The 57,459-nt window shown below is 60.9% G+C and carries 48 protein-coding genes (1 of these 48 only partly in view); 18 read left to right on the top strand and 30 right to left on the bottom strand.

The window, feature by feature from the left end:
• The first annotated feature begins 206 nt into the window (after window positions 1-206).
• From ACP7EW_RS23845 to ACP7EW_RS23830, 4 genes are all read left to right on the top strand, one after another.
• Window positions 207-1,259, top strand: a complete 1,053-nt coding sequence (locus ACP7EW_RS23845) for a 2,5-dihydroxypyridine 5,6-dioxygenase (RefSeq protein WP_426220215.1) — start codon at window positions 207-209, stop codon at window positions 1,257-1,259.
• Window positions 1,260-1,319: 60 nt separating this feature from the next.
• Window positions 1,320-1,754, top strand: a complete 435-nt coding sequence (locus tag ACP7EW_RS23840; protein WP_426220318.1) for a MarR family winged helix-turn-helix transcriptional regulator — start codon at window positions 1,320-1,322, stop codon at window positions 1,752-1,754.
• Window positions 1,755-1,896: 142 nt separating this feature from the next.
• Window positions 1,897-2,379, top strand: a complete 483-nt coding sequence (locus ACP7EW_RS23835) for a (2Fe-2S)-binding protein (RefSeq protein WP_426220213.1) — start codon at window positions 1,897-1,899, stop codon at window positions 2,377-2,379.
• A gap of 5 nt (window positions 2,380-2,384) precedes the next feature.
• Window positions 2,385-5,912: a molybdopterin cofactor-binding domain-containing protein gene (locus tag ACP7EW_RS23830; protein WP_426220211.1), complete on the top strand. Its 3,528-nt coding sequence runs from the start codon at window positions 2,385-2,387 to the stop codon at window positions 5,910-5,912.
• On the opposite strand, the gene ACP7EW_RS23825 is transcribed toward ACP7EW_RS23830, so the two are convergent.
• Window positions 5,909-6,547: a TetR/AcrR family transcriptional regulator gene (locus tag ACP7EW_RS23825; RefSeq protein ID WP_269134044.1), complete on the bottom strand. Its 639-nt coding sequence runs from the start codon at window positions 6,545-6,547 to the stop codon at window positions 5,909-5,911. The two genes, ACP7EW_RS23830 and ACP7EW_RS23825, sit on opposite strands and share 4 nt — an antisense overlap.
• 160 nt (window positions 6,548-6,707) lie before the next feature.
• Between ACP7EW_RS23825 and ggt the strand changes: the two genes are divergently transcribed.
• Window positions 6,708-8,432, top strand: coding sequence for a gamma-glutamyltransferase (gene ggt / locus ACP7EW_RS23820; protein ID WP_426220209.1), 1,725 nt, complete (start codon window positions 6,708-6,710; stop codon window positions 8,430-8,432).
• Between the two features lie 109 nt (window positions 8,433-8,541).
• Here the strand turns inward: ggt and ACP7EW_RS23815 are convergent, their stop codons facing one another.
• The 3 genes from ACP7EW_RS23815 to ACP7EW_RS23805 all read right to left on the bottom strand — a co-directional run bounded on the left by ACP7EW_RS23815 (window position 8,542) and on the right by ACP7EW_RS23805 (window position 11,462).
• Window positions 8,542-9,060, bottom strand: coding sequence for an AAA family ATPase (locus tag ACP7EW_RS23815; protein ID WP_426220315.1), 519 nt, complete (start codon window positions 9,058-9,060; stop codon window positions 8,542-8,544).
• Window positions 9,057-9,620, bottom strand: coding sequence for a nicotinamide riboside transporter PnuC (gene pnuC, locus ACP7EW_RS23810; RefSeq protein ID WP_016977988.1), 564 nt, complete (start codon window positions 9,618-9,620; stop codon window positions 9,057-9,059). The genes ACP7EW_RS23815 and pnuC overlap by 4 nt, the downstream gene beginning before the upstream one ends.
• A gap of 207 nt (window positions 9,621-9,827) precedes the next feature.
• Entirely contained in the window at window positions 9,828-11,462 is a 1,635-nt protein-coding gene (locus ACP7EW_RS23805; RefSeq protein WP_426220207.1) for a methyl-accepting chemotaxis protein, read from the bottom strand.
• A 219-nt stretch (window positions 11,463-11,681) separates the two neighbouring features.
• Here ACP7EW_RS23805 and ACP7EW_RS23800 point away from each other — a divergent pair, with 219 nt between their 5' ends.
• Both ACP7EW_RS23800 and ACP7EW_RS23795 read left to right on the top strand, forming a co-directional pair.
• On the top strand, window positions 11,682-12,512 hold the full coding sequence (locus ACP7EW_RS23800) for an undecaprenyl-diphosphate phosphatase (protein ID WP_269134046.1): 831 nt from the start codon (window positions 11,682-11,684) through the stop codon (window positions 12,510-12,512).
• Entirely contained in the window at window positions 12,509-12,892 is a 384-nt protein-coding gene (locus tag ACP7EW_RS23795; RefSeq protein ID WP_426220205.1) for a DUF1294 domain-containing protein, read from the top strand. Before ACP7EW_RS23800 ends, ACP7EW_RS23795 begins: the two co-directional genes overlap by 4 nt.
• A gap of 64 nt (window positions 12,893-12,956) precedes the next feature.
• Here the strand turns inward: ACP7EW_RS23795 and ACP7EW_RS23790 are convergent, their stop codons facing one another.
• The 3 genes from ACP7EW_RS23790 to ACP7EW_RS23780 are packed head-to-tail and all read right to left on the bottom strand — an operon-like array spanning window position 12,957 to window position 15,657.
• Window positions 12,957-13,313 carry an MmcQ/YjbR family DNA-binding protein gene (locus ACP7EW_RS23790; RefSeq protein ID WP_426220203.1) on the bottom strand — a complete coding sequence of 119 codons (357 nt, stop codon included), beginning with the start codon at window positions 13,311-13,313 and terminating at the stop codon, window positions 12,957-12,959.
• A complete protein-coding gene (locus ACP7EW_RS23785) occupies window positions 13,310-14,218 on the bottom strand; it encodes a LysR substrate-binding domain-containing protein (protein WP_177113051.1) in 909 nt (302 codons plus the stop codon). Before ACP7EW_RS23785 ends, ACP7EW_RS23790 begins: the two co-directional genes overlap by 4 nt.
• Before the next feature lie 59 nt (window positions 14,219-14,277).
• Window positions 14,278-15,657, bottom strand: coding sequence for an NAD-dependent succinate-semialdehyde dehydrogenase (locus ACP7EW_RS23780; RefSeq protein WP_426220201.1), 1,380 nt, complete (start codon window positions 15,655-15,657; stop codon window positions 14,278-14,280).
• A 158-nt stretch (window positions 15,658-15,815) separates the two neighbouring features.
• Here ACP7EW_RS23780 and ACP7EW_RS23775 point away from each other — a divergent pair, with 158 nt between their 5' ends.
• The 3 genes from ACP7EW_RS23775 to ACP7EW_RS23765 all read left to right on the top strand — a co-directional run bounded on the left by ACP7EW_RS23775 (window position 15,816) and on the right by ACP7EW_RS23765 (window position 18,739).
• On the top strand, window positions 15,816-16,742 hold the full coding sequence (locus ACP7EW_RS23775; protein ID WP_426220199.1) for an AraC family transcriptional regulator N-terminal domain-containing protein: 927 nt from the start codon (window positions 15,816-15,818) through the stop codon (window positions 16,740-16,742).
• Window positions 16,743-16,861: 119 nt separating this feature from the next.
• Window positions 16,862-17,473: an FMN-dependent NADH-azoreductase gene (locus ACP7EW_RS23770; RefSeq protein ID WP_426220197.1), complete on the top strand. Its 612-nt coding sequence runs from the start codon at window positions 16,862-16,864 to the stop codon at window positions 17,471-17,473.
• Between the two features lie 228 nt (window positions 17,474-17,701).
• A complete protein-coding gene (locus tag ACP7EW_RS23765) occupies window positions 17,702-18,739 on the top strand; it encodes an alpha/beta hydrolase family protein (protein ID WP_033901196.1) in 1,038 nt (345 codons plus the stop codon).
• Here the strand turns inward: ACP7EW_RS23765 and ACP7EW_RS23760 are convergent.
• The 3 genes from ACP7EW_RS23760 to ACP7EW_RS23750 form a co-directional block, all read right to left on the bottom strand.
• Window positions 18,733-19,908 carry an MFS transporter gene (locus ACP7EW_RS23760; protein ID WP_426220194.1) on the bottom strand — a complete coding sequence of 392 codons (1,176 nt, stop codon included), beginning with the start codon at window positions 19,906-19,908 and terminating at the stop codon, window positions 18,733-18,735. The genes ACP7EW_RS23765 and ACP7EW_RS23760 overlap by 7 nt on opposite strands.
• A gap of 262 nt (window positions 19,909-20,170) precedes the next feature.
• Window positions 20,171-21,757 (bottom strand): ABC-F family ATPase, encoded by a 1,587-nt coding sequence (locus ACP7EW_RS23755; protein WP_026000030.1) that lies wholly within the window; start codon window positions 21,755-21,757, stop codon window positions 20,171-20,173.
• A 142-nt stretch (window positions 21,758-21,899) separates the two neighbouring features.
• Window positions 21,900-23,138 (bottom strand): MFS transporter, encoded by a 1,239-nt coding sequence (locus ACP7EW_RS23750; RefSeq protein ID WP_426220313.1) that lies wholly within the window; start codon window positions 23,136-23,138, stop codon window positions 21,900-21,902.
• A 155-nt stretch (window positions 23,139-23,293) separates the two neighbouring features.
• Here ACP7EW_RS23750 and ACP7EW_RS23745 point away from each other — a divergent pair, with 155 nt between their 5' ends.
• A complete protein-coding gene (locus tag ACP7EW_RS23745) occupies window positions 23,294-24,106 on the top strand; it encodes a class I SAM-dependent methyltransferase (protein ID WP_426220192.1) in 813 nt (270 codons plus the stop codon).
• Between the two features lie 119 nt (window positions 24,107-24,225).
• Here ACP7EW_RS23745 and ACP7EW_RS23740 read toward each other — a convergent pair whose 3' ends face one another.
• Window positions 24,226-24,612, bottom strand: coding sequence for a TIGR03067 domain-containing protein (locus ACP7EW_RS23740; RefSeq protein ID WP_426220190.1), 387 nt, complete (start codon window positions 24,610-24,612; stop codon window positions 24,226-24,228).
• Window positions 24,613-25,008: 396 nt separating this feature from the next.
• Here ACP7EW_RS23740 and ACP7EW_RS23735 point away from each other — a divergent pair, with 396 nt between their 5' ends.
• Together ACP7EW_RS23735 and lpxO are read left to right on the top strand one after the other, a co-directional pair.
• Window positions 25,009-26,319 (top strand): Wzz/FepE/Etk N-terminal domain-containing protein, encoded by a 1,311-nt coding sequence (locus ACP7EW_RS23735; protein ID WP_426220188.1) that lies wholly within the window; start codon window positions 25,009-25,011, stop codon window positions 26,317-26,319.
• Between the two features lie 253 nt (window positions 26,320-26,572).
• Entirely contained in the window at window positions 26,573-27,472 is a 900-nt protein-coding gene (gene lpxO, locus ACP7EW_RS23730) for a lipid A hydroxylase LpxO (RefSeq protein ID WP_426220186.1), read from the top strand.
• Between the two features lie 21 nt (window positions 27,473-27,493).
• Here the strand turns inward: lpxO and ligD are convergent, their stop codons facing one another.
• Both ligD and ACP7EW_RS23720 read right to left on the bottom strand, forming a co-directional pair.
• Window positions 27,494-29,953: a DNA ligase D gene (gene ligD, locus ACP7EW_RS23725; RefSeq protein ID WP_426220184.1), complete on the bottom strand. Its 2,460-nt coding sequence runs from the start codon at window positions 29,951-29,953 to the stop codon at window positions 27,494-27,496.
• Between the two features lie 3 nt (window positions 29,954-29,956).
• Window positions 29,957-30,790 carry a Ku protein gene (locus tag ACP7EW_RS23720; RefSeq protein WP_426220182.1) on the bottom strand — a complete coding sequence of 278 codons (834 nt, stop codon included), beginning with the start codon at window positions 30,788-30,790 and terminating at the stop codon, window positions 29,957-29,959.
• A gap of 184 nt (window positions 30,791-30,974) precedes the next feature.
• Between ACP7EW_RS23720 and ACP7EW_RS23715 the strand changes: the two genes are divergently transcribed.
• Both ACP7EW_RS23715 and ACP7EW_RS23710 read left to right on the top strand, forming a co-directional pair.
• Window positions 30,975-31,289 (top strand): hypothetical protein, encoded by a 315-nt coding sequence (locus ACP7EW_RS23715; protein WP_426220180.1) that lies wholly within the window; start codon window positions 30,975-30,977, stop codon window positions 31,287-31,289.
• A gap of 12 nt (window positions 31,290-31,301) precedes the next feature.
• Window positions 31,302-32,459, top strand: coding sequence for a PQQ-dependent sugar dehydrogenase (locus ACP7EW_RS23710; protein ID WP_426220178.1), 1,158 nt, complete (start codon window positions 31,302-31,304; stop codon window positions 32,457-32,459).
• A gap of 32 nt (window positions 32,460-32,491) precedes the next feature.
• On the opposite strand, the gene ACP7EW_RS23705 is transcribed toward ACP7EW_RS23710, so the two are convergent.
• Both ACP7EW_RS23705 and ACP7EW_RS23700 read right to left on the bottom strand, forming a co-directional pair.
• Window positions 32,492-32,971, bottom strand: a complete 480-nt coding sequence (locus tag ACP7EW_RS23705) for a DUF1348 family protein (RefSeq protein ID WP_033901169.1) — start codon at window positions 32,969-32,971, stop codon at window positions 32,492-32,494.
• A gap of 53 nt (window positions 32,972-33,024) precedes the next feature.
• Window positions 33,025-33,588 carry a TetR/AcrR family transcriptional regulator gene (locus tag ACP7EW_RS23700; protein ID WP_426220311.1) on the bottom strand — a complete coding sequence of 188 codons (564 nt, stop codon included), beginning with the start codon at window positions 33,586-33,588 and terminating at the stop codon, window positions 33,025-33,027.
• 125 nt (window positions 33,589-33,713) lie between these two features.
• On the opposite strand from ACP7EW_RS23700, the gene pssA reads away from it, so the two are divergent.
• Window positions 33,714-35,057: a CDP-diacylglycerol--serine O-phosphatidyltransferase gene (pssA, locus tag ACP7EW_RS23695; RefSeq protein ID WP_426220175.1), complete on the top strand. Its 1,344-nt coding sequence runs from the start codon at window positions 33,714-33,716 to the stop codon at window positions 35,055-35,057.
• A gap of 62 nt (window positions 35,058-35,119) precedes the next feature.
• Here pssA and efeO (ACP7EW_RS23690) read toward each other — a convergent pair whose 3' ends face one another.
• The 4 genes from efeO (ACP7EW_RS23690) to efeU are packed head-to-tail and all read right to left on the bottom strand — an operon-like array spanning window position 35,120 to window position 39,336.
• Entirely contained in the window at window positions 35,120-35,938 is an 819-nt protein-coding gene (efeO, locus tag ACP7EW_RS23690) for an iron uptake system protein EfeO (RefSeq protein WP_016979902.1), read from the bottom strand.
• 26 nt (window positions 35,939-35,964) lie between these two features.
• Window positions 35,965-37,263 (bottom strand): iron uptake transporter deferrochelatase/peroxidase subunit, encoded by a 1,299-nt coding sequence (gene efeB, locus ACP7EW_RS23685; RefSeq protein WP_426220172.1) that lies wholly within the window; start codon window positions 37,261-37,263, stop codon window positions 35,965-35,967.
• Window positions 37,264-37,277: 14 nt separating this feature from the next.
• Window positions 37,278-38,480, bottom strand: a complete 1,203-nt coding sequence (gene efeO, locus ACP7EW_RS23680) for an iron uptake system protein EfeO (protein ID WP_426220170.1) — start codon at window positions 38,478-38,480, stop codon at window positions 37,278-37,280.
• A gap of 10 nt (window positions 38,481-38,490) precedes the next feature.
• Window positions 38,491-39,336 carry an iron uptake transporter permease EfeU gene (gene efeU / locus ACP7EW_RS23675; protein WP_016979906.1) on the bottom strand — a complete coding sequence of 282 codons (846 nt, stop codon included), beginning with the start codon at window positions 39,334-39,336 and terminating at the stop codon, window positions 38,491-38,493.
• 169 nt (window positions 39,337-39,505) lie between these two features.
• Here efeU and ACP7EW_RS23670 point away from each other — a divergent pair, with 169 nt between their 5' ends.
• Window positions 39,506-40,522, top strand: coding sequence for an AraC family transcriptional regulator (locus tag ACP7EW_RS23670; protein WP_426220168.1), 1,017 nt, complete (start codon window positions 39,506-39,508; stop codon window positions 40,520-40,522).
• An 85-nt stretch (window positions 40,523-40,607) separates the two neighbouring features.
• Here ACP7EW_RS23670 and ACP7EW_RS23665 read toward each other — a convergent pair whose 3' ends face one another.
• The 11 genes from ACP7EW_RS23665 to ACP7EW_RS23615 form a co-directional block, all read right to left on the bottom strand.
• Entirely contained in the window at window positions 40,608-42,023 is a 1,416-nt protein-coding gene (locus ACP7EW_RS23665; RefSeq protein WP_038850453.1) for an efflux transporter outer membrane subunit, read from the bottom strand.
• Window positions 42,020-45,199 (bottom strand): efflux RND transporter permease subunit, encoded by a 3,180-nt coding sequence (locus ACP7EW_RS23660; protein WP_426220165.1) that lies wholly within the window; start codon window positions 45,197-45,199, stop codon window positions 42,020-42,022. The genes ACP7EW_RS23665 and ACP7EW_RS23660 overlap by 4 nt, the downstream gene beginning before the upstream one ends.
• 15 nt (window positions 45,200-45,214) lie before the next feature.
• On the bottom strand, window positions 45,215-46,456 hold the full coding sequence (mexE, locus tag ACP7EW_RS23655) for a multidrug efflux RND transporter periplasmic adaptor subunit MexE (protein ID WP_033901191.1): 1,242 nt from the start codon (window positions 46,454-46,456) through the stop codon (window positions 45,215-45,217).
• A gap of 231 nt (window positions 46,457-46,687) precedes the next feature.
• The gene (locus ACP7EW_RS23650) at window positions 46,688-48,301 is read right to left on the bottom strand and encodes a dipeptide ABC transporter ATP-binding protein (protein ID WP_426220163.1); all 1,614 of its coding nucleotides are present in this window, start codon (window positions 48,299-48,301) and stop codon (window positions 46,688-46,690) included.
• Window positions 48,298-49,197, bottom strand: a complete 900-nt coding sequence (locus ACP7EW_RS23645) for an ABC transporter permease (protein WP_426220161.1) — start codon at window positions 49,195-49,197, stop codon at window positions 48,298-48,300. The genes ACP7EW_RS23650 and ACP7EW_RS23645 overlap by 4 nt, the downstream gene beginning before the upstream one ends.
• A gap of 3 nt (window positions 49,198-49,200) precedes the next feature.
• The gene (locus ACP7EW_RS23640) at window positions 49,201-50,151 is read right to left on the bottom strand and encodes an ABC transporter permease (RefSeq protein WP_033901150.1); all 951 of its coding nucleotides are present in this window, start codon (window positions 50,149-50,151) and stop codon (window positions 49,201-49,203) included.
• On the bottom strand, window positions 50,148-51,758 hold the full coding sequence (locus ACP7EW_RS23635) for an ABC transporter substrate-binding protein (RefSeq protein WP_426220309.1): 1,611 nt from the start codon (window positions 51,756-51,758) through the stop codon (window positions 50,148-50,150). Before ACP7EW_RS23635 ends, ACP7EW_RS23640 begins: the two co-directional genes overlap by 4 nt.
• A 44-nt stretch (window positions 51,759-51,802) precedes the next feature.
• Complete coding sequence (locus ACP7EW_RS23630; protein ID WP_426220158.1) at window positions 51,803-54,223, bottom strand: TonB-dependent receptor plug domain-containing protein; 2,421 nt, start codon at window positions 54,221-54,223, stop codon at window positions 51,803-51,805.
• A gap of 209 nt (window positions 54,224-54,432) precedes the next feature.
• Entirely contained in the window at window positions 54,433-55,326 is an 894-nt protein-coding gene (locus ACP7EW_RS23625) for a LysR family transcriptional regulator (RefSeq protein WP_426220156.1), read from the bottom strand.
• Between the two features lie 70 nt (window positions 55,327-55,396).
• Window positions 55,397-55,885, bottom strand: coding sequence for a (R)-mandelonitrile lyase (locus ACP7EW_RS23620; RefSeq protein ID WP_426220154.1), 489 nt, complete (start codon window positions 55,883-55,885; stop codon window positions 55,397-55,399).
• Between the two features lie 50 nt (window positions 55,886-55,935).
• Complete coding sequence (locus ACP7EW_RS23615; protein ID WP_426220152.1) at window positions 55,936-56,925, bottom strand: aldo/keto reductase; 990 nt, start codon at window positions 56,923-56,925, stop codon at window positions 55,936-55,938.
• A 277-nt stretch (window positions 56,926-57,202) separates the two neighbouring features.
• On the opposite strand from ACP7EW_RS23615, the gene ACP7EW_RS23610 reads away from it, so the two are divergent.
• A protein-coding gene (locus ACP7EW_RS23610) for a hypothetical protein (protein WP_426220149.1) crosses the window boundary here: on the top strand, window positions 57,203-57,459 show its 5' portion. Its footprint extends 217 nt past the window's final position; only the first 257 of its 474 coding nucleotides appear in the window; the start codon lies at window positions 57,203-57,205; the stop codon falls past the right edge of the window.

Below are 57,459 nucleotides of genomic sequence, written 5' to 3'. Positions count from 1 at the left end.
TTTATTTTTTGGCCGTATTTGTCCTGTGTAACGGTTTATTGTTAGCAATTGCTAGGTTTGTTTCAATACGTAACGTTTTTGCGCACCGCTTGCAGTCTGACTGCAATTCGGGTCTTATCGTTATTAAATGGCGTATACGCTATAAAAAACGCACTAGAGTGAAGCGCAGTGCCTGAACTTGGTGCAGGCCCACAGGAGACAGGAAAATGCCGGTAAGTGATTGCGAACTGACCCAGATGTTTGAACACGTGTTGACGCTGTCCAAGGTCGACCCGACCCAGAGCGTAGCCGTGCTCAAGAGCCATTACTCCGACCCGCGCACCGTGCGTGCCGCGATGGACGGCGCGCAGCGCCTGGGGGCCAAGGTGTATGCGGTGGAGTTGCCGTCGTTCAACCATCCCAGGGCGATGGGCAATGACATGACCGCCTACTGTGGCGACACCGCGCTCACCGGCAATATCGCCGCCCAGCGTGCACTGGAAGCCGCCGACTTGATCGTCGACACCATGATGCTGCTGCACTCGCCAGAGCAGGAGCAGATCCTCAAGACCGGCACGCGCATCCTGCTGGCGGTGGAGCCGCCGGAAGTACTGGCGCGCATGCTGCCGACCGAAGAGGACAAGGTGCGTGTACTGGCGGCCGAACAGTTGCTGAAAAAAGCGCGCTCGATCCACGTGAAATCCCGTGCCGGCAGTGACTTCCGCGCCGCCTTGGGGCAGTACCCGTCGGTGACCGAATACGGTTTTGCCGATGAGCCGGGACGCTGGGACCATTGGCCGAGTGGTTTCCTGTTCTCCTGGCCCAACGAAGAAACCGCCGAAGGCGTGCTGGTGCTGGACATCGGTGACATCCTGCTGCCGTTCAAGACCTATACCCGCGAGAAGATCACCCTGGAGATCGAGAAGGGCTTCATCACCAACATCCACGGTGGTTTCGAGGCTGAATACCTGCGTGACTACATGAAGTACTTCAACGACCCCGAGGTGTACGGCATCTCCCATATCGGCTGGGGCCTGCAGCCACGGGCGCAGTGGACGGCCATGGGCTTGCACGACAAGAACGACGGCATGTGCATGGACGCGCGGGCGTTCTATGGCAATTTCCTGTTCTCCACCGGGCCGAATACCGAAGTGGGCGGGACACGCAAGACGCCGTGCCATATGGATATTCCGCTGCGCAATTGCGATGTGTACCTGGATGATGAAGCGGTTGTGATTGCCGGGGATGTGGTTGCGCCGCAAGCCTCCCGCGCCCGCTGATCAGAGGTGTGGGGATGGAGTATCATGCCTCCCCACGTTAGCCACCCACCGAGCCCCGCCGTGCCAGATTCCTACGTCTTTTCTGAACAAGTCGGCCACCTGTTGCGCAAGGCCTACCAGCGCCACCTGGCGATCTTTCAGCAGAATGTTGGCGATTCCCAGCTCACCGCCGTGCAGTTCGTCACCCTGTGTGCCCTGCGCGATCACGGTGCAAGCTCCCTGACCGAACTGGTCAAGGCCACGGCCGTGGACCAGGCGACCATTCGCGGCATCGTCGAGCGGCTCAAGACCAAGGCGCTGATCAGCCTGGAACCGGACCCGCAGGACAAGCGCAAAGTGGTGGTGGACCTGTCCCCGGCAGGCGCCGAACTGGTCGCCCAGACCGCGCCGCGCGCTGCGCAGATCAGCGAATTGACCCTGAGCAATCTCAACCCGGCCGAACGGGTCGCGGTGTTGTTCCTGTTGCGCAAGATGATCGACGACCCGCAGGAATAATCGCAGCTGGCATCGATCTTGCTCTGAGTTCATGTAGTAGCCACTTCATCCGTCAAGTGTGTCGTGAGGCCCCAGGCCCACGACGCTTTTTTTTGACTGTTTGATGTAGTGAATACTTCACCAACTGTTACGGGCGAAGCGAATGATCAGCCAGCACATCACGGTAACGCTTGAGGTCAACGGGCAGAAAAGCGACGTCAGCGCCATGGCGGACACGCCGCTGTTGCTGGTGCTGCGCAATGACCTGGAACTCAATGGCCCCAAATACGGCTGCGGCCTGGGGGAGTGCGGTGCCTGCACCGTGATCATCGATGGAGTGGCGGCCCGTTCCTGTGTGTTTCCGTTGTCGGGGGCTGTGGGCCGCGAGATTGTCACCCTGGAAGGTCTGGGCTCACGCCAGGAGCCGCACCCGGTGCAACAAGCCTTTATCGACGAGCAGGCCGCGCAATGTGGCTACTGCCTCAACGGCATGATCATGACCACCAAGGCCTTGCTCGACCGTAACCCCAACCCCAGCGAAGCCGAGGTGCGCAACGAGCTGTCGGGCAACCTCTGCCGTTGCGGCACCCATATCGAAATCCTGCGCGCCGTGCTGCGTGCGGCCCGCCTGATGACCGTGGATTGATGACCATGACCGACACCCCCCTTTCCCGTGACCAGTGGCTGGCCAAGGCCGGCGTTTTGTTGATCGTCGATGACGTGCTGCCGCCTTCGGGGCCGGTGGCAAAGGGCGGCACGCCCACCGTGAAACCCAAGGAACTGGGGCTGTTCATTGCGGTAAACGATGACGGCCTGGTGTACGCGTTCAATGGCCATGTGGACCTGGGCACCGGTATTCGCACATCGTTGGCGCAGATCGTCGCCGAAGAGCTTGACCTGACGATGGAGCAGGTGAAGATGGTGCTCGGCGACACCGAGCGTGTGCCCAACCAGGGCGCAACCATCGCCAGTGCGACCTTGCAGATTTCCGCGGTACCCCTGCGCAATGCCGCAGCCGAAGCGCGGCGTTTCCTGTTGGCGCGGGCGGCGGGGCGCCTGGGTGTGAGCACGGCCAGCCTGAAGGTCGATGCTGGCGTCATCCACGCAGCCGACGGGCGCACCGCCACGTATGCCGAACTGGTCAGCGGCCAGCATGACCAACTGCGCATCAGCGGTGACGCGCCGCTCAAACCCATCGAGGACTACCGCCTGGTGGGCAAGGGCGCTGCGCGAGTGGATATCCCCGGCAAAGCCACGGGCGAGCTGACCTACGTACACGACATGCGCGTGCCGGGCATGCTGCATGGCAGGGTGATTCGCCCGCCGTATGCCGGGCTCGATTGTGGCGATTTTGTCGGCAACAGCCTGTTGAGCGTGGATGAGTCGTCCATCGCGCATATCCCCGGTATCGTCGCGGTGGTGGTGATCCGCGATTTTGTCGGTGTGGTGGCGCTGCGTGAAGAGCAGGCGGTCAAGGCCGCCAGCGAATTGCAGGTGCACTGGAAACCCTGGAACCACGCGTTACCGGACATGAGTGATGTTGAACAGGCGATCCGCGACAACCCCCGCGTACGCCGAACCGTGCTTGACCAGGGCAATGTCGACGAAGCCCTGGCCGGCGCCAGCCAACGCATGCCGCGCAGTTATCTCTGGCCGTACCAGATGCACGGTTCGATCGGCCCGTCCTGCGGCGTGGCGGATTATTCGCCAGCCCGCAGCCGGGTGTGGTCAGGCAGCCAGAACCCGCATCTGTTGCGCGCCGACCTGGCGTGGTTGCTGGAGTGCGATGAAGCGCTGATCGATGTGATCCGCATGGAAGCCGCCGGCTGCTACGGGCGCAATTGTGCGGATGACGTGTGCGCCGATGCCTTGCTGTTGTCCCGTGCGGTGGGCAAGCCGGTGCGCGTGCAACTGACCCGCGAGCAGGAACACCTGTGGGAGCCCAAGGGCACCGCGCAACTGATGAATGTCGATGGCGGTCTCAACGCCGACGGTAGCATCGCGGCCTACGATTTTGAAACCAGCTATCCGTCCAACGGCGCACCGACCCTGGCGTTGCTGCTGACCGGCCGTGTAGAGCCGGTGGCGGCGATGTTCGAGATGGGCGACCGCACCTCGATCCCGCCTTACGACATCGAGAATATGCGCGTGACCATCAACGACATGGCGCCCATCGTGCGCGCGTCGTGGATGCGCGGCGTGTCGGCCTTGCCTAACACCTTTGCCCACGAGTCCTACATCGACGAACTGGCGTTCGCCGCCGGCGTCGACCCGGTGGAATACCGCCTGCGTTACTTGAAGGACGAGCGCGCCATCGACCTGGTAAAGTCCACCGCCGAACGCGCCAACTGGGCGCCGCGCACTGCGCCGATGCAAACCGCCAACGAGGACCATCTGCTGCGTGGCCGTGGCTTTGCCTATGCGCGCTACATCCACAGCAAATTCCCCGGATTCGGCGCGGCCTGGGCGGCGTGGGTGGCGGATGTGGCCATCGACAAGCAAACCGGCGACGTGTCGGTGACCCGCGTGGTGATCGGGCATGACTCCGGGATGATGATCAACCCGGCCGGCGTGCAGCACCAGATCCACGGTAATGTGATCCAGTCCACCAGCCGCGTGTTGAAGGAACGGGTGACGTTTGAAGAGTCGACGGTGGCGAGCAAGGAGTGGGGCGGTTATCCGATCTTGACCTTCCCCGAAGTGCCACAGATCGACGTGATGATGATGCCGCGCCAGGACCAGCCACCCATGGGCGCCGGAGAGTCGGCGTCGGTGCCCAGTGCGGCGGCGATTGCCAATGCGATCTATGACGCCACCGGCATTCGTTTTCGCGAGCTGCCGATCACCCCGGAGCGGGTGTTGGCAGCGTTGAATGCGGGCACCTTGGGCGAGCCGGCCAAGTCGCCGGAGAAACGCCGCAAATGGTGGTTTGGTGCGCTGTTCGCCACGTTGGGGGCGGTGCTCGCGACGGCCTGGCCGTTCCACAGTGAAATCGCGCCGATTGCACCGCCCAGCGCCGGCACTTGGTCCAAGGCCACTTTGGAGCGCGGGCGGTTGCTGGCGGCGGTGGGCGATTGCGCGGTGTGCCACACGGCGCCCGGTGGCGCGACCAATGCCGGTGGATTGGCCATGGAAACACCGTTCGGCACGCTGTACAGCACCAATATCACCCCGGATGTGCAGACCGGCATTGGCGCCTGGTCCTACCCGGCCTTCGAGCGGGCGATGCGTGACGGTATTGGTCGTGACGGGCGCAATCTGTATCCGGCGTTTCCTTATACGGCGTTTCGCAATATCAACGATGCGGACATGCAGGCGTTGTACGCCTATTTGATGTCTCAGGCCCCGGTGAGCCAGGCGCCGACGCCGAATGCGATGAGCTTTCCGTTCAATCTGCGGCCGTTGATGGCGGGCTGGAATGCCCTGAACCTGCGGCGCGGTGAGATCTCGGTGCAGCCTGAGCGCAGCGAGCAATGGAATCGCGGCAATTACCTGGTCAACGGCCTGGGCCACTGCGCCGCCTGCCATTCGCCGCGCAACCTGATGGGCGCGGAGAAGGGCGGCAAGTCCTTTCTGGCCGGTGGCAGGGTCGATGGTTGGGAGGCGCCGGCCCTCAATGGTTTGTCCAAGGCCCCGACGCCGTGGACCCAAGACCAACTGTTTAGCTACCTGAGCACCGGCTATTCCGACGCCCATGGCGTGGCGGCTGGCCCGATGGGGCCGGTGGTCAGTGAATTGTCGAAACTGCCCAAGGCGGATATCCGCGCGATGGCGGTGTACCTGGCCTCGCTCAACGGTGATGCGGCTGCCGAGACCCAGGTGGCTGCGGCGGCCAGCGTGCCGAATCCGAACGGTCGACGGGTGTTCGAAGGCTCCTGCAAGGCCTGCCATGCGGATGGCCTGGGGCCGAAACTGTTTGGGGTGAGCCCGTCGTTGGCGACCAATACCAATGTACACAGCGATCAGCCGGATAATTTGATCAAGGTGATTTTGCAGGGCATCAGCAACCCGGCGACCAAAGATCTGGGGTATATGCCGGGGTTCAAGGACAGTTTGTCCAATAGCCAGGTGGCGGATCTGGCGGCCTACCTACGCGGCAAATTCGCACCGAACGCGCCGCAGTGGAATGGCCTGGAACAGAAGGTGGCGCATTTGCGCGCGAATCCAGGCACCCACTAAGGCGTCACGCCGCGCAGCACTAGGTCACTGATAAACCCCAGCCAATCCTGCTGTTGGCCTTTGTTTGCCAGGTCTTCACCGAGGAACGAGCTGAGGGTATGGCGGTTGGAGTTATAAAAGTAGCACAGCGAGGCGATCATCAAATACACGTGCTTGAGGTCCACATCCCGGCGAAACACGCCTTGGGCCTGGCCCGCCTCGATGATCGGGCGCAGCACGCCGACCGCTTCCCCGGACAACCTGCGCATCTCGCCGGACTGTTGCGCGTGCTTGCCCTGGTGCAGGTTTTCGATGCTCAGGATCGCCACGAACTCCGGGTGCTTGACGTAGTAATGCCAGATGAACGCCACCAGGTCGCGCAGCGCCTGCTCGGGTGCATCGAGGTTCAGCTTGAGCTTGCTTTCGGCTTTGTTGAACTGCTCGTAGGTGTGTTCCAGCACACAGACGAACAGGTGTTCCTTGCTGCCGAAGTAGTAATAGAGCATGCGGTCGTTGGAGTCCGCCTCCTTGGAGATACTGTCGACACGCCCGCCGGAGTAACCGTCGCGGGTGAACACCTTGACCGCCGCCTGCAGGATGCGCGCACGGGTCTGGTCGGCCTGTTGGGCGCGGATGCCGGTCTTCTTGATCGCCATGTGAAAGTGCCTGGTCAGACAGTCTGGGCGCGAAATATAGCATGGGGTTTTTCGTGTCCGTTCTATGACCGACAAGTTCTGTAATAAAAACGCCATTGCGCTGGGGATTAAATTCGCGGCGGGCTATTTTGGTGCGTCTCAATAACTAGAGTAGCCATGGATGAAATACCAACCCTTCAGCCGTACCTTGATAGCCACCGCCCTGGTCTTGACAGTCAGTGGTGTGCACGCCGCGTCTCAGGCCCCGGTGGCCGGTGAAAATGGCATGGTGGTGACGGCCCAGCATTTGGCAACTCACGTGGGCGTGGATGTGCTCAAGGCCGGCGGCAATGCGGTCGACGCAGCTGTGGCCGTGGGCTACGCACTGGCGGTGGTGTACCCGGCGGCGGGTAACCTGGGTGGCGGCGGTTTCATGACCGTGCAACTGGCCGACGGGCGCAAGACCTTCCTCGACTTCCGCGAAAAAGCACCTCTGGCGGCCACCGCCAACATGTACCTGGACAAAGACGGCAATGTCATCGAAGGCCTCAGCGCCAAGGGTCACCTGGCCGTTGGCGTGCCCGGCACCGTCTCGGGCATGGAGCTGGCCCTGAGCAAATACGGTACCCTCAAGCGCGCCCAAGTCATCGCCCCGGCGATCAAGCTGGCGGAAAACGGCTTCGAGCTGGAGCAGGGCGATATCGACCTGTTGCACACCGCCACCGGCGAGTTTGAAAAAGACAAGGACATGCGCGGGATCTTCCTGCACAACGGTCAGCCGATGCAGGTCGGCCAGAAGCTGGTGCAGAAAGACCTGGCCAAGACCCTCAAGGAAATCTCGGCCAAGGGCAGCGACGGTTTCTATAAAGGCTGGGTCGCCAAGGCCCTGGTGGACTCCAGTCAGGCCGGCAAGGGCATCATCACCCAGGCTGACCTCGACAAGTACAAGACCCGCGAACTGGCGCCCATCGAGTGCGACTACCGTGGCTACCACGTGGTCTCGGCACCGCCTCCAAGCTCGGGCGGCGTGGTGATCTGCCAGATCATGAACATCCTCGAAGGCTACCCGATGGCCGACCTCGGCTATCACTCGGCCCAGGGCCTGCACTACCAGATCGAAGCCATGCGCCACGCCTATGTAGACCGCAACAGCTACCTCGGCGACCCGGACTTCGTGAAGAACCCGATCGAACACCTGCTGGACAAAAACTACGCGACTAAACTGCGCGACGCCATCGAACCGCAAAAAGCCGGTGACTCCCAGGCGATCAAGCCGGGCGTGTCGCCCCATGAAGGCAACAACACCACCCACTATTCCATCGTCGACAAGTGGGGCAATGCGGTCTCGGTCACCTACACCCTCAACGACTGGTTCGGTGCGGGCGTGATGGCGAGCAAGACCGGGGTGATCCTCAACGATGAAATGGACGACTTCACCGTCAAGGTCGGCGTGCCGAACATGTACGGCCTGGTCCAGGGTGAAGCCAACGCCATCGCGCCGGGCAAGGCGCCGCTGTCGTCGATGAGCCCGACCATCGTGACCAAGGAAGGCAAGGCCGTGATGGTGGTGGGTACGCCGGGTGGCAGTCGCATCATTACCGCGACCTTGCTGACGATCCTGAATGTCATCGACTACAAGATGAACATCCAGGAAGCCGTGGACGCGCCGCGCTTCCACCAGCAATGGATGCCGGAAACCACCAACCTCGAAACGTTCGCGGTGAGCCCGGACACCCAGAAGATCCTTGAGAGCTGGGGCCACAAGTTTGCCGGACCGCAGGATGCCAACCACTTGGCGGCGATTTTGGTAGGTGCGCCGTCGCTGGATGGCAAGCCTGTTGGTAAAAACCGCTTCTATGGGGCTAACGACCCACGTCGTAACACGGGCCTGTCCTTGGGTTACTAAACGCTGTTGCTCACTGTAGGAGCGAGCTTGCTCGCGAAGAACGTCAACGATAACGCGGGCGTTCTGGATTAACGCGGTGCCCTTGCGTTGTTCGCGAGCAAGCTCGCTCCTACAGCAGTTTCTTTACCGCAGCAAACGCCGCCGTTCGGCGCGCTTCCCAATCCCCCCGAATCACCACCACCGGCTGTTGATGCTGTTGCATCCACTCCAGGCTGCCCTGGAAAAACGCCCGGCGATCCGCCAGTTGCGGCTGGCAGCGTTGGCCGTCGGCGGTCCATTCCACATCCTCCGGCGACAACAACAGGTGCAGGTCGTAATGGCGGGCCAGCAACTCGCTGTCGAGCCAGGCCGGGTAGTCGCCGAACAGGGTCTGGCTCCAGAGCTTGTTGGTCAGCAGGTGGGTATCGAGGATCAACAGTTCAGGCTGTTGGGCGCGGGCGGCGTCTTCCCAGGCCAGTTGGCCACGGGCGATGGCCGGGATGTCGGCCAGGGTGGTGTCGCGTTGATGGTGATCGATGAAATAACGCACGTATTCACCCACCATCAATCCACCGAAATGCGCCTGCAACTGCGCCGCCAGCCAGCTTTTACCGCTGGACTCCGGGCCGGCCAGTACCACCACCTTCATGCGTGCAACGCCGGGTCGGCGCGCCATTCACGCCAGCCTTGCACGGCAATCACGGTGAACAGCGCGTAGAGCGCGGCGGTGAGGTAGAGGCCTTTGTAGAGGAACAGCCCGACGAAGATCACATCCACGGCAATCCACAACGGCCAGCACTGCACGCGTTTCTGTGCCATCCACATCTGCGCTACCAGGCTGAAGCCGGTGAGGGCGGCATCGAGCCAAGGCTGAGCAGCATCCGTCCAGTGCGCCATGGCGGCACCGAGCAACAGACTGCCGACGGCGCCCACCGCCAGGCTGGCCATGATCGCCGGCACGCCGAGGCTGCTGACCTGACGCCCTTGCTTGACCTCGCCGGCGCGGGTCCACTGCCACCAGCCGTAGACTTGTAAGGCGGCGTAGACCACCTGCAGCAGCATGTCGGAATAGAGTTTCACGTCGAAAAACACCCAGGTGTAGAGCAACACCATTACCAGGCCGATGGGCCAACACCAGGGGTTTTGCTTGACGGTCAGCCACACGGCAATCACCCCGAGGGCGGCGGCGAACAGTTCAAGCCCGGACATGGAGGTTCCTTGGGAGAGTGGAAGAGGGCGGTGATTGTAACCAAAGAAGATTGGCGTAGGAATTAACTGCTGTGGCGAGCGGGCTTGCCCCGCGTTGGGCTGCGAAGCAGCCCTAAAACCAGGCGCCGCAGTCTGTCAGGCAAAATGCGGCGTATTTATTGGGGCCGCTACGCAGCCCAACGCGGGGCAAGCCCGCTCGCCACAGGCTCAGACCTTGAATTGGCGCAGCAGGCCGTCGAGCTGTTCGCTCAGGCCGCGCAAGTGCGCACTCGCCACACTCGACTGTTGCGCCGCCAGCGCGGTGCTGTGGGACAAACCGGCGGCCTGGGTGACGTTCTGGTTGATGTCTTCCACCACGTGGGCTTGTTGCAGGGTGGCGCTGGCAATCGAGGCGTTGAGGCCATTGAGGTTGCGCAGCGCCTGGCCGATGGCAGTCAGGCTGGCACCGGCCTGACCGGCTTGTTCAATAGTCAGTTGCGAGGCGCTGTGGCTGTCGCTGATCACCTTGACCGCCGCTTCCGAGTGGCCTTGCAGGCGTTCGATCATGACCTGGATTTCGGCGGTGGATTTTTGCGTGCGCTGGGCCAGCAGCCGCACTTCATCGGCCACCACGGCGAAGCCACGCCCTTGTTCGCCGGCGCGGGCTGCTTCAATCGCCGCGTTAAGCGCCAAGAGGTTGGTCTGGTCGGCAATCGAGCGGATCACTTCAAGCACGCTGCCGATCTGGGTACTTTCCGCAGACAGGGTGCGGATCACTTCCACTGCCTGGCTGATGGTGCCGGAGAGCTGGTCGATCTGCTGCAGGCTGCCGTCGATATTCACCTGGCCTTGTTGCGCCTGGGCTTGGGCGTCGCGCATTTCGCTGGCGGCGTGTTCGGCGTTCTTGGCCACGTCCTGCACGCCGTAGGTGACTTCGTTGATGGCGGTGGCCACCAATTCCATCTGCTGGGATTGTTGCTGGCTGCGGTCATGGGCCTGGGTCGCGTTGCTGCCCAATTCCTGTGAGGACTGGCCCAGGGCATTGGCGCACACCTGCAATTGGCCCACTACTTGGCGCAGCTTGGCGGTGAAGCTGTTGAAGTGCCGGGACAGCTGGGTGACTTCGTCCTGGCCGTGGGTGTCGAGGCTACGGGTCAGGTCGCTTTCACCGCTGGCGATGTTGCCCATGGCGTTCACTGCGTCCTGTAACGGTCGCACGATGCTGCGGGCGATCAGCGAGACCAGCAGCGCCATCACCACGGCGATACCCAGGCCGATGAACGAGGCTTTCCAGACCTGGCCGCTGAACTCAGCCTGCACATCGTCCACGTACACGCCGGAACCGAGGATCCAGCCCCAGGGTTGGAACAGTTGGATATACGACGTCTTGGCCACCGGCGCTTCGGCGCCCGGTTTCGGCCAGCGATAGTTGACGATGCCGGCGCCCTTGGCCTTGGCCAGGATCACGAATTCGTTGAACACGGCAAAACCGTCGGGGTCGCGGATGGCCGAAAGGTTCTGGCCGTCGAGCTTGGGATTGGCCGGGTGCATGATCATCACGGGCGTGAGGTCATTGATCCAGAAGTAGTCGTCATGGTCGTAGCGCAAGCCACGCACCGCGCTCAAGGCTTGCTTCTGGGCGGCTTCGCGGGTCATCACGCCCGTGGTTTCGAGGCCGTGATAAAACGTCAGGATCCCGCTGGCGGTCTGCACCACGTGTTGGGTTTGCTGGCGCTTGGCCTGGTACAGGTCGTCGTGGATCTGCTTGAGCATCAGCAAACCCAGGGCCAGCAGCATCAGCACGGCGACTATCAGGATCAGCCACAGGCGCCGGCTGATCGACATATTGCGCAAACTGTTCATCGTCCTGTCACTCCGTGCTTTTTATAATTGTGGGTGCTGCATCGACTTTTCCGACTTGTCTGATAGGCTTTCGGCCTGTATTCGGAAAACCTGAGTACTGTCTGATTTTTCACAAGATTTTTGCAGGTCGGGGTTGAAACTCAACACCGCGTCTTGTCGTCAGTGAACCATTAAAAAGATTAACGAGGCTTGCCATAGAGCAAGACCTTTGGGGGAAGCATGGATTTTTGGACCGCCATACAGGCATTGATTCTTGGCGTTGTGGAGGGGCTGACCGAGTTCCTGCCGATTTCCAGCACCGGCCACCAGATCATCGTCGCCGACTTGCTCGACTTTACCGGCGACCGCTTCAACGCGTTCAACATCATTATCCAGCTGGGCGCGATCCTGGCGGTGGTGTGGGAGTTTCGCGGCAAGATTTTCGAAGTGGTCAGCGGCCTGCCGACCCAGCGCAAGGCCCAGCGATTTACCGTCAACCTGCTGATCGCCTTCCTGCCGGCGGTGGTGCTGGGGGTGATTTTTGCCGACCTGATTCACCACTACTTGTTCAACCCGATCACCGTGGCCACGGCGCTGGTGATCGGCGGCATCATCATGTTGTGGGCCGAGCGCCGCGAGCATGAAGTGCACGCTGAAACCGTGGATGACATCACCTGGAAAGACGCGCTCAAGGTCGGCCTGGCCCAGTGCCTGGCGATGATCCCAGGGACTTCGCGTTCCGGCTCGACCATTATTGGTGGCTTGCTGTTCGGGCTGTCGCGCAAGACCGCCACCGAGTTCTCGTTCTTCCTGGCGATGCCGACCATGGTCGGTGCGGCGGTGTATTCGGGCTACAAGTACCGTGACCTGTTCCAGCCGGCGGACTTGCCGGTGTTCGCCATCGGCTTTGTGACCTCGTTCATCTTCGCGATGATCGCCGTGAAGGGCCTGCTCAGGTTCATCGCCAGCCACAGCTATGCCGTGTTTGCCTGGTATCGCATTGCGTTCGGTTTGCTGATCCTGGCGACCTGGCAGTTCGGCTGGATCGACTGGGCGGCCGCCAAGGCATGATGATCCAGCATTCCCGTCTGAAAGCGGCGATCTTCGTGCTGTTATGCGCAGCGCCGCTGCTGGGTTCGGTGCTGGTATGGCAGCGCGGCGAGACTGTGATTCCGCTGGCGGCCTATGGCGTGGTCAGCGTGATCGCGTTCTTCCTGTACTGGAGCGACAAACGCAAGGCGCGTACGGACAGCTGGCGCACCCCGGAAAACATCCTGCACGCCGTGGAACTGGCGGGCGGCTGGCCGGGGGCGTTGATTGCCCAGCAGGTGTTCCGGCACAAGACGCGCAAGGTGTCTTACCAGGTGTTGTTTTGGGTGATTGTGTTGTTGCATGAGGTGTTCTGGCTGGATCAGCTGTTCCTCGGTGGCACCTTGCTCTCAGTGTTATAGGCTTGCTCTCGCCACAGGGTACTTATCGCCATCTCTACCTAAATTAGATACCTAGTGCTTTGCGTCAATCATCCAGCAACAGCCCGACCTGCGTGCGCTTGGGCAACTTGCTCACGACAAGCTGGTGAGAACGCCGCAACAACCCACGCAACTCCTCATCACCCAACGGATACGGCGTATTCATGATCACCCACTGCGCCCGCGCCAGATACGGCGCCGGGTGAATGCCTGGGCGGTCCACATGGCCGAGGAACAATTCCTTGTCGACCTTGAACGCCAGCGACTCACCCCTTAGGTTCTGCAGCGCGAACATCTTGTTGCCCGCAATCGAAAACACACGCACGCCGCCCCATTTGTAATCCTCCCGCGCGCCCGGCAGGCTCAGACAGAAGGCGGCAACTTGTTCTTCGGTCATTTTCATAGCAGGCGGTCTCCGCAACCTTTGAAACCTTCTTCCAGGTAATCGATCCAGGCACGAATGGCCGGCAACACGCCACGACGATGCGGGTACACCGCTTGCAACCAGCCGCCCGGCAAGGACCACTCCGGCAGCAGTTGCACCAACCGGCCGTTGGCCAATTCCTCTTCGCAATACATCATCGGCAGCACGGTAAAGCCCAGCCCCATGATGGCGCTGGCCTTGCGCACGATGAAGTCGTCGATCCCCAAACGGGCTTCCATCGCCAGGTCGTGGGTGTTGCCCTGGGGGTCGAGAATGCGTTGATGCACCAGGCGATCTGCCTCCAGCGCACCGAGGATCGGTAGCTGCTTGAGATCCTCAAGCGTCGCGACCTGACGGCCGTGCATCAGCGCGGGGCTGGCCACCAGCACGGTCTGGGCCTGACGCAGGCGCTTGGTCACCAACAGCGGGTCCTCATCGCCCAGCTCGCGTACGCGCAGGGCGACATCGATACCCTCGGCGACCAGGTCGACACGGCGGTTGACCAGGGTCATCTCCAATTGCACCTGGGGATGAGCCGCCAGAAATCCAGCCACCAGTTCCGGCAGGATGTGCTGGGCCATGCCCACCGGGCAACTGACGCGCAGCCGTCCACGGGGCTCGCTGGACATGCTGGCCACCGCCTCATCGGCCATTTCCGCCTCCAGCAGCATCGCCTGACAATGCCGCAGGTAGCGCTCGCCGACGGCAGTGAGGGTGAGTTGGCGCGTAGTGCGTTGCAGCAGGCGTGCGCCGAGGCGCTCTTCCAGCTCGGCGATGCGCCGCGACAGCCGCGACTTGGGAATCCCCAGCAGCCGGCCGGCGGCAGCGAAGCCACCGGCTTCCACGACTTTGGCGAAATAGTAGAGGTCGTTGAGGTCTTGCATGGGCAACCTATTGTCCTGTCAGTGGGACGAACTATCCGCGTCTGACGAGGGCAAATCCACTACAAATGTGCGCCAGCCATCAACACGTACTTCACGTGCACATACTCCTCGATCCCGTAATAGCTGCCTTCACGGCCATAACCGGACTGCTTGATGCCGCCAAATGGCACGGAAGCAGTGCCCACTGATCCGGAGTTGAGGATCACCATGCCGGCCTCCAACTGGCGCGACAGGCGCAACGACCGTCCCAGAGCGCTGGTGTAGGCGTAGGCCACCAGGCCGAATTCGGTCTGGTTGGCGCGGGCGATGACTTCGGCTTCATCCTTGAACGAATAGAGAGCGAACACCGGCCCGAAGATTTCCTCGGTCGCCAGGGGAGAATCGTCCTGCAAGCCGGTCAACACCGTCGGCTCGTAGAACAGGCCACCTTTGGCGTGGGGCTGGCCGCCCATCAATACCTTGGCCCCGGCGGCCTTGGCGTTTTCCACCAGTCGCGCCACCTTGTCGAAGCCCAGTTGATTGACCATGGGGCCGACCACAAAGCCTTCACGCAAGCCCTGGTCCACTTCGATCTCGGCCACGGCATGCTTCAAACGCTTGATGAAGTCCTCGAGGATGCTGTGTTGCACGAAGATGCGGTTCGGCGAGATGCACACCTGGCCCGAGTTGCGCAGTTTTGCACTGACCAGTCCTTTCACCGCTTCGTCGAGGTTGGCGTCCTGGAACACGATAAACGGCGCATTGCCGCCCAGTTCCAGGGTCATTTTCTTGATGCTCGCTGCGCACTGTGCGGCAAGCAATTTACCGATGCCGGTGGAGCCGGTGAACGAGATTTTGCGGATGCGTGGGTCGCCGGTCAGGATCTGGCCAATTTCTTTCGGGTCGCCCACCACCACTTCCAGAACGCCTGCCTCGATCCCGGCCTTGCGCGCGTATTCCAGCAACTTGAGGGCGGTGAGCGGGGTGTCTTCTGCGGGCTTGATCACCATGGTGCAGCCAGCCGACAGCGCTGTGGCGACCTTGCGGGTGATCATCATGAACGGGAAGTTCCACGGGGTGATGGCGGCGACCGGGCCGATGGCTTCCTTGGTGACCATCACGTTGGCATTGCGGTCGTGAGTGGGAATGGTGTCGCCGTACACGCGCTTGGCCTCTTCGGCGTACCACTCGATAAAGCCCAGGCCGTAGTCGATTTCACCGCGGGCCTCGCTCAGGCACTTGCCGTTTTCGCGGCAGAGCAGTTCGGCGAAGGCTTCCTTGTCGGCTTTTACCGCGTCGTGCCAGCGGCGCAGGATGTCGCTGCGTTCCTTGGCAAGCTTGGAAGACCAGTCAGGGAAGGCGGCGCAGGTGCGGTCGACGGCAGCCTTGACCTCGTTTGCGGTGTGCTGGGCGACACGGCCGATTTCTTCACCGGTGGCAGGGTTGTAGACGATAAGCATGGGGGAGTCTCCGAGGGCTGAAAGTGCTGTTTCAGGCTACGCAAATGCGGGATTTGAGCGAATATCCATTCCAATGTGCTGATTGCCTATTCCTATAAGTCCGTAGCCTCGTCGTGGATTGCGCGTTAACGTGGCGTTTTACGCAAAGGCCGGAAAATATGGACCGAACAGGCAGAATCATCGAGCTGATGGGCACCTTGGCGCCTGTGGAAGGCTATAACCTGAGCGCACTGGATGACGTGCGTTTCCTGCGCTCCAATCGCCCATTGCATCGGGTCCCGGTGCTGTACGACCCCGGCATCGTGATCGTCTGCCAGGGACAGAAACGTGGTTACCTGGGGGATGAGGTTTATTTGTATGACGCCCAGCACTACCTGGTGGTGTCGGTGCCGGTGCCTTTCACCATGGAGACCGACGCCAGTGAAGCCGAGCCGATGCTGGCGGTGTACCTGCGCCTGGATTTCACCCTCGCGGCGCAGCTGATGGTGGCGCTGGACGACTTCCCCGAATTGATCGAGGCCCAGCCACGGGGCATGTATTCGTCACCCATGGATGATCAGCTCAGTGAATCATTGCTGCGCTTCCTGCAAGTGATGAGCGTGCCGATGGATGCGCAGATTCTGGGGCCGGCGCTGATGCGCGAGATCTACTATCGAATCCTGACGGGCGAGCAAGGTGGCTCAATGCGCGCAGCCCTGAATCGCCAGGGGCAGTTCGGCAAGGTGGCGAGGGCGATTCGCAAGATTCATGGGGGCTACCACCAGCACCTGGACGTAGAAACGTTGGCGCGGGAAGCGATGATGAGTGTGCCAAGCTTTCACGCGCATTTTCGCACTGTCACCGACACCTCGCCGATGCAGTACCTCAAGTCAACGCGTTTGCATCAGGCACGCCTGTTGATGCTGCGCAGCGATATCACTGCTGCCACGGCCAGTGCACAAGTCGGTTATGAGAGCGCCTCGCAGTTCAGCCGCGAGTTCAAACGCTTTTTTGGGCGCACGCCCCAGGCAGAAATCCAGTGGATGAAGCGCACCTATGCGTTGCCCGCACCGACGTCAGCGTCGATCTATGTGTCGTCGCACTGAGCATTGTCCTGCCAGCAGGACAAACAGTCGCATTTCAGCTGTCTAATCGTTTATTCGAATCATCTGTAGGATCAACCCCACTTGATCGCCCCGTCGCGATCCTCACTTGGAGATCCCGCATGAAACTGTTGCATATCGATTCCAGCATCCTCGGCGACAACTCGGCGTCCCGTCAGCTCAGCGCTGGTGTGGTCAAGGCTTGGCAAGCGGCTGAGCCGGGTGTGCAAGTGACCTACCGTGACGTGGCCGCCGAAGGCTTCAACCACTTCTCCGGTGCGACCCTGGGCGCCCTGGGCACTCCGGCGGATCAGCGCAATGCCGCGCAACAGCACGAAGCAGAACTCAGCGCCAAGACCCTGGCTGAATTCCTCGCCGCCGACGCGGTGGTGATCGCTGCGCCGATGTACAACTTCACCATCCCGACTCAACTGAAAGCCTGGATCGACCGCATTGCCGTTGCCGGTCAGACGTTCCGCTACACCGAAGCCGGTCCGGAAGGCCTGTGCGGCAACAAGAAAGTCATCGTTGTGTCGACCTCGGGCGGCCTGCATGTCGGCCAGGCGACCGGTGTGGCCCATGAAGATTATCTGAAAGTGCTGCTGGGCTTCCTCGGCATCACCGACATCGAATTCGTCCGCGCCCATGGCCTGGCGTACGGTGATGAATTCCGCAGCAAGTCCTTGAGCGACGCCAACGTACTCATCAACGAACAATTGTTCGCGGCTGCGTAAAGCTTAGGTAAAACCGTGCCTTTCCCCGTTTCATTCTGAAACGGGACGTCTAAACTCTGTATTCTGATCGCCTCAAAACGACCGGACTACGGAGTTTTTTCGTTTACCCGCTGTCATTACTTTGGCCCAGGTTATGCACGCATGGGTTTATCACCCGGTCGAGCGCCTTGAACCATGGACCTTTCAACCCGACATGCCGGTCTTTATGCAGCAAAGGTGGACATCCTCATGATGCGTCTTTGTGCTGTTATGGTTCTTTCCCTGCTCGGTGGCCTGGTTTCAGTGCACGCCGCGCCTGCGCCGCACCCGCATTGGAGTGTGGGCTTCCATCGCATGACCTTCCTGGATCCGCTGGATTTGCAGCCGATGAAGGCCATCGCTTTTTATCCCTCCACGGGGCTTGAGCACAGTACGCCGCTGGGGGCCTATCGCGTCGCTGCCACGGAAGACTCCAAGATTGCCATTGGCCGTTTCCCGATGCTGATGCTGTCCCACGGCAACACCGGCACGCCGCTGGCCTTGCATGACCTGGCCACTTCGCTGGCGCGTAAAGGCTTCGTGGTGGTGGCGGTGTTGCACCCTGGCGACAACTACAAGGACCACAGCCGCCTGGGCACGGTGAGTAACCTGTATGGCCGGCCGATCCAGATTTCCGAAGCAATCACCGCCACCTTGGGCGACCCGATGCTGTCCCCCTTCGTCAACGTCGATCAGGTCGGCGTTATCGGTTATTCAGCGGGCGGTGAAACTGCGTTGATCCTGGCCGGTGCCAAGCCGGACTTCGACCGCCTGCGTCGCTACTGCCAGGAACGCCCGGAAGATCGCGACGCCTGCACCACCAAGGGCGAATTGGTAGTGGATCGCGACGACCTGCAACCGCAATCCGATCCGCGTATTCATGCCTTGATGCTGATGGCGCCGTTGAGCTTGATGTTTGGCCGTCACACCCTGGCCGACGTGCATGTGCCAGTGCTGCTCTACAGCGGTGATGGCGACAAGCTGGTGGCCGTGGACAAGAACGCTGCGGCGCTGGCGCGCAAGTTGCCGGAACCGCCGGACTTCAAGCTGTTGGCCGGGGCAGGGCACTTTGTGTTCATGGCGCCGTGTGACAGTGATCAGTTGGCGGCGATGCCGGCGATCTGCACCGATGCCGACGGCGTCGACCGCGAAGGGATTCACCGTGACCTGATTTCCGAGGCAGGACGCTTTTTCAGCCACACCCTCGGCCAAGCCACCCGCGCCGGGATGCAGACGGCTGATCAGTAAGCGCGACGCTTGAGCAGAACGGTCACGCCCAAGGCCGTCACCGACAACAGCGCGGCGCAGAAGAAGATCCAGCCATAGCCGAGGTTCAGTGCCACGGCGCCCATCAACGGCCCGGCAATCGCCAGGGCCAAGTCGAAGAACACCGCATAAGCACTCAGGCCCGCGCCACGGCTGCTATTGGGCACCTGCTTGATGGCTTCCACGCCGAGCGCCGGGTACACCAGCGACAAGCCAAAGCCGGTCAGCCCTGCGCCAATCAATGCGACGCCCGTCGACGGCGCCAGCCAGAGCAACGTCAGGCCGAGGGTCTCGATGGTCATGCAGGCAATGGCGGCACGAAAGCCGCCAAACCGGCTGATGGCAGAGATAAACACCAACCGCGACAGAATAAAGCACACCCCAAACACCGTCAGGCAGTACGCCGCACCGGCCCAACCACGATTGAGGTAGTACAGGGTGATAAAGGTGGTGAGGGTGCCGTAGCCGATGGAGGCCAGGCACAGGCTGGCGCCAAAGGGCGCGATACGCCCGAACACTGCCCAGAACGGCAAACGTTCGCCGCGCACCACTGGCACCGAGGGTTTATTGCGGATCAGCACCAGGCCCAGTGCGGACAATACGGCCAGTGCAATACCGAGACTGTTGTAGCCGTATTCGGCCACCATCACCACGCCCAGCGGCGCACCAATGGCGATGGCGCCGTAGGACGCGATGCCGTTCCAGGAAATCGAGCGCGCCGTGTGTTCGGCACCGACGGCGCCCATGCACCAACTGATGGTGCCTACGCCGATCAGCCCTTGGGCCACGCCCAGCAACAGTCGGCCGACAATCAAAATGCCCAGGCTCAAGGCGGGCATGCTCTGTAGCAATGTCGCAAAGAACGTCAGCACGCCGCTGACCAGAATCCCCGCCAACCCCAACACAATGGCGCGCTTGGTGCCGACGTTGTCCGACATGCGCCCGGCCATGGGGCGGCTGAGCAGAGTCGCCAGGTATTGCAAACCGATCGTGACCCCGGCCACCACGGCGCTGAAACCCAGTTGCTCATGCACATAGCCAGGAATCACCGCGATCGGCAGGCCGATGCAGATAAACGCGATGAAGGTATAGAAGACGATAGAGACGATCTGCAAGGTGATCGACAGGGAGCTGGGGGCGGCGGCAGACATGGGCACTCGTTCGCGGGCGGGCGGTGAGGGCATCATGGCAAGGGCTTGGGGGAAAAGAAAGCAGGCTAACTACTTTGCCTGATGAACAGGCTTGTTGTGGCGAGCGGGCTTGCCGAATCGTCGCACCGCCCGCGTTGGGGCGCGAAGCGGCCCCAATAAAAAACACCGCGTTCTGTCGGACAGAGCGCGGTGTTCTTTTTTAGGGCCGCTACGCGCCCCAACGCGGGGCAAGCCCGCTCGCCACAGTTACTGGCGGAGTGCTTTAGAACACCACACCTTGGCTACGCAGGTAATCATCATAGGTGCCGCTGAAGTCGATCACGCCGGTGGCGCTCAACTCGATGATGCGGGTGGCCAGGGACGATACGAACTCACGGTCGTGGCTGACAAAGATCAGCGTGCCCGGGTAGTTCTCCAGCGCCAGGTTCAGCGCTTCGATGGATTCCATGTCCAAGTGGTTGGTCGGTTCGTCCATGAGCAGCACGTTCGGCTTTTGCAGGATCAGCTTGCCGAACAGCATGCGGCCTTGCTCACCACCGGAGATCACCTTCACCGACTTCTGGATTTCGTCGTTGGAGAACAGCATGCGACCCAGGGTGCCACGGATCATTTGCTCGCCTTGGGTCCACTGGCCCATCCAGTCGAACAGGGTCACGTCGTCTTCGAAGTCGTGAGCGTGGTCCTGGGCGTAGTAGCCCAGTTCTGCGGCGTCGGTCCACTTGATGCTGCCGGCGTCGGGGGTCAGTTCGTTGACCAGGGTGCGCAGCAGGGTGGTCTTGCCGATACCGTTCGGGCCGATGATCGCTACGCGCTCGCCAGCTTCAACCTGGAAACTGAAGTCTTTGAACAGCGGCTTGCCGTCGAAGCCTTTGGCCATTTTTTCGACCATGACGGCCTGACGGTGCAGCTTTTTGTTCTGCTCGAAACGGATGAACGGGCTTACGCGGCTCGACGGTTTGACTTCGGCCAGTTGGATCTTGTCGATCGCCTTGGCACGGGAAGTGGCCTGCTTGGCTTTCGAGGCGTTGGCCGAGAAGCGGCTGACGAAGGATTGCAGCTCGGAGATCTGCGCCTTCTTCTTGGCGTTGTCCGACAGCAGTTGCTCGCGGGACTGGGTCGCCACGGTCATGTACTCGTCGTAGTTGCCCGGGAACAGGCGCAGCTCGCCGTAGTCCAGGTCAGCCATGTGGGTGCACACGCTGTTCAGGAAGTGACGGTCGTGAGAGATGATGATCATCAGGCTGGAGCGCTGGGTCAGGATGTTTTCCAGCCAGCGGATGGTGTTGATGTCCAAGTGGTTGGTCGGTTCGTCGAGCAACAGCACTTCAGGATCGGAGAACAGCGCCTGGGCCAGCAATACACGCAGTTTCCAGCCTGGGGACACTTCGCTCATCGGGCCGAAGTGTTGCTCCAGGGGAATACCCAGGCCCAACAGCAATTCACCGGCACGGGATTCGGCGGTGTAGCCGTCCATTTCGGCGAACTCGGTTTCCAGCTCGGCCACGGCCATGCCGTCTTCTTCGCTCATTTCCGGCAGCGAGTAGATGCGGTCGCGCTCGGCCTTGACCTTCCACAGCTCTTCGTGGCCCATGATCACGGTGTCGAGCACGGTGAATTCTTCGTAGGCGAACTGGTCCTGGCGCAGTTTACCCAGGCGTACGTTCGGCTCCAGCATGACCTGGCCGCCGGACGGATCGAGGTCGCCGCCGAGGATTTTCATGAAGGTCGACTTGCCGCAACCGTTGGCACCGATCAAACCATAACGGTTGCCGGCGCCGAACTTGACCGAGACGTTCTCGAAGAGCGGCTTGGCGCCGAACTGCATGGTGATGTTAGCTGTGGAGATCAATTACTTTACCTATCAATGGGTTGCGAGCGTGGCGGCAGGAGCCTTCAGGCATGCGTCAACAGCGACATCAAGGCGCGAAACCCGGTCGCTGAGCAGAAGATTTTGGATGTGTGTTGGAATTTGGCGCGCATTGTCGCATATGTCAGGCGACAGTTGTATGTCCGGCGAAGGATGGTTTTGCCAAGGTCTCCGGCATCGCCAGCCACAGCAGCGCCAACGCCAGTGCCGCCACGCCGGCCAAGGTCAGGAAGGCCGCGTTGTAGCCGGCCTGTTGCACGACGAAACCAGCCAGGCTGCTGCTCAGCGCCGCACCCAGACCGAAGACGGTGGACAGGGCACCCAGGCTGACATTGAAGCGACCGGTGCCCTGGGTCAGGTCCTTGACGATCACCGGGAACAGCGCGCCGAAGATCCCGGCGCCGATGCCGTCGAGCATTTGCACGGCCACCAACCAGTACGGATCGCTAGACAGCGTGTAAAGCACACCGCGCAGCGGCAGGATCATGAAGCCGGCCATCAGCAAGGGTTTGCGTCCCCAGATATCGGCTTTGAGTCCGACCAGCCAGGCCATCGGTACCATCACCAATTGCGCGGCGACAATGCACGCCGACGTCAGCGGCGTGGCCATCTGCAGGTTGATCTGCGAGAGCTTCTGGCTGACCAGCGGCAGCATCGCGGCATTGGCCAGGTGGAAGAGGGCGCAGCAGATCGCAAACAACAGCAATGGACGGTTCGCCAGTAATACCCTCACGCCGGAGGGTTGTTCGTGGTCCGTGTGATGCTCCGGGTCAAAACCACGGGCGACCTCGTGATCGATCGCCTCTGCGGACACGCAACTGATCGCGACGATACTCGCCACGGCCATGAAGGCCATCAGGTAAAACACCACCACGGGCCCAAACAGATAGGCCAGGCCACCGGCCAACAGCGCCGCGACGGCATTGCCGGCGTGGTTGAAGGTCTCGTTGCGCCCCGTACGGCGGGTGAACGCGCGTGGCCCGGTGATGCCCAGCGAGATTGCGCTGATGGCGGGCGCGAATACGGACGCGGCGACAGCACTGGCGGCCTGGGTCAACGCCACCAGGCTGAAGGAACTGACAAAGGGCAGCAGCAGGCAGCTGCCGGTCACCACGATGGCGGCCAGCGCCACCACTGCGCGTTTGCTGCGGGTGCGGTCGATCAGGGCACCTGCCGGGCCTTGGGTGAGTAGGGCGGCGATGCCTGCCAGCGTCATGACCACGCCGATGCTGGCCGGATCCCATTTGTGCACGGCCAGCAAATAAATGGCCAGGTAAGGGCCGAGACCGTCGCGAACATCCGCCAGGAAGAAATTCAGACTGTCCAGGGACAAGGCATTACGCAGGTCGGAGTGTTTGGCCACGGCGAGGTCTTCGGAGGCGGCGTTCAAGGGCTGAACACGCATTGCGTTAATGACCTGTGGGCCCTGCGTTAAGTTTCGCCCGCTTCTCGGGGTTTTAATCCGAGGGCACTTGGCTTATTTTCTGGGCCTCGCTGTTATGAATATCTGGAGACGCAATGGACATGCCCTCAGCTCAACAGGCAATCGACTGCAACAAGGACGCCTGGGACCAATCCGCCAGCCTGCACAAAACCACGGACACCTGGAACGCGCTGCTCAACAGTGTCGGCGCGGCTGGCTTTTCTTGCCTGGACCCGACGCTGACCGGCTTGCTGCAAGACGTGGGTGTGGACGGTAAGGATGTGGTGCAACTGTGCTGCAACAATGGTCGCGAAAGCCTCTCGCTGTACGGCCTGGGTGCGCGTTCGGTGGTGGGCGTGGATCAATCCCGGGCGTTTCTGCAACAGGCCCGTGAACTGGCCGACGTCTCACCGCACAGCCCTGAGTTCATAGAAAGTGATATCCACCAATTGCCGCAACGTTTGCAGGCGCGTTTCGATATCGCTCTGGTGACCATCGGCGTGCTGGGCTGGATGCCGGATGTGGCGCAGTTCATGCGCCACGTTGCCAGCACCTTGAAACCCGGCGGCACGCTGGTGATGTATGAAACCCATCCATTCCTGGAGGTGTTCGATCCGCGGGCGTCAAACCCTTTCCTGCCGGCCAGCTCCTACTTCCAGCGTGAGCCGTTTGTGCTGCAGGAGTCGATTGTCTATGAAGGCCAGGGCGAGGTGGCAGGACCCACATCCTATTGGTATGTGCATACCTTGGGTGATGTGGTAAATGCTGCTATCTGCGCACAGTTGCAGATAGGCCACCTGCAGGAATATGCGCACTCCAATCGCGAAGAGCTGTACGACCAGTACGAGCACCAGCCGGCGCAGTTGCCGATGTGCTTTACCTTGACCGCCACCAAGCGTGCGGAATAAGTCGATTGCTCCAGGCAAAAAAAAGCCCGCGAGGAGAGGCGGGCTAAGGGATTCACTGGAGTAGGTAGGCTTCACCCTATAGACCCGAAAGTGAACGCTTTGTGAAAATGATGCGCTGATCAGGCGCGTCGTATAAAAGTGCGCATGGTTTGACCTGCGACAGTACTGAATACAGTGGGTCTGGGCATATTCTCATCGGCTGCAATGAACACAAATTCATCTGCTTCCAGGCGATAGCTGGCGGGTAGGTGTTTACCTGCGTCTTCGCCGATGGCGTCGATCCAGGTGATGTGTTTGGGATCGGTGCTGCTGTCCAGGTAAAACCGGCCTGCCAGCAACACTTCGCCACTGACGGTCTTCACTTCGAAGCGGTCGCCGGTAATAGTGGTGATTGCCCCTGGTGCACTGTGGGCATCGATTGGGTTGAGCACACCACTGTCTTCGAGTGAAGTTTGCTCCCAGGCACCTTGCAGGGCTTGCAAGTCCGGGTCTGGAATGGATGACATACAAATTCCTTTTGCTGAAGGGCTTTTCGCCGGACGCTCGCGTAAATGCGGCGTTCTTTTTTATTTATTGCGTAGATGCGCGTAGGAACAATCCTATTTTTTAAATTGACATGCGATTTTTCGTTATAACTTCAGGCAATTAACGTTATTTTGCTTGGTCGCGGGGTAACGTCTTGATACGAACCGTCTAAGCTCTGGGTGTTTGTCAGTCATGACACCCATGTAACTGAAATGAAACCGTTTGCTGCTAGGTGTAGTTTCAGTGAGTTAGGTGGTCTCGTTGCTGGCATAAGGCCACAGATGGTGTGTGCCCAGACGTTGCCCCCTGTTTATTCAGTAGTTGATCAGGTCTTTGTAGTAGGGCACTGAATTTCAACTCATCAGGGTGTAAGACATTTGAACAACACTCCCCAGCTTCATCAATATCTACCTTCGGATGAAATCGATCTCTTTGAGCTGTTCGGCGCGATCTGGAAGCAAAAAAAACTGGTTATCGGTTGCACGATCGTGGCGGGCCTTCTGGGAGTAGGCTATGCGTATCTTGCGCCCAAGGTTTATCAGGTCAGCAGCGTGCTACGGCCTGCGGCTATCAATGAGCTCGATGCCCTCAACCGGTCCGAAGTCTACAAGCTGCCGCCGGCTGACGCGCTGGCCAAAGTCACTGCGCAGCTGGATTCCTACGAAACCCGCTTAGGTTTTTTTCGCGCCAACCCCGCGCTGTTTGAAGCGTTCCAGCAGCCTGGGCGTAGTCTTGAACAGAGTTTCGAAGCGTTCAACAACAATGCCATCAACCTCGTGATGCCGGATCCGAAGAAGGCCGATAGTAATTCCGTTCGTCTGGAAATGCAGTACCCCAACGGGATTGACGGGGTGGCGATTCTAAATGGGTTGGTGGCTTATGCCATTGCGCGGCAACGGCAGCAAGTCGGCGCTGACCTCAAGGTCATCGTCAATAACCGCCTCAGCGAGATCAAGGGCAAGATCGACGCCGCGCGTGCCAACTATGAAACCGGCAAGGCATCGCAGATCGCCAGGTTGTTGGAGGCGGATAAAGTCAAGCGTGCGCAATTGCGTGATGAGCTCGGCGCGTTGCGTTTGCAGATGGAAACGCAGCGTACCAGCCGCCTGGCCGAGCTGGCCGAAGCCATCTCGATTGCCAAGTCTATCGGCATCCGGAACCCCACCACACCTTCAGCGATGGGAACCGAGGCGCTGCGCGGTTCCAGCCAGGTTATGCGCACTGAGGTGACCAATCAGAAGATCCCGCTCTACTTCATGGGCAGTGAGGCACTGGAGGCCGAACGTGCTGCGCTGACGCGACGTACCAACAGCGACTTCACCAACCCCCGCATTGCTGAGATAGGCAAGGAACTGCGCATGCTTGAAGTCAACCGCGAAGTGGAAGTGCTCGACAGCCGCAAGAGTGAAGATATGTTCCTGCAAGACGTCGAACCCCTTTGGGCTGAAGAATCTCGGCTGCGTGGCCTAAACATCGATATGAGCGCGCTGAAGCTGGTGACAGTCGATCGGCAGGCGCAGGAGCCGCTGGGACCGCTCAAACCGAAAAAATCCGTGATCGTTGCATTGAGCCTGCTGGCAGGTCTGATGCTGGGAGTATTGGTGGCACTGATCCGACACTTCGTTCGAGTACGCCGCGAAACCGGGCCCTTCTCGGTGCACGATGAGCGTCGTTTGCCACGCCCGTAGGTCCATCTGAACCCTTTGCGGGCTTGCCGCACAACAAGCCCGCCCAACACATTCACAAGACAGCTTTTCACAATTCTTAGTTAACTTTTAGTTACAACCTGTGGCTAAATAACTGCAAAGGGCCACGAGCCGGGTTGTCACTCAGCCGGTCGGGCCCATTGTGTGAATTGTGATTTCAGGTGCTGCTATCCAACCTCGGCCGTTGTGGGCACGCAGGAGCAGCCTGTTCTCTTCTGACTTGTGACGAAATCTCTTGAAACTCATCATTGTTGTTCTCTACGTTGCCTCGATTGCGTATGTACACCTGCGTGGCCGGGTGCGGCACAAGCTGGGTCGCCAGCTCAGTGATCATTCGACCTTCCTGGCACCGATCAACTGCTTTCTCTACCTCTTCTCCAAGCTGCCCAGCCGACCGTATCTGTCGCCCAGCGATTTTCCCGACTTGAGCCCGCTCCAGGCGCACTGGGAAGAAATCCGCCTGGAAGGGCAGAACCTCATGCGTGCCGGGGAGATCAAACGTTCGGACCAGTACAACGACGTGGGTTTCAATTCGTTCTTCAAGTCGGGCTGGAAGCGTTTTTACTTGAAATGGTATGGCGACAGTCATCCTTCAGCGATGAAGCTGTGCCCGCGCACCACTGAGCTGGTGCAAAGCATTGGTTCGATCAAGGCCGCGATGTTTGCCGAGCTGCCACCGGGCTCCAAGCTGGTACGCCATCGTGATCCGTATGCCGGTTCATACCGCTATCACCTGGGCCTGGATACTCCGAACGATCCTGGCTGCTACATCAATGTGGATGGCGAAAACTACTACTGGCGTGACGGTGAGCCGGTGATGTTTGACGAAACCTACATCCACTACGCCGAAAACACCACGCAGCAGAACCGCATCATCCTGTTCTGCGATATTGAGCGCCCGATGAAGTATCGCTGGGCCGCTGCGTTCAACCGCTGGTTCAGCCGCAACGTGATGGCGGCCGCTGGTTCGCCCAACGATGCCGGGGACAAGACCGGTGGGCTCAACCGCGCGTTCACACGCCTGTACAAGATTCGTCTGCGTGGCAAGGAACTGAAAAAGCGCAATCGCACGCGCTACTACCTGGAAAAGTGGGCGATCTTTGCTGGATTGGCTGCGATTTTCCTGCTGATTTGAGGCCCGCTTCACGGGCGCTGTTCACTTCGGTGGATGGGCGCCCAGTTTGTCCCACATCCTCTTGCTGATCTTCTGTCGATTGGCATATCCCGCCCAGGGATCCGTTTTCAAAGTATTCAAACGTTGCTGCAGATTGGCGACTGTCCATTGTTGCGCACCGCGTAGCCCCTTCAACTCCTCACGACTGACTGGCACCGACACCGGCAAACCCGGCCGCGCACGCACGGAATACGCGGCCACGGTACTGGCTCCCCGTGCATTACGCAGGTAATCGATAAAGATCTTGCCGACCCGGTTCTTGGGCCCTGATGTGGCGGTAAAGCGTTCCGGCAACTGCTCGGTCATGAACTGGGCGATGGCCTTGGCGAACGCTTTGACGGTGTCCCAGCCGTCCCGACGCGCCAACGGTACGATCAGGTGCAGGCCTTTGCCACCGCTGGTCTTGACGAACGCTTGCAGCCCCAGCTCATCCAGCACCGACAGGGTCAGTTGCGCGGCTTCCAGCATGGTTTTCCAGGGCAATGCCGGGTCCGGGTCGAGGTCGAGCACAAACTGGTCCGGGGTTTCGATCTTGTCCGAGGTGGCGCCCCAGGTGTGAAACTCCACTGAGCTCATTTGCACGGCACCGATCAGCGCGCCGACGTTGTCGATTTCCATCAGCCGCGCATGGCCGGGATCGAGTGCCTGGTCGAGCTGCTTGATGTTGGGTATCGCCAGGCGCTCCGAGTGTTTCTGGAAGAATTGCTCGCCCTCGATACCTTCGGGTGCTCTCAGCAGTGACACGGGCCGATGGTGCAGAAAGGGCAGAATCCACTGGCTGATGCTGTCGTAGAACTGCGCCAGCTGCTGTTTTTGCGTGCCGCTTTGTTTGTCGATCACGCGGTCTGGGTGAGTGATATTGACATCACTGCGGGTCTTCTTGGCAGGCTTCATGGATTTGGCCGTTCGCGGTTGTTCATGAACAATCTGCGCCGCAGGCTTGTCGGTGCGCAGCCCGACGAATGCGGCTTGGCGGACCACTCCCTCGCGTGTCCACTCGGCAAACTGCACCTCACCGACCAACGTGGGCGCTACCCAATGCACGCCACGTGCTTGGGTGCTGGTCAGCGGCTTCTCAAGCGGTGATGTCTTGCGCTCCAACGGTGTGAGTTGCGCATAAATAGTCTTGAGCGATGCTTGATCAAAACCCGTGCCCACGCGGCCTGCGTACACCAGGCCGGATTCGTCATTTACCGCCAGTAACAACGCGCCGAACCCCGTGCGTGAACCCTGTGGCCGGGTGTAGCCGACAATCACGAACTCCTGGCGCAATCGGCATTTGAGTTTGATCCAGTCGGCATTGCGGCTGGAGACGTACGGACTGCCCAGGCGCTTGCCGATCACGCCTTCGAGGGCCAAGTCGCAGGCGCTTTCAAAGATGTCTCGGTGGTGCGCGGTGAATGCCTCGGAAAAACGTAGCAATTGGCTGCGGCTACCGGCCAGCGCGACCTTTAGAGCGGCGCGGCGATCCTCGACCGGCGCCAGGCGTTGGTCCTGGCCGTTGAGAAAGGGGGCATCGAACACGTAGTAGACGATGTCGAGGCTACGGCCGATATCAAAAGCATTTTGCAGCGCCTGGAAGTCCGGCAGGCCGTCGCCATTGAGGCTGACCACCTCGCCATCCAGCCAGCTGTCCTTGAGCTTCAGAGCCTGCAAGGCCTTGACCTGGCGCGGCAGACGGTCGGTCCAGTCATGCCCGTTGCGGGTAAACAGGCGCACGTCGCCGTCCTGAATGCGTGCAAGCATGCGGTAGCCGTCGAATTTGATTTCGTATTGCCAATCGCCTTCGGGGGCGCGATCCACCAGGGTGGCCAATTGCGGGGAGAATTGCTCGGGGAGGGCGGTTTTCCTGGTTTTAGCCCGAGCCTTGGGTTTTCCCACTGACGCATTACTCAGCACGCTGTTGGGTTGAGCCTGGACGATATCGTAGTCGTCGGCCGCGCGCGCCTGCGGGTCCTTTTCCTTGATCAGCAGCCATTGTTGCTTGTCGCCGCTGCCTTTCAAGCGCGTGCGCACCAGCGCCCAGTCTCCGGAGAGTTTCTCGCCGACCAGGGTGAATTTGAGCTTGCCGGCCGCGTAGGCCTTGCGGGGTTCGTCATGGGGCTGCCAGATACCGCGGTCCCACACGATGACGTCACCGGCGCCGTACTGACCGGCGGGGATGCTGCCTTCAAAGCCGCCGTAGCTCAGGGGGTGATCTTCTACATGGACGGCCAGACGCTTCTGACTGGGATCCAGGCTCGGCCCTTTGGGCACGGCCCAACTGAGCAGCACACCGTCAAGTTCCAGGCGAAAGTCATAGTGCAGGTTGCGTGCGTCATGCTTCTGAATCACGAAGGACAGCGCCGAGGCTTTGCGTTTAGTGCCAGGCGCACTGCCTGCCGGTTCGGCGGTAATCCCGAAATCGCGCTTGCGGTTGTACTCGCTGAGGGGCTTGGACATGACTCAGGATGCCTTGGTGGATTTCTTCGTGGCAGGCTTCTTCGCAGGTTTGCCGGCCAGGCTGCGCTTGAGCAGTTCCGTCAGGTCGATGACATCGGCGGACTTGCGCTCTTCGCTCTCCTTGCTGGTCTCCACATCCTCGATCTTGCCGGCCTTGGCCTTTTTGGCCACCAGCGCCATGATTTTTTCCTGGAAGCTGTCGCGGTAGTCATCGGGCTGCCAGTCGGCGCTCATGTCGTCCACCAGGCGCTTGGCCATGTCCAGCTCGCCCTTGGCCAGGCTCGGTTTGGTCACGTCGCTGCCCAGTTCCAGTTCGTCCAGGCTGCGCACTTCGGCCGGCCAGCGCAGCATCACCAGCACCAGCGCCGAGTCCAGGGGCATCAACGCCGCCAGGTGCTGCTTGGTGTGCAGCACCACATTGGCCAGGGCGACCTTGCGGGTTTTTCTAAGGGTTTCCCTTAGCAAGGCGTAGACCTTGCCGCCACGCTTATCCGGTGCGAGGAAGTAGGGGGTGTCGATGTTCTGCAACGGGATCTGGTCGCTGGCGACAAACGCGATGATCTCGATGGTCTGGGTCGATTTGGGGTGGGCCGAGCGGATTTCTTCTTCGCTGAGCACCACGTAGCGGCCTTTCTCGAACGCAACGCCTTTGACGATGTTGTCCTTGGTCACTTCCTTGCCCGTGGTCTTGTTGATGCGCTTGTAACCGACCGGGTCCATGCTGCGCTTGTCCAGCCAGTCAAAGTCAACGCCTTGAGAGGAGGTGGCCGAGACCAATGAGACCGGGATATGCACCAGGCCAAAGCTGATGGCGCCTTTCCAGATTGCCCGTGGCATAGGTGCGATTCCTTTTGAAGAGGCTGTGTTCTGGTGACTCGAAGGCGGTGGGAAAAGTTTCCCCGAGCAGATGCGCGGACAGATCGTGTTACACCTGACGAGAAACTATTTAGTGTCGAAAGCCGAACCCAAGGCGTAGCGTGTTATCGAAAGCACGTACTCCTCGCCCCAGAGAGGCTTTGTCATGAACAGTTGTATGCGTCACGTAGCAGCGCTGCTGTTGGGTCTGGCCCTTATCCCGGTGGCCCAGGCGCAAAACCTGCCCGGCAACAACAACGGCAACAACGGCCCGATCCACCGGGCCAATCCCAATAGCATGCAGGGCACCCAGCCAAATGCGCCGGCCGTTCGCGGTATCCAGACCGGGCCGACCACACGCACGCCGACCCTGGAAAACGGCGGCATAGGCAACAGCTACCCCAAACGTAATGCCGCCCCCAGCCGCCCGGCCACCGAAACCAAAGCCCCCACTTATGATGCCAACGGCAATCGCCGGTAAGGATCTCGCCTTATGTTTCTACGCAAAAGCCTGTTAGCCGCCCTTTGCGCCACCACGCTGCTGCCGTTGACGGCCGCTCACGCCGCTGACGCCCAGCAGTTCCCCAGCGAACAAGGCAGCATCACCGCGACGCCAATCGCCAAAGGCCTGGACCACCCATGGGCGGTGGCCTTTTTGCCGGACAAGCAAGGCTTTCTGGTGACGGAGCGCCCTGGCCACCTGCGCTTTGTCAGCCCCGACGGCAAGCTGTCCGCGCCACTCAAGGGCGTGCCGCAAGTCTGGGCCAAAGGGCAGGGCGGTCTGCTGGATGTGGTGTTGTCGCCGGACTTCAAGGAGGACCGCACGGTGTACCTTTCTTACGCGGAAGGCGGCGGCAAAGGCGGTACCGCTGGCACAGCCGTGGGCCGTGGACGCCTGGCGGCAGATCTGAGTGGCTTGACCGACTTCAAGGTGATCCTGCGCCAGGAGCCCAAGTTGTCGACCGGCAACCACTTCGGCTCGCGCCTGGCGTTCGACCGCGATGGCTACCTCTTCGTGACCCTGGGTGAAAACAACGATCGCCCGACGGCCCAGGACCTGGACAAGTTGCAAGGCAAGGTCGTGCGCATCTATCCGGACGGCCGTGTGCCGGATGACAACCCCTTTGTCGGCCAGCAAGGCGTGCGCCCGGAGATCTGGTCCTACGGCCAGCGCAACCCCCAGGGGCTGGCGCTGAATCCGTGGAGCGGTACGATCTGGGAAAACGAACACGGGCCGCGCGGAGGTGATGAGATCAACATCATCGAGCGCGGCAAGAACTACGGTTGGCCATTGGCCACCCACGGCATCAACTACTCCCTGACACCGATTCCCGAAGCCAAGGGCAAGACGGTGGAAGGCACAGTACCGCCCCATCATGTGTGGGAAAAGTCGCCGGGTATCAGTGGCATGGCGTTTTACGATGCGGATCGGTTCAAGCCCTGGCAGCACAACGTGTTTATCGGTGCGCTGGTCAGCCAGGAGTTGATCCGGTTGCAGTTTGATGGCGACAAGGTGATCCACGAAGAACGTTTGCTCGGCGGCCTGAAGGCGCGGATCCGCGATGTACGGCAGGGCCCGGACGGGTTTTTGTATGTGCTGACGGATGAAGATGATGGCGTGTTGTATCGGGTTGGGCTGAATCAGGATTAAGCAGTGGGGCCGGCAAACCGGCCCCACCTGTTTTACAGCCCCAAATCGGACAACCCCGGATGATCATCCGGGCGTCGGCCCAGCGGCCAGTGGAACTTGCGCTCGCTTTCCTTGATCGGTAGATCGTTGATGCAGGCAAAACGATTGGCCATCAGGCCGTTCTCGTCGAATTCCCAGTTTTCGTTGCCGTAGGAGCGGAACCAGTTGCCCGAATCGTCGTGCCACTCATAGGCATAACGCACCGCGATGCGGTTATCGGTGAATGCCCACAACTCCTTGATCAGGCGGTAGTCCAGTTCCTTGGCCCATTTGCGCGTGAGGAAACCTTTGGCTTCTTCGCGGTTATGCGCAAATTCGGCACGGTTACGCCACTGTGTGTCCAGCGTGTAGGCCAGGGACACCCGCTGCGGGTCACGGGAGTTCCAGCCGTCTTCGGCCAGGCGAACTTTCTCGATGGCCGACGCGCGGGTGAACGGCGGCAGGGGCGGACGTGTTTCTACAGTCGATGACATTGGCAATTCCTCAATGAATAAGGATTGATCGGAAGTTGCGCCTACTGGCGGGTTCAAAGTCCCAATAACGTTCGCGCCATGCATTGCGCATTATCGGCAGCCGTTGAATCGCCCATCACCAGGGCAACGGTAATGGCGCCATCGATCAGGATCAGCAGTTGCGCGGCCTGCCGTTCGGGGTCGGGGGTGCCATGTGCTTGACACAGTTCAAGTGCGTACTCGAACAGTTTTTGTTTATGCGCCTTGGCCAACAGGCGTACCGGGTCTTGCGGGTCACCGGTTTCACCACTGGTGTTGATGAACGCGCAGCCCCGGAAGTCAGCCGTGCCGAACCAGTCCTTGAGCGCGCTGAACAGCCCCAGCAGGCGTTCTCCGGTGTCTTCGCGACGTTCCACTTCAGTGCGCAGCCACTGCATCCAGCGCTCATCGCGACGTTGCAGCGCGGCCATCACCAACTCGTCTTTATTGGCAAAGTAGCGGTAGATACTTTTTCTCGAGACGCCGGCAGTTTTCACCAGAAAGTCCATGCCGGTGGCGGCGATGCCATGGCGATAGATCAACTTTTCTGTGACGTCGAGGATAATGTCGCGGGTTTCATTACTGGTCATGTCGTTCATGTTTCGAACAGTAGAACGATCGTTCTTCTTGGTCAATTAAAATTTTTCCATGCGCCGCAGCGAGACCTGAGCACCCCCATGGTGTAAGCTCGGGGCCTCTTCGGATTCGACCCATTGCGAGCCTTATGCCGTCGTTCTTCAAACGCTCCCTGTTGCCCAAACTGCGCGGTTTCCCCCTCACTCCTGATGCCCTTGAGGTGCTGTCCGGCGCCGACGCTTATCGTCGCTGCCTGCTGGAGAAAATTGCCCAGGCCACCCGGCGCATCTATATCGTCGCGCTGTACTTGCAGCAGGACGAAGCGGGGCAGGAAATCTACGACGCCCTGCACGCCGCCAAGGCTGCACGCCCGGCGTTGGACATCGTGGTGGTGGTCGACTGGTTGCGCGCCCAGCGTGGTTTGATCGGCGCCGGCAAACAACCGGGCAACAGTGCCTGGTACCAGGCCATGACTCAAAGCCACAGCAGCGAAGTGCCGGTGTACGGCGTGCCGGTACAAACCCGCGAGTTGTTCGGTGTGCTGCACCTCAAGGGCTTTGTGATCGACGACACGGTGCTGTACAGCGGCGCCAGCCTGAACAACGTGTACCTTCACAAGTTCGAAAAGTACCGCTTCGACCGCTACCACTTGATTCACAACAAAGCGCTTGCCGATTCCATGCAGCATCTGGTGGAGCACGGTTTGGTGGCGTCCAAGGCGGTCAATCGCCTGGACCTGCCCAACCCGCCCACCACCCGCAGCCTGCGCAACGACATCGGCGATCTGCGCAGCCGCCTGAAGCACGCGGCTTACGACACCACGGCCGGGCAACTGCCCAATGGTCACCTGTCAGTCAGCCCTTTGCTCGGGGTCGGCAAGAACAACCCCCTGAACCGGGTGATTCTCGAACTGATCGCCAGCGCCCAGCATCAGCTGACCATCTGCACCCCGTACTTCAACCTGCCGCTGCCGGTGACCCGCGAAATCAACCGCGCCCTGGCGCGCGGGGTGAAGATCGACATCGTCGTCGGCGACAAGACCGCCAACGACTTCTACATCCCGCCCAGCGAGCCGTTCAAGGTCATTGCGGCGCTGCCCTACCTCTACGAAATCAGCCTGCGCCGCTTTGCCAAACGCCATCAGCCGATGATCGACAGCGGCCAGTTGAACCTGCACCTGTGGCGTGACGGCGATAACACTTACCACCTCAAGGGCATGTGGGTCGACCAGCGCTACACCTTGCTCACCGGCAACAACCTCAACCCGCGCGCGTTCCGCCTCGACCTGGAAAACGCCTTGTTGATCGATGATCCCAAAAGTGAATGGCTGGCGCCGCGACGCACTGAGTTGGCGCAGATTTTCCAGCACACCACGCGGATCGAGCGTTATCAGGACCTGCAAACGCTGCTGGACTACCCGGAGGCAGTAGGCAAGTTCCTGCGCCGTGTCAGCCGTGTGCGGATCGAACGCTTGCTGTACCGCATCCTGTAAACCTGCGGGCAAAAAAAGACCCAGCGCCTTCAACAGGCGCTGGGTCTTTTTTTGTGTGTCGCTTAGTTCAAGCCCAGCTTGCCGCGCAAGGTAGACAGGTCTTCCGCCAGGGTGTTGACCGGGCCCACCAGAGCCTTGCGGTCGTTTTCCTTGACCTTGTCGTAGGTCTCGAAACCACCGTCCTTGGTCTTGTACTTGGCCAGGATCTTGTCCACGGTGGCGAAGTTCTTGTCGACCTTGGCCAGGAACGCTTTGTCTTGTTTCTCGATCTGGCCACGGAACAGGTCGACGATTTTCTTCGCGCCGTCGATGTTGCCCTGGAAGTCATACAGGTCGGTGTGGCTGTAGCGATCTTCTTCGCCGGAGATCTTGGTGGCGGCAACTTCTTCGAGCAGGGCTGCAGCGCCGCCGACGACTTTCTCCGGTGGGAAGGTCAGGCCGTCGACGCGGGTCTTGAGGTCGTTGACGTCGGTGTTGAGCTTGGCCGTCAACGCTTCCAGGCCCTTGGTGGTGTTCTGCGAGAACAGCGCGTACTCAATGCGGTGGAAGCCGGTGAAGTCTTCGGCGGTCACGCCTTTTTCGTGGTCGTCGACGCGCGAATCGATGGACGCATCGAGGTCGCTGAACAGCTCGGCGATCGGCTCGATGGACTCATAGTGCACACGGGTCGGCGCGTAGAGTTTCTTGGCGGTGGCCAGGTCGCCCTTGTTGATGGCGTCGGTGAAGGCTTGGGTCTGGGTGACCAGCTCGCCGATTTCTTCGGTGACGTAGATCTTGTAGTCCGACACCGGCCCTACCAGGTCCAGCGGTGCGGTAGCGGCGAAGGCTGCCAGCGGCGAAAGGGTCAGCAACAACGACAACGCGATAGACGACTTTTTCATGGGACGATTTCCGCTCTGGGTTTGTTTTAGGTATGGGCAGTGGTGTGAGGGTGCGTTGCAGCCAGCAGCGTGCGGCCGATGAAATCCTTGGGCCCGGTGACCCCCGGCAAGGTGAAGAAGTACCCGCCGCCGACCGGCTTGAGGTATTCCTCCAGAGGCTCGCCGTTGAGCCGGGTTTGCACGCTGATAAAGCCTTTCTCCAGGTCAGCCTGGTAGCAGATGAACAACAGCCCCATGTCCAGCTGACCGTTTTTGTTGACGCCGTTGGAGTAGTTGAACGGCCGGCGCAGGATCAGGTTGGCCTGAGTCTGCGGGGTGCGCGGGTTGGCCAGGCGGATGTGGGCATCGAGCTTGGTCACTTTGCCTTCCGGGTCCTTGCTGTAGTCGGGCACTTGGGTTTCTTTGTCGCCGTCCATGGGCGCGCCGGTCGGTTTGACGCGGCCGATAATGCTTTCCTGTTCTTGCAGTGGGGTACGGTCCCAACGCTCGACGAAGTTGCGGATGATGCGCACCGCCTGATAGCTGCCGTTGGCCGCCCAGGCCGGTTCGTCGCTGCCAGGCTGCACCCACACAATCTGGTCCATGGCCTTGGCGTCGTTGGAGTTCGGGTTGGCCGAACCGTCACGGAAACCCAGGAAGTTGCGCGCACTCTGCGCAGGCTCGCCGGGTTTGCTCGGTGCCTGGGGCGGCACGCTGCCTTCCTGCTTCCAGCGCACCAGCAGCAGATCGGGCAGGTTCTTCACAATGTCGCGCAGGGCGTGGATATTGGTGTCCGGCGTGTTGGAGCTGAATTGCAGGCTCAGGTCGCCGTGGCACTGAGCCGGTTCCAGCGCATCGTTGGGAAAACCGACCATGCGGCTCAGTCGCTTGGGCTTGACGGCGGTGAGGCCGAAGCGCTCATCGAACAGGGATTCGCCCACAGACACGGTAATGGTCAGGTTGTCCGGCGTGACCACCGGGCCGAGGATGCCGGAATCGGTCGGCGGCAGTTTCGGGTCGACTTGCGGCACGGTGCCGCCGGTCATCAGGAAAGCGATGCGTTCGTTCAAGGTACGGAACAGCCGCTCCAGGTCCTCACGATCACTGGCCAATACATCGAACGCCACAAGCATCCCGCACGCCGGGCGCGGGGTGACGATGCCGCTCTGGTGCTTGCCGAAGAAATCGTGGTGGTCCTGGGTCTTGTCGCTGCGCGGTGCGGTGGTGACTTGCTCGGCGGCCATGGCCGGGCAGGTCAGGGTGCTACCGGCAATGGCGGCGCCGGTGGCGGCCATGCCCAGCAGGACACGGCGGCGAGTAAGGTCAAATTGTTCTGAATCACTCATGTGTGCGGTCGTCTTCACTGCAGGCCGGAGAGGCCAAGGGCGGGGTCGATTCCATCGAGTGCAGCGGCCAGAGCCTTGGCCTTGTCGGCGATCTGCTTGCGCTGATCGGCGGTTACGCTGTCGTAGGTGGCGTAACCCTTGTCGACCTTGAAGACCTGGAGTTCGGCATCAAAGGCGGCGAGGGCGCTGTCGACCTTGGGCAGCAGGTCGGCGGCAGACTTGCTCAGCAGTGGGCGCATCAGGTCGACAACCTTGTGGGCAGCTTCCAGGTTGGCGGCGAAACCATTGAGGTCGACGTGGCTGTAGCGCTCCTCTTCACCGCTGATGGCACGTACATCGGCCAGGCTGTTGAGGTTGCGCACCACAATGCTCACCAGTTGCTCCGGCGGCAGCGACTGGGCGAGTAATTGTTGCTTGAGCGTGGTGACGTCGGTCAGCAGGCGCTGGGCAACCGGCGCCAGGCCGTCGAGGGTGTGTTGCTGGAACAGGCTGTATTCGAGGCGGTGGAAGCCGCTGAAGGCTGGGTCCTGCTCGCGCTTTTCAAAGTAGTCGGCGCGGGCGTTGATCGAGTTGTCCAACTCGGCCAGGCGTTGCGACGCGGGGGCCAGTCGTTGGTAAGCCTCGCGCGCTGGAACATAGAGCGCTTGAGCCTGGGCCAGGTCGCCGGCGTCGACGGCCTGTTGCAAGGCGGTGACGGCCTTGACCAAGGCGCTGCCTTGGCTGCTCAGGTACACGCGGAATTCCGACAGTGGCCCGATAAACGCCACCATCGACGGCTTGGCCTTGGCTTGTGCGTCGGACTCGGCGGTCGGCGTTACGTGCAAGGTGCCGCGCGGGTTGCTCAGCAGGCCGCAGGTGATCGCGTAGTCGCCGGGCAGCAGGTTGGCGTTGATCACCTGGCTCAGGCCGGGGGCGATGTTTTCGCGCTCTTCGACCACCAGCACGCCGTCGAGGATTTCCCATTCCACCGCACGGTCGGACCGGTTGATGATGCGAAAGCTGGCGCGGCCGGCGGGCACCGTCAGTTCATTCGGTTCGCAGGCGTGGCCATGGATGGTCACGGCGATTTCATTGTGGTTGGTCTGGCGCTTGCTGGCCGCCAGTTGCGAGGCGTAATAAAACAGGCCTCCGGCGGCGATCATCACGACCACCGAACCCGCCACTGCCCAGCGCAGGGCGCGGGGTGGCGAGGAGGGTTGAGGAGTAGGCTTGGACAAGAGGCGGTCCTTACTGGCTGGAAACGGAAGAGGGCGAGGCGGCAGGCTTGGACGGTGCGGCGGGCAGGAAGAACATCACCAGCGCCACCACCAGGTAAATCAGGTAGGCGCCGAGGGTGCTGATGGTCGGCGCTTCCTGGTAGCCGAACATGCCGGCCAGTACCGAGCCCAACGGGCTGTCCATGGGCAGTGCGGCGCTGAAGTCGAACAGCACGGTTTGCAAGTGATTCCATACGCCCGCTTCGTGCAGGGCTTGCACTGAATTGGCGAGGATGCCGGCGGCCACGACGAGGATAAACAGGCCGGTCCAGCGGAAAAACGCGCCCAGGTTCAGGCGCATGCTGCCGGTGTAGATCAGGAAACCGACGATGATCGCCAGGATCAGGCCGAGCAGGGCGCCAATCGGCGCGCCTGGGCCTTCACTCTGTTGGAACACGGCCAGCAGGAAGAACACGGTTTCCAGGCCCTCACGGGCCACGGCGAAAAACACCATGAGAATCAGCGCGGTGACCTGGTGTTTGGAACCGGCCAGCGCGTGATCGAGGGATTCGTGCAGGGAATGCTTGATGGAGCGCGCCACCTTGCGCATCCAGAACACCATGGAACTGAGGATACCCACGGCGACCAGGCCGACGATGCCTTCGAACAGTTCCTGCTGCTTTTGCGGGAATTCGGCGCTGACCAGTTCCAGGCCGCCGCCGACCAGCAGGGCCAGTGCGGCGGCGAGAAATACACCGATCCACACGGCGGGCATCCACTGGCCACGGCCGGTCTGTTGCAGGTAGCTGGCGATAATGCCAACGATCAATGCGGCTTCAATGCCTTCGCGCAGCATGATGAGGAAAGGAACGAGCATTCGGCACCGCGTCACAACTAGATAGGGTGCTAAGTTGTAACATAATGATACTCATTGCTAAACAACAATTCTTGACGTTTGCTGAACAGTGGCTGAACGGTGGTGGCAATGCGCGTCCACCCTTATGATGCGTGCCATTCTTTGCGCAGCTCTGGATACGCGGTCCACCATGTCGGAAAAAGACACCATCTCCATTCATCTTGTGCGTGAAGCCTTGTTGCAAAGCTGCGACGGCGATGTGGCCCGTGCCGACGTGCTGCATAAAGCCGGCATTGACCCGCAGTGGCTGGCCGAGCCTGCCGCACGGGTTTCGGCCACCACCTACGCACGACTATGGCGTCTTCTGGCACGGCGCACCGACGATGAGTTCTTCGGGATGGACCCGCGCAAGCTGAGGTCCGGCAGCCTGGCGTTTCTCTGCCGTGCTGCAATGGCGCAGCCAACGCTTGCCACTGCCCTGGAGACCGGGCTGGGGTTCCTGTCACTGATGCTGGACCGCCTGCCGGCGGAGTTGGTGCGTCAGCAAAGCTTGGCGGAAATTGTGTTGGTTGAGCCCGAGGCGGAACCCAATCGAGCCTTCACCTACTTCACTTACTGGATGATCGTCCACGGCGTGGCCTGTTGGCTGGCAGGACGCCGTATTCCAATCCTGGCGATTGAGTTGCGCTGCGCAAAGCCGCACTTCTGCGACGACTACCAGGTGATGTTCTCCGACAACCTGCGTTTCGACCGACCCCGCACACGCATGATCTTCTCCGCCGACTGCCTGGCCCTGCCTATCAAGCGTACCCCGGAAGAACTCAAGCGTTTCCTGGCCCACGCACCGGCCAATATCCTGGTCAAGTACCGCGACCCCGACAGCCTCGCCACCCGCATCAAGCACGACCTGCGCCAATTGCCCCCCGATACCTGGCCGGAAACCGAAGGCCTCGCGGTCAGCCTGTGCATCTCGGCCTCAACCTTGCGCCGTCGCCTGGCAGAAGAAGGGCAGACCTATCAGGGCCTCAAGGACAGCGTGCGTAAGGAATTGGCGATTGTATGGTTGGCGGAACCACAGATCAGCTTTGCCGAGATTGCGGCGCGGCTGGGGTTTGCTGATACGAGTTCGTTTTACAAGGCGTTTCGTAAGTGGAGTGGGTCGAATCCGGGGCATTATCGGAGTTTGATTCTGGGTGAAGCGCGTTAATCAAGGACCAAAAAAAGCCCCGTGACCGAATGGACCACGGGGCAAAAAATTGGCTGGATGCGACCAACCAAAGGAGCTCTTTACATCACTTGGCGCTGGCGACCACCGTATCCGGCTTCCAACCACCACCCAGGGCCTTGTAGATCGCAACAATGCCGCGATACAGGTCCACTTCGGCCTGGGCCTGGGAGTCTTCGGCGGCCAGGCGCTCACGTTGCGCGTCGAGCAGTACCAGGAAGTCCACGGTGCCTTCGCGGTAGCGGATTGCGGCGAGGTCGGCGGCGGCGCGGCTGGATTCGCTTTGGCGGATCAGCGAAACCAAACGTTGCTGACGCTTGCCGTAGTCGCTGAAGGCGTTCTCGGACTCTTCCAGGGCCAACAACACTTGCTGTTCGTAGGTCGCCAGTGCGCCATCTGCCTCGGCATCGGCGCCGCGCAAACGGGCGCGCACGCTGCCCAGGTCGAAGGCTGCCCAGGTGATGCTTGGGCCCAGGGCCCAGGCATTCGCGGCGGACGAGCCGATCTGCGAGCCACGCCCGGCGGTAAAGCCAAGGAAGCCGCTGAGGCTGACCCGCGGGAACAGGTCGGCCTTGGCCACGCCGATACGCGCGGTGGCGGCGGCCAGTTTGCGTTCGGCGCTGAGGATGTCCGGACGACGTTGCAACAGTTGCCCTGGATCGCCAATCGGCAACGCCTTGGCAATCGCCGGCAGGTCTTTCGGACCCAGGTCGACGGTCAGCTTGTCGGGACGCTGGCCGAGGAGGGTGGCGATGCGGTTACGCTCGCGCACTTGCTCGGCCTGCAGTTGCGGCACGCTGGCTTCGACGGCCGCGAGGCGTGCGTCAGCACGCTCCACGTCAAGTTGGTCGCCCACACCGGCATCCCGCAGGCTGACCGTGATGGTGCGCGATTCCTGCTGGTTCTTCAGATTGTCCAAGGCAATGCGTTCACGCAGTTGCGCACCACGCAGTTGACCGTAGGCATCCACCAGTTCGGCAATCATGGTGACTTGCAGCTGGTACAAGTCAGCCTCGGCAGCCTGCTGGTCGGCGTCGGTGGCTTCCAGGTTGCGCTGGATGCGACCGAACAGGTCCAGTTCCCAGGCCATGTCCAGGCCGAGGTCGTAACGCTCGGTCTTGACGCGACTGGTGGTCTGGCCCGGAATCTGGCCTTTGCCCTGGTCACTGCTGACCCGGCTGGTGATGGTCGGCATGGCGTCATTGCTGGCGTCATCGCGAATCGCGCGGGCCGCCCGCAGACGGGCAAAAGCGACGCGCAAATCACGGTTGCCTTGCAGCGATTGGGTCACCAACTGGTTGAGGGTCGGGTCTTCGAACTGCTGCCACCAGATGCCTTCGAACTTGGCGTGGTCATACGTTTTGGCATCGGCAGCGGCCGTGATATTGGCCGCCTCCGGGGTCTGGGCTTTGTAGTCCGGGCCCACGGCACAGGCGCTCAGCGCCAGTACCAGCAAGCTCGGCAGGAATACTTTCACACTCATTGCTGTGTCTCCAGCTTCAAGGCCTTGGCCGCTTTGCGTGCCTCTTGGCGCTCCACATAGCGACGGATCAGTACGTAGAACACTGGTGTCAGCAACAGACCGAAGAAGGTCACACCGATCATCCCGGAGAACACCGCCACGCCCATGGCATGACGCATCTCGGCACCGGCACCGCTGGACAAAACCAGTGGCACGACACCCATGATGAAAGCGAACGAGGTCATCAGGATCGGCCGCAGACGCAGACGGCAGGCTTCCAGTACCGCAGCGAGCGGGTCGAGGCCTTCTGCCTGTTTGTCCTTGGCGAACTCGACGATCAGAATCGCGTTCTTACACGCCAGGCCCACCAGTACGATCAAGCCGATCTGGGTGAAGATGTTGTTGTCGCCGCCCGAGATGATCACCCCGGTAATCGCCGACAGCAGGGTCATCGGTACGATCAGGATCACCGCCAATGGCAGGCTCCAGCTTTCGTATTGGGCGGCCAGAACCAGGAACGCCAGCAGTACGCAGAGCGGGAACACGAACAGCGCGGTATTACCCGAGAGGATTTGCTGATAGGTCAGGTCAGTCCACTCGTAGGTCATGCCGTTCGGCAGTTCTTCTTTCAGCAGTTTCTCGATCGCAGCTTCCGCCTGGCCCGAGCTGTAGCCCGGTGCAGCGTTGCCGTTGATTTCTGCGGTGATGAAGCCGTTGTAGTGCATCACGCGGTCCGGACCCGAGGTGTCGCTGACCTTGATGAAGGTCGCCAGCGGGATCATCTCGCCTTTGTTGTTGCGCACTTTCAGCTGGCCGATCTGGTCTTCATCCAGGCGGAACTGCTGCTCAGCCTGCACGTTGACCTGGTAGGTCCGGCCGAAGCGGTTGAAGTCGTTGGCATACAGCGAGCCCAGGTAGATCTGCAGGGTGTCGAAGATGTCGCTGATCGCCACGCCGTGGGTCTTGGCCTTTTCACGGTCGATGGCAGCATCGACCTGGGGCACGTTGACCGTGTAGCTGGTGAACAGGCCGAACAGCTCCGGCGTGGTGCGGCTCTTGGTGATGATGTTCTGCACTTCTTTGTACAGCTCGTCATAACCCAGGTTGCCACGGTCTTCGATCTGCAGGCGGAAACCACCAATCGTACCCAGGCCCTGTACCGGCGGCGGTGGGAAGATCGCCATGTAGGCTTCCTGGATTTCGCTGTATTTACCGTTCAACGCGCCGGCAATCGCACCCGCTGACATGCTCGGGTCTTTGCGCTCGTCGAAAGGTTTCAAGGTCACAAACACGATGCCGCTGTTCGGGCTGTTGGTGAAACCGTTGATCGACAGACCCGGGAACGCCACGGCGGCTTCCACACCCGGTTGCTTCAGCGCGATGTCGGACATGCGCTTGATCACGTCTTCGGTACGGTCCAGGCTCGCGGCGTCCGGCAATTGGGCGAAGGCCACCAGGTATTGCTTGTCCTGGGCCGGTACGAAACCGGTCGGGGTGTGGGCAAAACCGAACCAGGTCAGCACCATCAAGCCGGCATACAGGAACAATGCGATACCGCTACCGCGAATCACCCTGCGTACGGTACCGACGTAGCCGTGGCTGGCTTTGTCAAAGAAACGGTTGAACGGTTTGAACAACCAGCCACCAAACAGCTTGTCGAGAATCTTGGAGAAACGATCCTTCGGCGCGTCATGGCTGCGCAGCAACACGGCGGCCAGGGCAGGGGACAAGGTCAGCGAGTTGAACGCCGAGATCACCGTCGAGATCGCAATAGTCAGGGCGAACTGTTTATAGAACTGTCCGGTCAAGCCGCTGATGAATGCAGCCGGGATGAACACCGCACACAGCACCAACGCGGTGGCGATGATCGGGCCGGTCACTTCGCTCATGGCCTTTTCAGTGGCCGGGAACGGTTCCAGGCCCAGCTCGATGTTGCGCTCGACGTTCTCCACCACCACGATGGCGTCGTCCACCACGATACCAATCGCCAATACCAGGCCGAACAGCGACAGCGCGTTGAGCGAAAAGCCGAACAGGTGCATCACCGCAAACGTACCGATCAACGATACCGGCACCGCCACCAACGGAATGATCGAGGCGCGCCAGGTCTGCAGGAACAGGATCACCACCAACACAACCAGGATCAGCGCTTCGAACAGGGTATGCACCACTGCCTCGATGGAGCCACGCACAAAGATGGTCGGGTCATAGACGATGCTGTAGTCCATGCCTTGCGGGAAGCTCTTTTTCAGCTCTTCCATCTTGCCGCGCACTTCGTTGGAGATCTCGATCGCGTTGGAGCCAGGGCGCTGGAAGATCGGGATCGCCACGGCCGGCTGGTTGTTCAGCAACGAACGCAGGGCGTATTGGCTGGAGCCCAGCTCCACCCGTGCGATGTCTTTGAGGCGGGTGATTTCACCGTTAGCGCCCGAGCGAATAATAATGTTCTCGAACTCTTCCTCGGTCACCAGGCGACCTTGGGTGTTCACCGACAACTGGAACGCGGTGGCGGTCGGTGCCGGTTGCGCACCCAGGGCACCAGCGGCCACCTGGCGGTTCTGCTCACGGATTGCCGTCACCACGTCAGTGGCCGTCAGGTTGCGCGAAGCGGTCTTGTTCGGGTCCAGCCACACCCGCAGGGAGTAGTCGCCCATACCGAACAGTTGCACGTCGCCTACACCGCCCAGCCGTGCCAGCTCATCCTTCACGTTAAGCAAGGCGTAGTTGGACAGGTAAAGCATGTCGTAGCGCTGATCCGGGGAGGTCAAGTGCACCACCATGGTCAGGTCGGGGGAGGCCTTGTCCACGGTAATACCAATGCGCGTCACTTCCTCAGGCAGTTTCGGCTGAGTCCGGGTCACGCGGTTTTGCACTTGCACCTGCGCGTTGTCTAGGTCGGTGCCCAGGGCGAAGGTGATGGTCAGGGTCAGCTTGCCGTCGGCGGTCGACTGCGAGGACATGTACAGCATGTTCTCGACGCCGGTGATCGCCTGCTCCAGCGGCGCGGCCACGGTTTCACCGATGACTTTGGGGTTGGCGCCCGGGAAGTTGGCACGGACCACGACGGTCGGCGGCACCACTTCCGGGTATTCGCTGATCGGCAATTGGAACAGCGAGATCGCGCCGGCGATCAGGATCAGCAGCGAAAGCACTGCTGCGAAGATCGGCCGCGAAATGAAGAACTTGGAAAAATTCATCTTGAGTCGTATCCCTTAACCGCGTGGAGTCGCAGCGCTGGCAAGTTTGGGCGCGGCTTTATCCGGCGCCACTTGTTCCAGGTTGCTGGCTTCAAGCGCTTGTCGTTGTTGGGCCAAGGCGGCGAGGGTTTCCTTGCTGGCCATCGGAATGGTTTCCGGAGCGACCGGCGAGCCTGGGCGCACGCGTTGCAGGCCCTTGACGATGATGGTGTCTTCTTTATTCAGGCCACTGCGCACGATGCGCAAACCTTCGATTTTCGGCCCCAGTTCTACCGAGCGATACGCCGGCTTGTCGCCTTCCATCACCAGCACGAACTTCTTGCCGAGGTCGGTGCCGACGGCTTCGTCGTTGATCAGCACGGCGGAGTAGGTGCCGCTGCCGACCAGCTTCAGGCGGGCGTACAGGCCAGGGGTGTATTCGCCCTTGCTGTTATCGAACACGGCGCGACCACGGATGGTACCGGTGGCCGGATTGACCTGGTTGTCGACGAAGTTCATCTGGCCCAGGTGCGGGTTGCCGGTTTCGTTGGACAGGCCCAGGTACACCGGGGTGGTCGCACCGCGACGGCCTTGGCGAGCCAGTTCGGTGTACTTGAGGAATACGCGCTCATCGGCATCGAAGTAGGCGTAGACCTTGTCGGTCGAGACCACGCTGGTCAGCGCGGTGACATCGGCGGTCACCAGGTTGCCGGCCGTGATTTCGGCACGGCTGACACGGCCGCTGATCGGCGACGTGACGCGGGTAAAGCTCAGGTTCAGCTTGGCCAGGTCCAACTGCGCCTGGATCCCGGCGACAGCGGCGCGGGCTTCCTGGGCGGCGGTGGTGCGCGAGTCGGCCAGTTCGGCGGAAATCGCATTGCTCTGGCGCAGGCGTTCGCCGCGTTGCGCTTCGTTATCGCTGCGGGTGGCCGCGGCGCGGGTTTGTTGCAACTGGGCTTCAAGGCGACGCACTTCAGCCTGGAACGGACGTGGGTCGATCTGGAACAGCAGGTCGCCTTTCTTGACCAAAGCGCCTTCGGTGAAAGCGACTTGGTCAATCTGGCCAGACACGCGCGGACGAATCTGCACGGTTTCCGGGGCTTCCAGACGACCAGTGAATTCATCCCACTCGTTGACCGGTTGCTCCAGCACCTTGGCCACGCTGACTTTGGCCGCTGGCATGGCGGCCGCTTGGTCCGGGGTCTTGCCGCACGCACTCATCACCACCACGGCCAGAATCGCCAGGGGGAAGCGCAAATGTTTGAGTGACTGTTCCATGAGGTGCATCCGCCAATGTATTTGAGATGGGCGGATCATGCGCGGCGATGTGCTATGTCACGAATCGAATGAAGCAAAGGTAACTATCATTCGGAATGATATAAGCGCGGGCTTAGCCCTCTAGCATGGGGGTTTCGTTAGGAGGCTATCAATGGGCTTGATGGCAAAGGACTGTTGCAAGGGCTGCAAGGAACTCGCGCGCTCGCCGGTGTTCGCGCGAGCGCGTCTTGATTATGCCGCCCTTGTGGCGACGTGTCGGCCAGGGATCGCAGCGATCAATTCACGAGTGTATTCGCTGGCGGGATGGTTGAAGATCCGCTCCACGCTGCCTTGTTCGACTACCTTGCCATTGCGCAGCACCAACACCTCATGCGCAAAATTGGCCACCACCGACAAGTCGTGGGACACCAGCACATAGGCGATGCCCATCTCCCGTTGCAGCTCTTCCAGCAGATCCAGAATGTGCGCCTGCACCGACACATCAAGCGCACTGACCGGCTCGTCCAACAGCAACAGGTCCGGCTTCAAGGCCAGGGCTCTGGCGATAGCGACGCGTTGGCATTGGCCGCCGGACAGCTCGCGTGGCAGGCGATCCAGGTAGCTGATCGGCAGGTGTACGCGGGAGATCAACTCGCGCGCAGCCTGTTCCAGGTCCGGGCCTTTGAGCAAGCCGAAGGACACCAGGGGTTCGACAATGCTATCGAACACCGTGAAGCGCGGGTCCAGCGCGGCGAACGGGTTTTGCTGCACCAGTTGCAGGCGCTGGCGCAGCGGGCGGAAGTCGCGCCAGCTCAGGTGCGTGACGTCCTGCTGTTCGAACCAGACCTGGCCCTGGCTCGGTTTTTCCAAGCCCAGGGCGATGCGCAATGCGGTGCTTTTGCCTGAGCCTGATTCGCCGACGATGGCCAGGGTCTGGCCGGGATATACCTGCAAGTTGAGATCTTCAAGCGCCACAAAAGTCGACTGCTCACCTTTTACCTTGGGCAGCGCAAACGTCTTGCCCACGTTTTGCAGGCGCAATATCGGCTGTTGTGCCGGATCAACCCGCACCAACGGTTCACGACGCTTGGCAAACGCGGGCGCGGCGGCAATCAGCGCGCGGGTGTAGTCGTGCTGCGGGGCATAGAGAATCTGCCGTGGCGGCCCCTGTTCGACCAGTTCGCCTTGTTGCATCACCAGGATCCGGTCGGCGCGGTCGGTGGCCACACCCAAGTCGTGGGTGATGATCAACAGCGAAATGCCGCGCTCGCTGACCAGCTGTTGCAGATGGTCGAGGATCTTGCGCTGCACGGTGACGTCGAGGGCGCTGGTGGGCTCGTCGGCGATGATCAGGCGCGGGTTGCCGGCCAAGGCAATGGCGATCAGCACGCGCTGGCGCATGCCGCCGGACAGTTCATGGGGATACTGACGGGCGCGCAGCACGGGTTTGTCGATGCCCACCTGTTGCAGCAGCTCGACAATGTCCGCATCGACAGCGGAGTAGCGTTTGCCCTTGGCCAGGATCAGCGCCTCGGCGATTTGCTGGCCCACGCGCAATGTGGGGTTGAGGCTGACCATCGGGTCCTGGGGCACCAAGCCGATGGTGCGGCCGCGCAAGGCACGTTTTTGGCGTTCATTGGCGTGGGTCAGGTCCTGGCCGTCTACCCACAGTTGGCCGGCGCTGATCTGCGCACTCTCCGGCAATAGACCCAGGATCGCGTTGGCCAGGGTCGATTTACCCGAGCCGGACTCACCGACAATCGCCACGGTCTCGCCCTGGAGAATGCTCAGGGACAGGCGATTGACGGCTGTGTTGCCGTGCCGATAGCTGACACTGAGTTGGCGAACATCCACTAGATCATTCATCGCGAGGTCTCCTCGAAGGTGCGGGCGATATGGTTGAGACTGAACACCACGGCCACCAGAAACAGGCCGGGCAACAGGGACACCCAGGGGGCGGTGATCAGAAAGTGCCGGCCGTTGGCGATCAAGGTGCCCCATTCTGCGGCGGGAGGCACCGCGCCAAAACCGAGGAAGCTCAGCCCCGCAGTCGCCAGGATTGCAGCGCCAAAGTCGAGCGTCGCCAACACCGCCACCGGGCCCCAGGCATTCGGCAGGATGTGGCGCAGCAAGGTACGGCTCCAACTTGCACCGCCCAGGCGCGCGGCTTCCACATAGGGCAACGTCTTGACCCGCAGCACCTCGGCGCGGGTGGTGCGGGCGAACCCCGGAATAATGCCGACGCCCACCGCGATGGCCACCGGTACGGTGCCGAAGCCGATCGCGGTGACAATCGCCAGGGCCAGCAGCACGCCTGGCAAGGCCAGCAGCACATCGACGAAGCGCATGATCACCGAGTCGATACGCCCGCCGGCAAAGCCCGACAGAATGCCCAGCCCCAAGCCGCCGAGCAGGGCGATGCCGACGGCCAGCGAGGCGGCCAGCATCGATAGGCTTGAGCCGTAGACCACGCGGGTAAACAGGTCACGGCCCAGTTCATCAGTGCCAAACCAATGGGTGAGGCCTGGTGCGCGCAGCTTGTCGACAGGCGAGGTGGCGTAGGGGTCAAAGCTTGTCAGTAGGTGTGGCGCCACGGCTGAAACCAGTGCGAAGAGCACCAGCAACAGTGCCAGGCTGAAACCAGGCCGTCGCAGCAAGGGCAACAACACGGCCGTCGCGTGCTGCAACCGGCTGCGGCGACGCCACAGCGGTTGGCTGACCGGGATGGCTGTGCCGCGCAGGTTCTGCTCAAGGATGGTCATGGTCTAAGACACCTTTGGCGTGTGGGAGATGCGCGGGTCGAACCAGGGGTAAAGCAGGTCGACCAACAGGTTCACCAATACAAAGGCCGCAGCCGACACCGCGACGATGGCCAGTACCACCGGAATGTCCTGGCGCAGCACGGCCTCCTGGGCGAGTCGGCCAATGCCGGATCGCGCAAAAATCGTCTCTACCAGCACCGCGCCGGACACCGTATTGCCGACCTGCAAGCCGATCAGGGTGAGGATCGGCAGCGCGGCGTTCTTAAACCCATGGCGCGCCTGCACCTGACCCCGGCTGAGGCCCTTGGCGTAGGCGGTGGTGATGTAGGACTCTTTCCAGACACCCTGGAAGCTCCGTTGCAGTACCTGGGCGTACACCGCCGCGCTGGGAATGGCCAGGGTGACGGCCGGCAGCACCAAGCTTTCGAAGCCTCGGCTGCCGGTGGCGGGAAACCAACCCAGGCCAAAGGCAAACACCTGGATCAGCAATAGCCCCATCCAGAACACCGGCACCGAAAAGCCCAGGGACGGCAAGCGCGTCAACGCTTTCTTCAACGGTTGCCAGCGGATATAGGCGGTCAGGTAAGCCAGGCCAATACCGCCCAGCAACGACAAGACGATAGCCAAGCCCGCCAACGACAAGGTTTGCGGCAGGCGTTCAACCAGCAGCTCGGCGACCGGGCGGTTAAGCGAAAGCGACTGCCCGAAGTCACCTCGAACGGCGCCCCACAGCAGGTCGAAATACTGCTCGAATACGCCCTTGTCCAAACCGTAATAGGCCCGCGCCTTTGCCAGGTCTTCTACCGACAGCGCGTCGGCTTCCATGCCCGAGGCGCTGAGCATCAGTGACAGCGTGTCGCCCGGCAGCAGATAGAGAATGAAGTACGTGATGCTATAGGCACCCCACAACACCAGCAGCGCCTGGCCGACCCGACCGATCAGGTAGCGGCTCATGGCGTGCCGATCTCGATATCACCCAACAGCGCAAAACCCTCGGCGGTCCAGCGGAAGTTTTTCACCTTGGGCGAGGTTGCTGCCTGCCACACGCGCTCGTAGATCGGGAATGCCGAGCTCTCATCAATCAACAGGTCTTGCAGGTCGCCGTAGGCGGCTGCGCGCTGCGGGCTTTGGGTGGCGGTGATGCCTGCATCGAACAACGCCTTGGCTTTATCCAGTACCGCAGGTTCGTAGGTGTTGGTGGCCACGGTTGAGCTGTTGGCGCTGCGCGGATCGAGGATGGTTTGCAGGATGATCGGGTCGGCGCGGGTCATGTAGTTGATGGTCAGGTCGTAATTGCCCGCAGAGTTGTTGGCGACCCACTCAGCGCGGGTGACCACGCTGAGTTTCAATTCGATACCGACCTTGCGCAGTTGGTCCTGGATCAGCACATCGCCGGCAGTCTCGGCCGGGCTGATGTTATAGCTCAGGCTCAGGCGCTTGCCGTTTTTCTGCCGGTAGCCATCCGCGCCCTTGGCCCAGCCGGCTTCGTCCAGCAGGCGTTCTGCACCGGCCGGGTCATAACCGAGCTTGGCCGCCTGGCTTTTGACATACGGAGTGGTCACATCAAACACGCCGTCCACCACCGGGAATTCGGCGTTGTACACCGTGCTGGCGTAACTCTTGCGATCAATCGACTTTTGCACGGCCAGGCGCACTTGTTTGTCAGCCAGGATGCGTTCACCACGGGTGTTGGGATACAGGTTCAGCGCCGGCCCCGGCAACGAACGGCTCTGGATCGTCGCGCCCTTGGACTGAAACAACTTCAGGTCAACTTCCGAGAACGGGTTGCGCGGCCACAGGATGTCGGTCTTGCCTTGCAGGAACAGACCGTTGCGCACGCTTTCTTCGGGGATGTAGCTGATGTCTACCGCATCCAGGTGTGCTTCGCCCTGGTTTTTCATATTCGCGGAGGCCCAGGCGTAACCCTTGCGCTTGGTCAGGTGCGCCCCGACTTCTGGCGTGTAGCTGGCCAGCACGAACGGGCCGGTGCCGATGATCTTGCCCAGGGAGCGCTCTTTGACCGTCAGTGCGTAGGAGGCGGGCGCGAGGATCGCCAGGTTGGTGGTGGACGTCGCCTGCAGGAAGCCCGCATTGGGCTTGGACAGCACCAGCTTGACGGTGAAGTCATCGACCACTTCAGCATGGTCGTAACCTGCCAAGTAGGTGGCACCGAAGGTGGCGGGTAGCTCGGTGGCCAGTGCTTTGTCGCTGTCGAACGCGGTTTTCACCGCCTTGGCATCGAAGCGCTCGCCGTTGCTGAAGGTGACGTCCTCACGCAGGTGAAAGGTATAGGTCAGCGCGTCGTCACTGACTTCCCAGCGTTTGGCCAGCCAGGGAATGATCTTGCCGGTCTGCGGGTCCTGGTCGGTCAGGGACTCGGCGACGTTGCGCAGCAGCACGCGGTGTTCCAGCCAATACACCTGGAACGGGTCGACGCTGACCAGGGTGGTGTTATCGCCAAAGAACGCAATGTTCAGGGTTTTGCCCGCCTGGGTGTCAGTCCCGGGCGAGCAGGCGGCGAGGCTCAGCGCCAAGGCGCAGGGGGCCAGCAGACGGCTCATCAAGTTGGAGGTATTCAATGGAGTGCCCTCAGGTGGCGTTTGGATCAGAAGTCATAGGCGAGCTTGGTGTACCAGTAGCCGCCGCCGGGGTAGAACGGTGGGTTGCCGTAGGCGGCCAGGCCGAGGTTGCTGTACACCGCGTGTTTGTCGGGGCGTACGTCGAAGATGTTGGTGCCGCCGATGCTGACGGTGAGGCTGTCGACGAAGGTGTAGCTGATGTCCAGGTCGGTGATCCACTTGGCGCCGAAGCTGCGGTCGCCGCTTGGGTTGACCGCCAGTGTCTTGACTGCGCCATAACGGGCGGTTTGCAGGTTTACCGCCAGGTCCTTGATCTTCCAGTTGGCGCCCAGGATCCACTTGGTCTTGGGGGACGCGTCGGTCAGGTCGCCTTCACGGTCACGGCCCACCAGGGTCACGCCTGAACCGGCCAGCGCACTGGGCGTGTCGCGGGTGCCTTCGATGGTGGTCTTGTTCCAGTTGAACCCCAGGCTCCAGCGCACAGCGCCCCAGGCGTCCAGTGGCGTGGTGTGGTCGGCGACCACGTCCAGGCCCTTGGTGCGGGTGTCGAACGCATTGGTGTAGTAGTTGACCCAGGTGCCGGTGGGCACGCCCTGGGCGGCGAGGATGGCGTTGATCGCGCCATTGCCACGGTCATAAATGTTGCTGGTCAGGGCGATGCGATCGTCGATGTCGATCAGGTAGGCATCGGCGGTGATGCTGGTGCGTGGCGCCGGTTGCCAGGTCAGGCCCAGCCCGAGGTTGCGCGATTTCTCGGGCTTGAGGTCATCACCACCGAGTGCCTTGGCCAGGTTGCTGCCGGAGGGCGTCAGGCGGGTTACCGCCGGCACCACGTTACCGTTCACGTCGGTCGCCACCCGGTTGTCGGCCACGGTGTAGCCGATCTGGGTCAGGGAAGGTGCACGGAAGCCGGTGCCGACGGTGCCGCGCACGGCCACGGTGTCGGTCAATTCGTAGCGCGAATTCAGTTTCAGGCCGAACGTGTTGCCCGAGTCATCGTCGTAATGTTCGACGCGGCCAGCGACGTCGAGAAACCAGCGCTCGGTCAGGTCGAAGCCCAGGTCCAGGTAGCCCGCGTAGTTATTGCGGATCAGGCTCACTTCGTCTTCAGGGCGAATCGTTACTGCGGCTTGCGCGCCGGAAGCGGCGGGGTAGGTGCCGGTGATATAGGCCTCGCGGTCGCCGGCGAAGGTACTGAAATGCTCCCAACGATGCTCCAGGCCCGCCGACACCTGCACTGGCGGCGTCAGGTTGAACAAGCTGTCGTAGCGGCGGGTGAAATCCAGGTTGTTGACCCATTGCTCGAAGCGAAAGGTCGCCAGGTTGTCGAACTTGGTGGGGGACGCCGTGCCCAGCGACGGGTTGATATTGAGGTCGCTGGAGTGGTGCACGTTATTGCGTCCGTAGGTGGTGCTCAAGTCCCAGTTCCAGTCGGCCACCAGGCCCTTGCCGCCGAACAGCAGCTGGTAGTCTCGGTCCTTGATGTTGTTGAGCGGGAAGTAGCCGTCCGGGAATACCTCAGGGACTGCGGCGGTGCCGGTCGGCAGGCGGAAATAGTTGGCGGCCTCGGCATCGCGTTCGCCATAAGTAGAGAACGAATACAGCGTCAGGTCTTCCAGCGGCAGTTCGGCGTTGTAGGCCAGGTTGAAGGCCTTGAGGTCCGGGTCGCCGTTCTTGATCGCGACACGATCCCAAGCCGCTTCCTTGGCGGGATCGCTGAACGCCCGCACGCTGCGGTCGGCTTTGTCGTTCCAGGACGCGCTGCCGCGTTTGCGTGCGTCGGCCGAGAAGTGGAAGAAGCCGCCCTGGCCCAGTTCGAAGCCCTGGTCACCTGCGACCTTGATGGTCTCGCCCTGACCGGAGTACAGCTGGCCGTAGCTGGTTTCCAGGTGGCCGCCGCTCTTGGTGCTCTTGAGGATGATGTTGATCACACCTGCCACCGCGTCCGAGCCGTACTGTGCGGCAGCGCTGTCTTTGAGCACTTCGATATGGTCCACCGCGCTGACCGGGATCAGGTCGATGTCCACCGCATTCGCGCCGCTGTTATCGATAGAACCGCGCTGTCCCGTCGCACCATTATGGCGGCGCTTGCCGTTGACCAGCACCAGCGTGTAGGCCGGGCCGAGGCTGCGGTTGCTCAACGGGCGGGTCACCGAGTTGTAGCCGGCGATGTTGGTGCCGAAGTTGAATGAAGGCAGCAGCTTGGCAATCGCCTCGGACAGCTCGGCGCGACCGGTCTTGAGCAACTGGTCGCTGTTGATCACATCGATGGGCGCTGGGCTGTCGGCCACTGTGCGCTCCTGGCCACGCAGACCCGTGGAGATCACGGTCACGGTGTCGAGCTTGGCGTCTTCGGCGAAGGCGGGCGCGGCTGCCAGGAGTACGGAGCTGGTCAGCAGCGACAGGTGAAATTTTTTGAGCGGAGTGGGGAGTGCGATGTCTGGCATGTAGGCGACCTGGAGGGTGGGGGGTACGTCCTCCGCCAGGTATGGGGTCGGTCTGTGAAGCGAAGATATCTCTATAAAAAACCGTGGGGAAAGTATTTTTTGGAATAAGCTAATTATTAAATAAAGTTATTTTGAATGATAATAAAATCATATATTTTTATTTATTGATTGAGATGATTCCGTACCGGTGTCTGTGGCTAGGAATTTCATCAGCCCCTATACCGCAACGCCTCAACCACCACCCTGAACGCAGACGAATGCTCTCGCCGATTAGGATAATAAAGGTGATAGCCAGGAAACGGCTGGCACCAATCCTCCAGCACGCGTATCAGTCGGCCATCCGCCACTTCCGTCTGTACCATATCCTCCGGCAGGAACGCCAGTCCGCAGCCTGCGATGGCGGCGCGCAGGATGGGCAGGCTGCTGTTGAAGGTCCATTGGCCTTCCACGCGGGCTTTGAGTTCGTGGCCGTCCTTTTCGAAATCCCATTGCAGCAGGCTACCGTGGGTGGGCAGTCGAAGGTTGATGCAGTTGTGTTCAGCAAGGTCGCCGGGGCCTGCGGGTGGGGAGCAGCGTTTGAAGTACATGGGCGCGCCGACGACAGCCATGCGCATTTGAGGGCCAATGGGCACGGCGATCATGTCTTTGGCCACTTGTTCGCCCAGTCGGACGCCAGCGTCGTAGCGTTGCGCGACGATGTCGGAGAGGGCGTAGTCGACGGTGATTTCGACATGGATGTCTGGGTAGTCCGGCAGCACCTCCAGCAGTTTCGGCCACAGGATGTTGTTGGCCGCGTGCTCGGAGGCCGAGAGACGTACATTGCCGGCCGGGGTGTCGCGAAATTCACTGACGGCGACCAGTTCCAGTTCAATCTCTTCGAAGTGCGGCGCCATCGACAGGTACAGGCGCTGACCTGCTTCGGTGGGCGATACGCTGCGGGTGGTACGCGTCAACAATCGCACCCCCAGTCGTGCCTCAAGGGCGCGCATGGTATGGCTGAGGGCCGATTGCGACACGCCCAGTTGTGCCGCAGCGCGAGTGAAGCTGCCTTCACGGGTAATCACCACGAAGGCTTGAAGGTCGTTGAAGTTGGCACGGGACATTGATGAGCGTTTCTCATGAAGGGCAGGGCATTGTTCAATCTAAGCATGGGACGCCGGGATGTGAGTACTTTTATCGTGGCTGCTCAGCAACGCCCGCATAATCCGTGTCGGATACCTTTTCAGCCCAGGTGACGGCGGTGCCGTCTTCCGCCTCGGCAATCGCGATGTGGGTCATGCTGGATGTGGCCGTGGCACCATGCCAATGGCGTACGTGCGGCGGGATCCATACGGTGTCGCCGGGGCGGATTTCCTGGCGTGGGGCGCCCTGTTGCTGCACATAGCCGACGCCAGCAGTGACAACCAGCGTCTGCCCCAGAGGATGGGTATGCCAGGCCGTACGCGCACCCGGCTCGAAGGTGACCGTTGCGCCACCGACGCGCGCAGGGGGCTCGGCATTGAACAGACCGTCGACATGCACTGTGCCGGTGAAGTTTTGCGCCGCGCCCTGGATGGAAGGTTGTGCACCTGCGCGGTTGACGCGGATTTCATTGGTGGTCTCGGCCTGGGTTTCGCCGGACAGGAGTGACAAGGCAAACATGGGGGCAATCAGTGTTTTCATCGCAGACGTCCCTGCTTAAGAGTGAGATAAATAGCGGGTCATGGCCTTGCTCAGCGTCCGACACGCGCCTTCAGCGATTCCGGATAGCGTTCGCCCTCGATATGGATCAGCGACAACGCAGAGTCGATGGCTAGAAGCTCTGTCTTGGAAAGCGAAAGGGACGCGCCACCGATGTTTTCCTCCAGACGGTGCAGCTTGGTAGTGCCCGGGATCGGCACGATGCACGGTGCCTGTGCGAGCAGCCAGGCGAGGGCGATTTGTGCAGGGGTGGCGGCTTTCTGCAGCGCAATTTCGCGGATCAGCACGACGAGGCCTTGATTGGCTTGCAGGGCCTGTGGGTTAAAGCGCGGCACGATGCTGCGGAAATCATCACTGCCGAAGGAGGCATCTGGTGCCACCGAGCCGGTAAGGAAGCCTTTGCCCAGCGGGCTGAACGGCACAAAGCCGATACCCAGTTCGCTGAGGGTTGGAATGACCTCCAGCTCCGGCTCACGCCACCAAAGGGAATATTCACTTTGCACGGCGGTGACCGGTTGCACCGCGTGCGCCCGACGGATGGTTTGCACGCCGGCTTCCGAAAGGCCGAAGTGCTTGACCTTGCCTTCCTGGATCAGCGCCTTCACCGTGCCGGCGACCTCTTCGATCGGCACGTCAGGATCGACCCGGTGCTGGTAGAGCAGGTCGATGTAGTCCGTGCGCAAGCGTCGCAGCGAGCCCTCGACCGCAGCGCGAATGTGTTCCGGGCGGCTGTTGAGGATTTGTTGTTTATTGTCGTCGCCAAAGGTGAAACCAAATTTACTCGCAATCACCACCTGATCACGCACTGGAGCCAGGGCTTCGCCCACCACTTGCTCATTCAGGTAAGGGCCGTAGACCTCGGCGGTATCGAAAAACGTCACGCCCAGGTCCACCGCTTTGCGAATCAACGAGACGGCGACGCCGGTTTCAGTGGCCGGGCCGTAGCCGTGACTGAGGCCCATGCAGCCCAGGCCAAGGGCCGAGACTTCAAGAGCGTTGTTGCCGAGTTTGCGCGTTTGCATAAAAGGTCCCCCTGCGCGGCGTACAGCAGTGAGCTGACGCCGAGTGTTTACGAATGAAGTGCACTCATCGGGAAGGGTGCGTGCGTTATGAACACACTAGGCGAGGTCGCAAAGAGGGACTAGATGGCTAAATCGGGATGGACCTATGAGAAGAATTCATGAGTTGCCGGAAGAAGGAGGGTCGCAGGCAATACGTATAATCTTTTAATGTGTGGGAACGATCGACTCCCGCTCGAGCAAAAAAATTGCGATGCGGCATCAGAGCAGAAGAAAAGCCATGGAAGTGATTAGAGCGACAGATCCGGTCAGATCTGCGAAATACGAGCGCTGGAAGACCCAATGGAAGGATCAGTCCGAGTTGGATGAGTTCTTTTTTATCAGTGATGTTGTACATCCTGAAGATGTCTTGATGTTTTCCAAGGTTTTATTCCCGGATCTGGTTGTTCATGAGTCGGGGGTATTTCTGGCAAGCCAATTCACTGTCGAGGCTTTCTCCAGCTGGATAGAAACTTGCAACAATGACGTGGTGGCGGT

It is taken from the genome of Pseudomonas sp. DWRC2-2 (genome assembly GCF_049897885.1).
Taxonomy (GTDB): Bacteria; Pseudomonadota; Gammaproteobacteria; order Pseudomonadales; family Pseudomonadaceae; genus Aquipseudomonas; species Aquipseudomonas azotoformans_A.
The sequence above is the reverse complement of the archived record's forward strand: the minus strand, read 5'-3'. Positions and strand labels throughout refer to the sequence as shown.

Coding starts and splice junctions, on each gene's coding strand:
- ACP7EW_RS23640 (WP_033901150.1), bottom strand. CDS start 50,151: ATGAGCCGCTACCTGATCGGTCGGGTCGGCCAGGCGCTGCTGGTGTTG.
- ACP7EW_RS23805 (WP_426220207.1), bottom strand. CDS start 11,462: ATGAACAGTTTGCGCAATATGTCGATCAGCCGGCGCCTGTGGCTGATC.
- ACP7EW_RS23795 (WP_426220205.1), top strand. CDS start 12,509: ATGATGATCCAGCATTCCCGTCTGAAAGCGGCGATCTTCGTGCTGTTA.
- ACP7EW_RS23620 (WP_426220154.1), bottom strand. CDS start 55,885: ATGAAAACACTGATTGCCCCCATGTTTGCCTTGTCACTCCTGTCCGGC.
- efeU (WP_016979906.1), bottom strand. CDS start 39,336: ATGCTCGTTCCTTTCCTCATCATGCTGCGCGAAGGCATTGAAGCCGCA.
- ACP7EW_RS23740 (WP_426220190.1), bottom strand. CDS start 24,612: ATGTCATCCATTCCAGACCCGGACTTGCAAGCCCTGCAAGGTGCCTGG.
- ACP7EW_RS23830 (WP_426220211.1), top strand. CDS start 2,385: ATGACCGACACCCCCCTTTCCCGTGACCAGTGGCTGGCCAAGGCCGGC.
- ACP7EW_RS23635 (WP_426220309.1), bottom strand. CDS start 51,758: ATGAGCCGTCTGCTGGCCCCCTGCGCCTTGGCGCTGAGCCTCGCCGCC.
- ACP7EW_RS23815 (WP_426220315.1), bottom strand. CDS start 9,060: ATGAAGGTGGTGGTACTGGCCGGCCCGGAGTCCAGCGGTAAAAGCTGG.
- pnuC (WP_016977988.1), bottom strand. CDS start 9,620: ATGTCCGGGCTTGAACTGTTCGCCGCCGCCCTCGGGGTGATTGCCGTG.
- ACP7EW_RS23670 (WP_426220168.1), top strand. CDS start 39,506: ATGTCGGAAAAAGACACCATCTCCATTCATCTTGTGCGTGAAGCCTTG.
- efeO (WP_016979902.1), bottom strand. CDS start 35,938: ATGAAAAAGTCGTCTATCGCGTTGTCGTTGTTGCTGACCCTTTCGCCG.
- ggt (WP_426220209.1), top strand. CDS start 6,708: ATGAAATACCAACCCTTCAGCCGTACCTTGATAGCCACCGCCCTGGTC.
- efeB (WP_426220172.1), bottom strand. CDS start 37,263: ATGAGTGATTCAGAACAATTTGACCTTACTCGCCGCCGTGTCCTGCTG.
- ACP7EW_RS23790 (WP_426220203.1), bottom strand. CDS start 13,313: ATGAAAATGACCGAAGAACAAGTTGCCGCCTTCTGTCTGAGCCTGCCG.
- ACP7EW_RS23700 (WP_426220311.1), bottom strand. CDS start 33,588: ATGAACGACATGACCAGTAATGAAACCCGCGACATTATCCTCGACGTC.
- ACP7EW_RS23785 (WP_177113051.1), bottom strand. CDS start 14,218: ATGCAAGACCTCAACGACCTCTACTATTTCGCCAAAGTCGTGGAAGCC.
- ACP7EW_RS23825 (WP_269134044.1), bottom strand. CDS start 6,547: ATGGCGATCAAGAAGACCGGCATCCGCGCCCAACAGGCCGACCAGACC.
- ACP7EW_RS23630 (WP_426220158.1), bottom strand. CDS start 54,223: ATGCCAGACATCGCACTCCCCACTCCGCTCAAAAAATTTCACCTGTCG.
- ACP7EW_RS23780 (WP_426220201.1), bottom strand. CDS start 15,657: ATGCTTATCGTCTACAACCCTGCCACCGGTGAAGAAATCGGCCGTGTC.
- ACP7EW_RS23720 (WP_426220182.1), bottom strand. CDS start 30,790: ATGCCACGGGCAATCTGGAAAGGCGCCATCAGCTTTGGCCTGGTGCAT.
- ACP7EW_RS23645 (WP_426220161.1), bottom strand. CDS start 49,197: ATGACCATCCTTGAGCAGAACCTGCGCGGCACAGCCATCCCGGTCAGC.
- ACP7EW_RS23775 (WP_426220199.1), top strand. CDS start 15,816: ATGGACCGAACAGGCAGAATCATCGAGCTGATGGGCACCTTGGCGCCT.
- ACP7EW_RS23625 (WP_426220156.1), bottom strand. CDS start 55,326: ATGTCCCGTGCCAACTTCAACGACCTTCAAGCCTTCGTGGTGATTACC.
- ACP7EW_RS23715 (WP_426220180.1), top strand. CDS start 30,975: ATGAACAGTTGTATGCGTCACGTAGCAGCGCTGCTGTTGGGTCTGGCC.
- ACP7EW_RS23650 (WP_426220163.1), bottom strand. CDS start 48,301: ATGAATGATCTAGTGGATGTTCGCCAACTCAGTGTCAGCTATCGGCAC.
- ACP7EW_RS23770 (WP_426220197.1), top strand. CDS start 16,862: ATGAAACTGTTGCATATCGATTCCAGCATCCTCGGCGACAACTCGGCG.
- ACP7EW_RS23665 (WP_038850453.1), bottom strand. CDS start 42,023: ATGAGTGTGAAAGTATTCCTGCCGAGCTTGCTGGTACTGGCGCTGAGC.
- ACP7EW_RS23765 (WP_033901196.1), top strand. CDS start 17,702: ATGATGCGTCTTTGTGCTGTTATGGTTCTTTCCCTGCTCGGTGGCCTG.
- ACP7EW_RS23705 (WP_033901169.1), bottom strand. CDS start 32,971: ATGTCATCGACTGTAGAAACACGTCCGCCCCTGCCGCCGTTCACCCGC.
- ACP7EW_RS23760 (WP_426220194.1), bottom strand. CDS start 19,908: ATGTCTGCCGCCGCCCCCAGCTCCCTGTCGATCACCTTGCAGATCGTC.
- ACP7EW_RS23800 (WP_269134046.1), top strand. CDS start 11,682: ATGGATTTTTGGACCGCCATACAGGCATTGATTCTTGGCGTTGTGGAG.
- ACP7EW_RS23660 (WP_426220165.1), bottom strand. CDS start 45,199: ATGAATTTTTCCAAGTTCTTCATTTCGCGGCCGATCTTCGCAGCAGTG.
- ACP7EW_RS23710 (WP_426220178.1), top strand. CDS start 31,302: ATGTTTCTACGCAAAAGCCTGTTAGCCGCCCTTTGCGCCACCACGCTG.
- pssA (WP_426220175.1), top strand. CDS start 33,714: ATGCCGTCGTTCTTCAAACGCTCCCTGTTGCCCAAACTGCGCGGTTTC.
- ACP7EW_RS23745 (WP_426220192.1), top strand. CDS start 23,294: ATGGACATGCCCTCAGCTCAACAGGCAATCGACTGCAACAAGGACGCC.
- ACP7EW_RS23835 (WP_426220213.1), top strand. CDS start 1,897: ATGATCAGCCAGCACATCACGGTAACGCTTGAGGTCAACGGGCAGAAA.
- ligD (WP_426220184.1), bottom strand. CDS start 29,953: ATGTCCAAGCCCCTCAGCGAGTACAACCGCAAGCGCGATTTCGGGATT.
- mexE (WP_033901191.1), bottom strand. CDS start 46,456: ATGGAACAGTCACTCAAACATTTGCGCTTCCCCCTGGCGATTCTGGCC.
- ACP7EW_RS23845 (WP_426220215.1), top strand. CDS start 207: ATGCCGGTAAGTGATTGCGAACTGACCCAGATGTTTGAACACGTGTTG.
- ACP7EW_RS23615 (WP_426220152.1), bottom strand. CDS start 56,925: ATGCAAACGCGCAAACTCGGCAACAACGCTCTTGAAGTCTCGGCCCTT.